The organism is Sorangium sp. So ce394, from assembly GCF_051474665.1.
GTDB classification, from domain to species: Bacteria; Myxococcota_A; Polyangia; order Polyangiales; family Polyangiaceae; genus Sorangium; species Sorangium cellulosum_D.
In genome coordinates this window covers 6,697,768-6,755,438 of sequence record NZ_CP150339.1, presented here as the reverse complement: position 1 = coordinate 6,755,438, position 57,671 = coordinate 6,697,768, and the positions used below count along the sequence as shown (strand labels likewise).

Genomic DNA, 57,671 nt, shown 5'->3' with positions numbered 1-57,671 from the left:
ATGCCGTCCTCGTTGCAACTCAATGGATTCGGGCACTCTTCCTCGAGATCCAACTTCGCTTTGAGCGCGAGCCCGCCCGCGACGAGGCTTCCGACCAGAGCCGCAGTACCGACGCCGCCAACGACGAAGGCGACCGTCCGTTGCGTGCCGGAGGCGGGGGCGGACGGCGCGCTGACGACCGGAGGGGGCGAGGCGGCCTTGGGGGCTTCGGACACACGGACCGGGCGCGGCGCGGCGACCGCCGGAGGCGGCGCGGCGTCGACTGGAGGCGGCGCGAGACGCAAGATTTGGCGCGCGCCCTCCGCGAGGGTCACTGGCGCTTCGGTCTGCCTGCCGTCGGTCCATTGGGCGACGACAGCGTGGGTTCCGGGGTCGAGCGGGAGCTCGCTGCCAAGGCTGGCTTGCGGAAGCGCGGCTCCATCCAGGAGCACCTCCGAAGGTGCTGGCGCGCCCTGGTCGAGCTCGATCACGAGTTTGGGAACGCGCGGCTCGAGCTGCTCGATCTGCTGCCTGGTGCTGGCAAGACGGAAGTCGTTGGGCTCCAGTTGTGGCAGCAGCTGCTTGAGGTGCTGCCACGCGCTCGCCACTTTTCCGAGCTTCGACTCGCATTGCGCGAGGTTGAAGAGGGGACCACGCGCGGGGAATGTGGACAGGCTCTCGCGGAAGAGCGGAACCGCGCGGGCGCAGTCCCCCGCCTCCAAGGCCGCACGGCCTTGCTCGAAGAGCGCCTGCGCCTCGGCTTTCGAGCTCGTCGGCTGCGCGGCCGCCACATGGCTCATCGCGCAGAGGAGCGCGAGCGGCAGGACGCAACGCCACGCTGCGGGATACGCTGATCGTTTGGTCAATCCCATGACTTCCCTGGGTCCACGGGCGGTTTTTTGGGGTCGGCCGTCGGTCGCGGCGTGGGCCTTGGTGCCCTTGCGGCGCTTGCCCCTGGCGTCCCCGCCGCTCGCGTCGCCGGAGGCGCCGCCGGGATCGCGCTGACCGCGGCAGGTGCGCTCGTGACGAGCGCTCGGCTCGGGGATGGCGTGGCGGTTGCGTGGTCGGCGATGGCGACGGGGGGCGACGCGAGCCCCATCGGGCTGTCCGTGCCGGTCGGTGCAGGCGCGGGCTCGGACGTCGTGCTCGATCCCACGGGGCCACCGCTGTCCACCGGCCCGCTCGTCGTGAGCCGTGACGCGACGACGAGCCCGCTCAAGACGAGCCCACCCGCGGCGCAGGCGATCAGCGCGACGCGATTCCGTCGCGCGCGGGCCGGTGTGGTGTTGCCCGGGGACGCGAGAGGCGATATCTCGTGCGCCGTCTCCGTCGCCTCGCTGCCGGGCGACGACATCGGGCCTGGGCCCTCCGGCATGGGCGCGGTCGTCGCGTCGTGCGCTCCTGCTTCCCACGAGGGCGTGGCGAGCAGGCAGCGCGCCGCGACGGGCGCGTCCACCCCCGGCGAGGAGCCGGCGCGCGAGGCGAGGTCCGGCAGGAGACGGTCGATGCTCTCGAACGACAGCCTCCCGCGCTGGGTCGCGAAAGGCGCGAGCACCCGGGCGACTTCGGCCACGTTCTGGACGCGAGCGGCGGGATCTTTCGTGAGGCACTTGTCCACGAGCGCAGCGACGGCCGGCGGGAGGTCCGGGTGCAGCGCCAGAAGGGACGTGGGCGTGTCCATCATGATCGCCGCCGTGACCGCGGTCATGGTTTCGCCCTCGAAGGGGTGCCGCCCCGAGAGCATGCGGTACAGGATCACGCCGAGCGCCCATATGTCCGTCCGCACGTCCGTGTACTTCAGGCTGCGGATCTGCTCGGGCGACATGTAATGGATGGAGCCCATGATACGGTCAGTCGCGGTCAGGCTCGCCTCCTTGACGGAGTCGCCCACGCCGATGAATTTCGACAGGCCGAAGTCGAGCACCTTGAGGAGGGGGGTTCCGTCGGGGCGGCGGGTGACGAAGAGGTTGTTCGGCTTGAGATCGCGGTGGATGATTCCGCGCACGTGAGCCTCGGCGAGCGCCTCGCAGGCCTCGAGGAGGTGGTCAGCGGCTTCGGTCAGCGACAGCAGGCCGCGGGTCTCGAGCACGTCGGCGAGGTCTTCACCGGTCAGGTACTCGAGCACCATATAGGCCGCGCCGGTGTCGAGCGTGCCGACGTCGAGGACGCGCGCGACGTGCGGTCCATCGAGGGCAGCGGCGGCGCGGGCCTCGCGGAGGAAGCGGGCGCCCGCGTCCGGGAGCTCGGCCGCCTCGGGGAGCAGGAATTTGATGGCGACGCGGCGCTCCAGGGCGAGGTGCCAGGCAGCGAGGACCACACCCATGCCGCCGGCGCCGAGGACGCGCTCGACACGGAACTTGCCCTCGACAACATCGCCGGGAACGGGGACGCCGGGCCGGCGGACGGCGGGCTGCTGCTGCATGGCGGAGGGCGAGCGTAGCCCGGCGGTGCTGCCGAGCACAAGAGGCGGGCGGCTTCGAGAGCGGTCGGCCAGCGAGCTCGGCGCGGACCAGCGGCGCGTGGAGCTCGATGGACGGCCGCCTTGATGGCGCGCAGCGGCCACGTGGGTTGAGGGGCGACGCGTCACGGACGATCTCTGCCGGTGATTGAATGCCGCGGCGCCGCCGCACGAGGCGTCGTTTCGCAGGCGGCCCGCTTGACAGCGGAGAACGAACAGCGCGACGCTGCATCGGCGATGGGCGACAGGTGGTCGAGGGCGAGGAGGATCGGTGCGGTTGGAATGGTCGTTGTCGGCGCCGGGTGCGCGGACATCCTCGGAGCGGACTGGGGAGAGTACAAGCCCATGGGCGACCTGTTCGTCCGCATGCGCATAGCGCGGACCGGGGACTGCACCGTGGCCTGCGCTCCCGACGAACCGTTTTGGACCGAGGATGCGGTTGACGCCGCGTACGCGGGCAGCCACAGCGCAACGCTCCTGGTGGGCAACCAGATCATGCAGCGCGGCGACTCGGAAGCGCTCTCCACCGGGACGTCGCGCGTCCAGCTGTACGAGGCCGAGGTCCGCGTGGACGACCTCGAGGGCAACCCCGTGACGGATGGGTACGTGGTTCCGATCACGGGATTCGTCGATCCCGGGACGAGCGACGACGCCGGCTACAACTGCACCGAGGTCCTCCTGATCGACGGCGCCACGATGGACACGCTGCGCGGCAGGGCCGCGAGTCTCCGCCGCGACGTCCAGGTCTTGGCGACGGTGGTGTTGCGAGGCAGGACGCTTGGCGGCGAGGAGATCGAGACCGCCGAGTGGTCCTACCCCATCCGGGTCTGCTTCGCCTGCAGCCGGTGCGAAGACACGTACCCGCCGAGCTGCTGCGCCAATACCGCGAACGAGGAGTGCCAGGGGCTCGACGAGATCAAGAGCTTCTGCTCCGGCCAGCGGGCCCCGCAGGACTGCCGCAACCTCGATCAAACCTGCGCTGACTACATCAACAGCTTCGGGTTGTAGGACGCACGCGGAGCTCGGTCCCCATCCGTGCGACTGGGGGGATGATCGAGTCCGAGACTGACCCGGATCGTCCAGTCCACCGGCGTGGGAGCGACGTCTCGCAGCGAGGCATAGGCCAGTATGCCTATGCCTCGCTGGAGAGGTCTCGGCTATGAGCTCGTTGCAGGCACCTGCATCGGGTGACGCGACGACGGACGACGATCCCTATCGACCTGGGCCGGTGCCTCAAGCCTTCAAGGACGCGACCCGAACACCGGATACCGTCCCGATATCCACCGCAAACGAAGGTGCTGACCCATGATGAACCAGCGAATCAATTCACCAAAGCAGATCCTGCTGTCAGGAGCGCTCGGCATCGCCCTCTTGGGCTGCGGCAGCGGCAGCGACGGGACGACCACCGGCGGCGGCGACGGCGGCGGTACCAGCGGCTCGACCAGCTCGGGCGTCACCTCCGGTAGCGGCGGCAGCGCCGCGTCCGGGGACACGACGACCACGTCGTCAGCGGGCACGACGGGCGCCGCCGGCGGCACCGGCACCGGCGGGGGCGGCGCCGGGGACGCGGGCACCGGCGGCGCGGGCACCGGCGGCGCGGGCACCGGCGGCGCGGGCGCGGGGGGCAGCGGCAGCGGCACGGGCGGCGGCGGGAGCGTCACCTGCCCGTCGCCCGCGTTGAGCGCTGGCGACTCGAACAAGACGGTGATGGTGGGCTCCCGGAGCCGCAGCTACGTCTTGCATGTCCCTGCCACGTACGACGGCAGCAAGCCGGTGCCGCTCGTCGTCGATTTCCACCCGCTCGGCGGCTCAGGCCCGTCGGAGCGGTCGGGCTCGCCGTATCCGGCGCAGACCGACCCGGAGGGCGTGATCATGGCCTTCCCGAGCGGGCTGTCCGGCCCCTCGGGCGGCGCCTGGAACGTGGGGCCCTGCTGCGTGGCCGACACCGACGACGTGGCGTTCGCCAGGGCGCTGGTGGCGCAGGTCCAGGAGACCGCCTGCATCGACCCCAAGCGCATCTACGCGGTCGGCTTCTCCATGGGCGGCGGGATGTCCCACTACCTCGCTTGCCACGCCGCCGACGTGTTCGCGGCCGTGGCGCCCGCCGCCTTCGATCTCCTGCAGGAGAACGTCGGCGGCTGCGAGCCGTCGCGTCCCATCAGCGTGATCTCGTTCCGCGGCACGTCGGATCCCATCGTGCCCTACGCCGGTGGAGGCTCCTCGGTGGTGCGCGGCATGCCCGTCACGTTCCTCGGCGCGAAGTCGACGTTCGAGAAGTGGGCCGACATCAATGGATGCACCGGCTCGCCGTCGGCCGAGAACGGGCAGGGCTGCTCGACCTACTCCAATTGCCAGGACGGCGTCGAGGTGACGCTCTGCACGAAGCAGGGAGGCAGCCACGAGCCCGGCAACGCCACGGTCGGCTGGCCCGCGCTGAAGCGGCACGTCATGCCGTAATCCTCCCGCCGTTCCGTGTTCCTCGGGACATCGATTGACCCATGCAGCACCGGCAGGCAGATCGAGCAGAAGAGCTTCGAATGGGATGACGGCGCGACGCTTTTGGCGTGCAGCGCCGGTGAAATGATCTGCTTCTGATTCATCTGTCGCACCGTGAGAGCGCCGCCACAGAGCGAGCGAGCTCGCGTGTTGACCGCTGACGCCCCGATCGGCCATACTGGCGGGTGATCCTTTGCCTTCCTGCGTCCTGCGCGGCCTCGTCGCTCAGGGACAGGAGCCGATCGGCTGTTCCATGAAGGTCAGCGGAACCACAATCCTGACGCGGAAGACCTTGGTGAGCCGGAGGTTCGGCTCGGAAGCGTGGCGCGGCTTCTTTCGTGAAGTGGCGGTGGCCAACCCCTGGTTCAAACGGCCGATCACCGCGAGCAGCTTCGTCCCGCTGCCCGAGTTCCTCGCGTTCCACGACGAGCTCGTCCGGCGGTTCTACGCGGACGGCAAGGACGCGCTCTTCGAGCTCGGGGCCGAATCGGCGCGCTGGGCGCTCGTCGACGGCCCGCTGCAGCGCTTCGTCCAGGATCCCGACATCTCCTCGCTGGTCGCGACCACCCAGAACATCTGGCACCGGTACTTCGCCGAGACGGACAGCCGCTCCGAGGCGACGCTGAGGGACTCCGGCATCGAATTTCGCGTGCGCGACCTCCCCGCATGGCATCCGTATTTCGAGTACTTCGTGGTCGGGTACACGAAGGAGATGCTGGAGATCTATTGCGCCAACCCGATCTGGACGCATCGCCTCACGGGGGGACACGGCACGACATACGGCTACCTGCTCGCCACCGATCCCGTGCCGTCCGCTCCGCCGAGCAGCGAGCGCGGCGCCCGGTGCGGTCGGCTCCTCCGGCCGCGAAAGGCGCTCACGGGGCGCGAGCTGGAGGTCCTGCGGCTCGTCGGGGCCGGCAAGACCAACCGCGAGATCGCCTTGGTCCTTTGCATCTCGGAGAAGACCGTGCAGCACCACGTCGCCCACGCCTACGACAAGCTCGGCATCTACAGCCGCGCCGGCGCGACGCTGTGGTTGGCCGAGCGCGGCCTCCTGGGCTGACCGGCCTCGGCGGGCTCCGGTTCGTGCGCAGCGCCGGCACCCCCGGCGAAGACCTCTCGCCGGCGCTGGCCTGGAACGGCATGGGGCGCCGGCGCAGGCGGCGCGACGGGCCGGCCCGTCACGCCGCCGGAGGGCGCGCGGCGCGTGGAGCTTCCGCGCCCCGCTCCGTCAGGCCAGCGTCCCCCGCGCGCCCGGCCGGGAGAGCGCATAGGCGATCCCGCCCTGGAGCGTGCCCCGCGTGACGATGTTCCGCAGATCGACGCCGAGGCCGACCATGGTCTGCGCGACATCCGCGCGGATCCCGGTGAGCACCACCTCGGCGCCGAGCAGACGCGCCCCCTGCGCCACGCGGATGAGCGCGTCGGCCACCTTCGTGTCGACGACTTTTACACCCGTGATGTCGACGATCGCGACCGTCGCGCCCGAGGACGAGAGCCCCTGCAGCAGGGTGTCCATCGCCTGCTGCGCGCGCATCGTGTCGAGCACGCCGATGAGCGGCATCACCACCACGTGGTCGGTGATCGGGATGAGCGGCGTCGACAGCTCGGCGATCGCCGTGGCCTGCAGGCGGATGAGCTCCTGCTGCTGCTCCGAGCGCATCCGCTCCGCCTCCTTGCGCGCCGTGATGTCGGTGTTGATCTCCATGATCAGCGCCTCTGCCTCCCCCGGGTCGGCCTGCGCGACCCACCGGCTCTCGACCATGATGGTCCCGCCGTCGCGCCGGGTGTGCTCGAGCTCCCCATGCCAGTGGCCCTCCGTACGCAGCGCCCTTTCGATCGCGGGGAGCGCCGCGGGGAAGCGCGTGCCCAGGAGCTCATGGGATCGCGCCCCGATCGCCTCGGCGGCGGCGTAGCCGTACATCCGCTCTGCCCCTTGGTTCCAGTAGGCGATCGTGCCGTCGAGCGCCCGCAGGAGGATCGCGTCGTGCGCGAGATCGAGCAGCCGCGCTTGCCGCTCGAGCAGGGCAGTCTGCCGGTCGCGCTCCTCCTCGGCCGCCTTGCGCGCGGTGATGTCGTTGTTGATCTCGAACACCGTCTCGGGCGCGCCGCTCGGGCCCCGCCGGAGCACCCACCTGCTCGAGACGATGACGACCCCGCGAGGCGTCGTGTGCTTGAGGTCTCCCTCCCAGCGGCCCGCCTCCAGCAACGAGCGCTCGATCGCGGGGAGCGGCGAGGGGAAGGCGGTGCGCAGGAGCTCATGGGAGGCGCGCCCCACGGCGTCCTCGCGGCGGATGTCGTACATCCGCTCTGCTCCCCTGTTCCAGTACGTGATCACACCGTCGAGGCGCCGGACGAGGATGGCGTCGTGCGCGATGTCGAGCAGCTCCACCTGCTCCCGGAGCGCCCCGATCTCCCTCTCTCGCTCGATCTCACGCGCGGAAGCGGCGTGCAGCAGCCGCTCCAGCTCGACCGTGCGATGCTGGAACACGTCGAGCTCGGCCGCTGCTGTGCCGCTCGGTGCGCTGCTGTTCGACATGGTCGCTTACCCTCCCGTCTCGCCCCCAAGGATCCCCACCGCCAGCGCCGAGCTGGAGCGAGCCATGGACGCGAGAGGCTAGTCCGCGGCCGACTCGGCTGTCAAGATGCGGTGTCATCGTAATCCGCTGGAGGACCGGTGATCACCGCGGCGCGTCCAGGTTGGTCCCGTCGGGTTCCGGTGGCGTGCGACCAGACTCAGCGGCTCGGGCGCACGCGATCGAGCCATGCTCCGGCGCCGTGCACGCCGGTGGGCTCATGGCCCGCACCGGAGGCCGGGGGATCGCCGCGGCGCCCGCCGGTCATAACGACGCGATCGTGCCATTACGTATTTTTGCGCGAGCGGAACGGTATGCAGAAAACTGTTCCGCTCGACCCGGCCATGAACCTGGAAATTCGAGCTCGTCGATTTCATCCGAGCCCGGACTTCCCGGCCGCTCGGCGCGCCGCCGCCGCGGATGCTCCCCACCGTCCCGCGCGCGCGCCGTCCCGAATACGACCCGATGCCGCCGCGCGAGCACGGTTCGGACGTGATGCGCTGGAATCGACCCGGAAGGTGGGGAAGGGGACCAAGGCAGGGCGCGCCGGCAGCTGGCTTGGTGTATCCGCCCACAAGAGCATGAGTCGAGGCCGTGATCGCGAGCGCGGATACGCGCCGTCCGCTCGCCGGCGGCCGCGATGGTTCAAATACAAACTGGCATCGCGGTGTCCCTACTGCATACTGCGCAGCGTCCGCTTCGCGCCACGTCGCGACGCGGCCGACAGCGCGGCTCATGAGCTTGAGGTCCGCTTGGCGGCGGCTTCTTCTGGCCAGAAGCTGACCAGCGACCGTGATGCCTGACGAGCGTACGACAGATCAACAAGCACGGTGTGCGTGAAGGTGCGTATGCGTCGAGCGTCTCGACGCGGCGTAGGCAGGTTCACGCGCGCCGATGCTACCGACCCCTACCAGCAACAGGGAGGTCATCCGCGATGAACGAATTGGGTACTATGCCGCTCTCTCTGGAGCAAGAATGCGCCTTGCGGCTCGACCGGGGCCGCGGCGCCGCGCCGGGCCCGGTGGAACGGGGCGCGGCGTGGCTGGACGGCGCGCTGGACGTGCCCAGGCTGGTCCGCGCCATCGAGGGGCTCGCGGCGCGCCAGGCGATCCTGAGGACGTCCTTCGCAGAGCGCGATGGACAGCCGGTGCAGGTCGTCTCGCCGCGGGCGGAGATCGCCTTTCGCGAGGTGGATCTCGGCGCCGAGGGGCAGCCGGCCTCGGATGCGTCGGCGCTCGCGGTGGCTCGCCGGGAGACCTCGCTGCCGCTCGATCTGGAGCGCGGTCCCCTCTGGCGCGTGAGCCTCATCCGCGTCCATGCGCAGCGCCACCTCCTCGCGCTCTCCATGCACTCGATCCTCTCGGACGGTGAGCCGAGCGCAGCGCTGTTCTTCTCGGAGCTGTTCGACGGCTACCACGGAATCGAGCGGCCGGCGCCGCCGGTAGGGTATCAGGGCTACGCGCGGCGACAGCGGGAGCACAGGACCGCGGCGCTGCTCGACGCGCAGCTCGCGCACGTCCGCCGCGAGCTCGCGGGGGCGCCGGAAGCGCTGGAGATCCGGACGGATCGGCCGCGGCCCGCGGCGCGGACCTTCGCCGGAGGCTCGGTGGCGCGCGCGCTCGATCCGGAGCTCGCGCGCGCGCTGCGCGCCCTGGCGCGGGAGGAAGGCGCGCCGCTGTCCGCGGTCCTGCTCGCGGGAATGCACGCCGTCCTGCACCGGTATACAGGGCAGGACGACGTCCTCATCGGCGTGGCGCTATCCCGGCGAGACGAGGAGACCCAGGGCCTCATCGGTCCGTTCGGCAACCTCGTGGTCGTGCGGGGCAGGCTGGGCGCGGATCCGAGCTTTCGAGCGCTCCTGCGACAGGTGCGCCGATCCCTGGAGGAGGCGAAGGAGAACGGCGATCTCCCCTTCGCATCCCTGGTCGAGCGGCTGGCGCTGCCGCGCGATCCGAGCCGCCCCCCGCTCGTCCAGGCCACCTTCTCCAGCGCGCGCGGCGCGCTCGCGCCGAGGAGAGGCGCTCTCCTCACGCTGACGCCGGCGGCGCTCGAGGCGACCGAGGTGGCGTTCGAGCTCGCCGTCCGCGTCGAGGAGGCCGACGCGAGCGAGATCGCGCGCATCGATTATAACCGCGATCTCTTCGAGCGCGCGACGGTGGAGCGGCTGCTCGGGCACTGGGCGGCGCTGCTGGGCGGCGCCGCGAGCGACCCCGCGCAGCCCGTCTCGGCGCTGCCGATCCTGACCGAGGAGGAGCGGCGCACGCTGCTGTTCGGGTGGAACGGCGGCGGGGTGTTCGATCCGCCGCGCGATCGGCTGCACGAGCGGGTCGAGGCGCACGCCCGGCGCGCCCCGTCCGCCGTGGCGGTGGCCTTCGAGGGGCGCCGCCTCACCTATGCCGAGCTGGATCGGCGGAGCAACCAGATCGCCCACCTGCTCCGGGCGAGCGGCGCGGGGCCCGACGTCCCGATCGGCGTTTGCCTGGAACGCTCGCTCGAGATGATCGTCGCGCTGCTCGGCGTCCTCAAGTCCGGCGCCGCCTATGTACCGCTCGACCCGTCGTATCCCGAGGAGCGGCTCGCCTTCTTGCTGGAGGATACCCGCGTCCCCGTGATCCTCACCGAGGAGCGCTTCGCCTCCCGGCTGAGGAGCGGGAGCGCCAGCGTCGTGTGCCTCGACGCGGATCGGGCCGTGATCGAGCGTCAGCCCGAGGGCGAGGTGGCGCCCGCGCCGGGCGAGGGCCCGGAGAACCTCGCGTACATCATCTATACCTCGGGCTCGACCGGGAAGCCCAAGGGGGTGATGGTCACCCACGCCAACGTCGTTCGCCTCTTCGACCATACCGCCGGCGAGGTCGGTTATGGCGAGCGCGACGTCTGGACCCTATTCCATTCCTATGCGTTCGATTTCTCCGTCCTGGAGATCTGGGGCGCGCTCTGCCACGGCGGGCGGCTGGTCGTGGTGCCGTTCCTCACGAGCCGCACGCCGGACGCGTTCCACAGGCTCCTCGGCGACGAGGGGGTGACCGTCGTCTGCCAGACGCCCTCGGCGCTCCGCCAGCTCATCCACGCCGACGCCGCGGCCGATCCGTCGCTCCGCGACCGCCTCCGGCTGCGCCTCGTGATCTGCGGCGGCGAGGCGCTCGACGTGGCCGCGCTCAAGCCGTGGTGGGACCGCCGCGGGGACGAGCGGCCCGCGATCCTCAACATCTATGGGCCCACCGAGACGACCGTGTTCGCCACCCGCCGCCCGATGGGCATCCCGGACCTAGAGCGGCCGTGGTCGAGCTCGATCGGCCGCGCGTGCCGCGACGTCCAGGTGCTGCTGCTCGATCGCCGCCGCGCGCCGGTCCCCGTCGGCGTCGCCGGCGAGATCTACATCGGCGGCCCCGGCGTGGCCCGCGGCTACCTGAACCGCCCCGAGCTCACGCGGGAGCGGTTCGTCGAGGACCCCTTCCGGCCCGGGCCGGGCGCGCGGCTGTACCGGACAGGCGATCTCGCGCGGTACCTCCCGTCGGGCGAGATCGAGTTCCTCGGCCGGATCGACGATCAGGTGAAGATCCACGGCCACCGCATCGAGCTCGGCGAGATCGCGGCGGCGCTGGGCCAGCACCCCGGCGTGCGCGAGGTCGCGGTCGTGGCGCGCGAGGACGCGCCGGGCGACCGGCGACTCGTGGCGTATGTCGTCCCGCGCCCGGTCGAGGGCGCCTCCGCCGAGGGCGAGCAGGCGCTCGTCCCCGCGCTGCGCGCCCTCGCGCAGCGCCATTTGCCGAGCTACATGGTCCCGTCCGCCTTCGTGTCGCTCGACGCGCTCCCCACCTCGCCGAACGGCAAGGTCGACCGCAGGGCGCTCCCTGCGCCCGGCGGCGCCCGGACGGGGCTCGGGACCGCCTTCGTGGCGCCGCGCTCCGAGCTGGAGGAGGCGCTCGCCGGCCTCTGGAAGGAGCTCCTGCGCGTCGAGCGCGTGGGCGTCGACGACAGCTTCTTCGAGCTGGGCGGCAGCTCGCTGCACGCCGTGCAGCTGTTCTCGCGCCTCCGCGGCGCCTTCGGGCTCGACATCGGCTTTCAGGAGCTCTTCGCGCACCCGACCGTCGCCGGTCTCGCCGCGCTGGCGAAGGGGGGCGGCCGCGCGGCCCCCCGGGCGGAGCGTGCCATTCCAAGGGGCGCCCGGACGGGGCCAGTCCCCCTCTCGTTCGCCCAGGAGCGCATGTGGTTCCTCCACCGGCTCGCGCCGGAGAGCAGGGCCTACAACTGCCTTTGTCCCTTCCGCCTCACCGGGGAGCTCCACGCCCCGGCGCTCGACCGGAGCCTCCGTGAGCTCCTCCGCCGCCACGAGATCCTGCGCACGGTCTATACCGAGATCGACGGCCTGCCCGTCCAGATCGTCGCCGAGGACGCCGCGTTCCGGCTCGAGGTCGCGGACCTCCAGCACCTCTCCGAGGGGGAGCGCGAGGCCCAGGCGGCGCGGCTCCTCGACGCGGAGGCCCAGCGGATCTTCGATCTGAAGCGCGGGCCCGTCTTCCGGGCGGGGCTGCTGCGGCTCGGGCCGCGGGATCACGTCCTCTGGCTGCACATCCACCACATCGCGGTCGATGGCTGGTCGCTCGAGGTGGCCTACCGCGAGCTCGCGGCGCTCTACGACGCCTTCTGCCGGGACGCTCCCGCTCCGCTGCCGGAGGCGCCGCTCCAGTACGCCGATTTCGCCGCGTGGCAGCGAGAGCAGCTGACGGAAGAGAGCCTGTCGGAGCTGGTCGCCGGCTGGAAGCAGCGGCTCGTCGGCGCGCCGCCCCTGCTCGAGCTGCCGAGCGATCGCGTCCGGCCGCCGGTCCAGACGTTCCGCGGCGCGACGATCCCGTTCCAGCTCGACCCGGAGGTCGCGAGGGCCATCCGCGACCTCGGCGCGCGAGAGGGCGTGACCGTCAATATGGTCCTTTTGGCCGCGTTCGCCGTCCTGCTCCACCGCGTCACGCAGCGCGACGACCTCCTCGTCGGGCTGCCGAGCGCGGGCCGCGATCTCGCCGAGCTCGAGGCGGCGATCGGCTTCTTCGTCAACGTGGTGCCCATCCGGATCGACGTCTCCGGCGCGCCGTCGTTCGAGCAGCTGCTCCGCCGGGTGAGGGCGGTGTGCCTGGACGCGTATGCGCACGACAGGCTCCCGTTCGAGCGGCTCGTCCAGGAGCTCCAGCCGGAGCGCGACCCGAGCTACAGCCCGCTCGTGCAGATCGTGTTCGCGCCCCAGCCGCCCGCGGAGCGCGAGCTGCACCTCGCCGGGGTCGAGGCGCGCGCCGTCGACACGGACACGAAGAAGACGATCTTCGATGTCTCGCTCTATGCCTGGGAGAGCGCCGGCGGCGTCGCCGGGATGCTGGAGTACAGCACCGATCTGTTCGAGCGGTCGACCATGGAGCGGACGCTCACGCACCTCTTCACGCTGCTCGCCGCCGCGACCTCGGATCCCGCGCGGTCCGTCGCGACGATGCCGCTGCTCCCGGAGCGCGAGCGGCGCCGGCTGCTCGTCGCGTGGAACGACACCGGCGCCGATTTCCCGCGTGATCGAAGCGTCCTGGCGCTGTTCGAGGAGCAGGTCGCCCGCGCGCCGCACGCCCCCGCGGTGGTGTCCGAGGTCGGTTCGCTCACGTACGGAGAGCTCGATCGCCGGGCGAACCAGCTCGCGCGCCGCCTGCTCGAGCTGGGCGTCGCGCCCGACACCCTGGTCGCGATCTGCGCCGAGCGCTCGCCGGAGCTGGTGGTCGGGGTCCTCGGGGCCCTCAAGGCGGGCGCGGCGTACCTCCCCGTGGACGCCGCGACCGCGGGCGAGCGGCTCTCGTTCATCCTCGCGGACTCCGGGGCGCCGGTGCTCCTCACGCAGGCGCACCTCGCCGATCGCCTCCCGCCGTTCGCGGGCGCGGTGATCCGCCTCGACGCCGACGCGCCGGCGCTGGCGGCGCGGGACGGCTCGCGCCCGCCGGCGTGCGCGGGCCCCCGGGACCTGGCGTATGCCATCTACACCTCGGGCTCGACCGGCCGCCCGAAGGGCGTGCTCGTGGAGCACCGGAGCCTCATGAACCTGGTGGCGTGGCACGTGCGGCGCTTCGCCGTCTCCCGCGAGGATCGCGCGACCCTCGTCGCGAGCCCGGGCTTCGACGCGTCGGTCTGGGAGCTCTGGCCTTACCTGTGCTCGGGAGCGTGCCTGTTCATCCCCGGGGAGCCGCTCCGCCGCTCCCCGGACGAGCTCAAGGCGTGGCTCCTCGCGCGCGGGATCACCGTCTCCTTCTTGCCGACGCCGATGGCGGAGGAGCTCCTGCGCCTCGACTGGCCTGCTTCCGCCGCGCTCCGGTACCTGCTCACGGGAGGAGACAAGCTCCGCGTCTGGCCCGACGCGCGGCTCCCCTTCGAGGTCGTGAACAACTACGGTCCGACCGAGGGGACCGTCGTCGCCACCTCGTGCGTCGTGCCGAGGGCGCGGCCGGACGGCGGGACCGCGGCGGCCGACCCCTCGATCGGCCGCCCGATCGACAACATGCGGGTCTACCTCCTCGATCCGCGCGGGGAGCTCGTCCCGGTGGGCGTCCCCGGCGAGCTGTACCTCGGGGGCGCCGGCATCGCCCGCGGGTACCTGAACCGGCCCGAGCTCGACGCGGCGCGGTTCCTCCCCGATCGGTTCTCGGACGAGCCGGGCGCGCGCATGTACCGCACCGGCGACCGCGCCAGGTGGCTCCCCGACGGGAACATCGAGTTCCTGGGGCGGGTCGACAACCAGGTGAAGATCCGAGGCTATCGCATCGAGCTCGGGGAGATCGAGGCCGTGCTGCGCGAGCACCCCGCCGTGGAAGAGGCCGTCGTGGTGGCGCGCGAAGAGCCGACGGGCAACAAGCGGCTCGTCGCGTACGTCATCCCGCGCTTCGACGACGGCGGCGCCGCGGAGCAGGCCCCGGCGCTCCAGGCGGAGCACGTCTCGGCGTGGCAGGCGCTGTACGACGGCACCTACGGGCAGGGCGGCGCCGGCGTGGATCCGGCCTTCAACATCACGGGCTGGAACAGCAGCTATACCGGAGAGCCCATCGACGCCGGCGCGATGCGCGCGTGGCGGGACCACACGGTCGAGCGGATCCTCTCGTTCCAGCCGCGGCGGGCGTGGGAGATCGGCTGTGGGACGGGGCTCCTGCTGTTGCAACTGGCCCCGCAGTGCGCCGCCTACCTCGGCACGGATTTCTCGGAGAAGGCGATCGCGCTCCTCCGCCCCGAGCTCGCGCGCGGCACGCTCTCGCACGTGTCGCTGCAGCGCCGGGAGGCGAACGACCTCCGCGGCATCGAGCCGGGCAGCTTCGACGTGGTGATCTTGAACTCGATCGTCCAGTACTTCCCCAGCGCCGAGTACCTGCGTTCGGTGATCGAGGGCGCCGTGCGCGCGACGGCGCCCGGCGGCGTCGTGTTCCTCGGCGACATCCGGAGCCTGCCGCTGCTGGAGGCGTTTCACACCTCGGTGCAGCTCCACCGCGCGCCCACGGGCGCCACCGCGGCCGAGCTGCGGGCCCGGGTGGAGCGGGCGGTCGCCGGCGAGGAAGAGCTCGTCCTCGCGCCCGAGCTCTTTCACGCGCTGCGCGACGAGATCCCGGGCGTGGAGCACGTCGAGACCTGGCTCAAGCGAGGCCCCGGCGCCGACGAGATGACGCGCTTCCGCTACGACGTTGTCCTGCACGTCGGCGCGGCGCCCGAGCCGGCCGCGGTCGGCCGATCGCTGGACTGGGCTGCCGCGGAGGGCCTCGCCGGCGTCGAGCGGGCGCTGCGCGAGGCGGGCTCCCTCGGGCTCGAGGTCCTGGGGATCCCGAACGCGCGCGTGCACGCCGACGTGATCGCGGCGCGCCGGCTGCGGGAGGCGGGCGGCGACGAGCCGGCCGGCGCCGCCGGGGTCGCGGCGGCCGCGGTCGATCCGGAGGCGCTGTGGGCGCTCGCCGCGCGCCTCGGCCGTTCGGTCCGGATCACCGGGTCGAGCACCGCGGGCCCGGGGTGCATGGACGCGCTCTTCGAGCCCGCCGAGGGCGCGCCGCGGCCGCGGGCCTGGATGCAGTCGCGGCCCGGGGCGGCCTTGCCGGCGCGGTCGCTCGCGAACAGCCCGCTCCGGCGGCCGAAGACGCGCGCGATGCCCCGAGGCCTGCGCGAGCTCGCCGCGGCGAAGCTCCCCGACTACATGGTTCCGGCCGCGTTCGTGAAGCTCGACGCGCTGCCGCTCACCGCCAACGGGAAGGTCGACATGGCGGCCCTCCCGGCCGACGACCGGGCGAAGCCCGCGCCGCGGGCGGAGGCGCCGGCGCCCGCCTCGAACATCGAGGTGGTCCTCGGCGAGATCTGGCGCGAGGTGCTCGGCCTCGACGAGGTCGGCCTCGACGATGCGTTCTTCGATCTCGGCGGCCACTCGCTGCTCCTCGCCCGGGTCCGCGCCGGCATCCGGGCGCGGCTCGGCGAGGACGTGCCGATCATGGACCTGTTCCAGTTCCCGACGATCCGCAGCCTCGCCGTCCACCTGAAGCGGGGCCCTCGGACGGCGGCCCCGGGCGACGGCGCCGTCGGGAGGCGCGCGCCCGGCGCCGCGGCGCCCGCGGTCGAGGCCCCGGCGCGGGGGGCGCTGCCCGAGAACGCCATCGCCATCATCGGAATGGCGGGGCGCTTCCCGAAGGCGCGCAGCGTCGGCGCGCTGTGGTCGATGCTCAAGGACGGGATCGAGGGGATCTCCTTCTATTCGTCCGAGGAGCTGCGGGCGCTCGGCGTCGACTCGGAGCTGGTTCGAACACCCGGGTTCATCCCGGCGGCCGGCCTGCTCGATGATGTGATGTGCTTCGACGCGGCGTTCTTCGGGTACAGCCCGAGGGAGGCCGCGCTCATGGACCCGCAGCAGCGGGTGTTCCTCGAGTGCGCCTGGGAAGCGATGGAGAGCGCCGGGTACAACCCGCTCGCGACCCCGAAGCCGATCGGCGTGTTCGCCGGGAGCGACGCCCCGAGCTACTGGATCGAGCGCGTCGGGCCGCCGCCGGCCGCGCCGAACTCGGAGCACGCCCGGATCTACACCGGGAACGTGACCGACTCGCTGACCACGCGCGTGGCCTACAAGCTGGGGCTCCGGGGGCCCGCGGTCAGCGTCATGACGGCGTGCTCGACGTCGCTCGTCGCGGTGCACCTCGGCTGCCAGAGCCTCCTCACCGGGGAGAGCGACATGGTGCTCGCGGGAGGCGTCGGCGTCCTCTCGCCGAAGCGGATCGGCTATCTCCACGAGGAGGGCGCGGTCACCTCGCCCGACGGCCATTGCCGGCCCTTCGACGCCGAGGCGAGCGGCATCGTGGCCAGCAACGGCGTCGCCCTCGTCGTCCTCAAGCGGCTGAAGGACGCCCTCGACGACGGCGACACGATCCACGCCGTGATCCGCGGCTCCGCCGTCACCAACGACGGCGCGCTCAAGGTGGGGTACACGGCGCCCAGCCTGGAGGGGCAGCTCGAGACGCTCGCCCGGGCCCACGCCGCTGCCGGGGTGAGCCCGGAGAGCATCGCGTACGTGGAGGCGCACGGCGCGGGCACGCGGCTCGGCGACTCGATCGAGGTGGCCGCGCTGTCGCGCGCGTTCCGGAAGGCGACCGACCGGGTCGGGTTCTGCGCGCTCGGCTCGGTGAAGAGCAACCTCGGCCACCTCCGCGCGGCCGCCGGGGTCACCGGCCTCATCAAGGCGGCGCTGGCGCTGGAGCACGAGCTCATCCCCCCGACGCTCCATTTCCGCCGCCCCAGCCCCGAGATCGACCTCGCGCGCAGCCCGTTCTTCGTCAACGCCGCGCCGCTCGCCTGGAAGCGCGGCGGAGCCCCGCGCCGCGCCGGGGTGAGCGCCTTCGGCATCGGCGGCACGAACGTGCACGCCGTGCTCGAGGAGGCCCCGGCGCCGGCGCCGTCCGGCCCGTCGCGGCGCCGTCAGCTGCTCGTCGTCTCGGCGAAGACGCCCGCCGCCCTCGAGAGGAGCACCGATCGCCTGGCCGAGCACCTGCGGCGCGCGCCGGAGGGCTCGCTCGCCGACGTCGCCTTCACCCTGCAGCGGGGCCGGGCGCCGTTCGCGCACCGCCGCGCGGTGGTGTGCGCGGATCCGGCCTCGGCGGCGGCCTCCCTCGGCCGGCGCGACCCGGACCGGGTCGTCACGGAGGTCGCCGGCAGGCGCCCGCCGGAGGTCGTCTTCCTGTTCCCCGGCGCGGGCGCGGAGCGCGTCGGCATGGGGCGCGAGCTCTACCTGCACGAGCGCGCCTACCGCGAGGGCATCGACCGGTGCGCCGACCTCTTCCGTCGCGAGCTGTCGGTCGACCTCCGCGGCTGGCTCTTCCCCGAGGCGCCGGGGCGCGCCCCCGGCGACGGCGAGCTCGGCGCGCCGCGCCTCCGCGCGGCCGCGCTCTTCTCGACCGAGGTCGCCCTGGCGCAGCTCCTGATGTCGTGGGGGATCCGCCCCGCGGCGCTGTTCGGCCACGGCGTGGGCGAGGTCGTCGCCGCGTACGTCGCCGGCGTGCTCTCGCTCGAAGATGCGGTCGCGCTGGCCGCGCTGCTCGGGCGCGCCGAAGAGGAGGCCGCGGGGCCGCTCCTCGCGCGCATCGCCCGGCGGGCCGCGTCGATGGCGAGGCGGGCGCCGAGCATCCCCCTCGTCGGGAGCCTCGCCGGCGACTGGGTGACCGAGGCCGACGTCGACGATCCGTCGACCTGGGCCCGCATCCTCGCGGGCTCGGCGCGCGCGGACAATCGCATCGCCGCGCTGCTCGCCTCGGCCGATCGCGCCCTCGTCGAGGTCGGGCCCGGCGTCTCGCTGGCCGCCCTGGCGGCGCGCCACCCGGGCGCCGGGCGACCGGTCGCGACCACCCTTGCGGGCCCGGGCGACGGCGACGGCGATCTCGAGGTGTTGCTCGGCGCGGTGGGCCGGCTCTGGTGCGGCGGCGTCGACGTCGACTGGGCCGCGTTCTCCCGGGACGAGCGCCGGCGGCGCGTGCCGCTTCCCACGTACCCGTTCGAGCGCGTCCCCCACGCGCTCGACACCACCTGCACCGTGGGCCCGGCCACGGTGCGGTCCGTGTCGCCGAAGATCTGGAGTCCGCCGGAGTCGTCCGGCCCTCGCTCGGGCTCGCCGGCGAGCGCGCGGCTGGCGGAGGCGCTGCCTCCGGACTCGCCCGCGCCCGTGAGCGCGGCGCTGACGCAGCGGAGCGGGAGCGCCGCGCTCCTCCCCGACGGGCGCGGGCCCGGGCAGCTCCTCATCACGCTGCAGGCGGGGGCGCCGGACGCGGCGCCGCTGTTCCTGCTCCCGCCGCTCGGCGGCACGGTGCACGCCTATCGCCCCCTGGTGCAGCGCCTGAGCGGCGAGCTGCCCGTCCACGGGATTCAGCCCACCGGCGCCGCGCCGGGCGAGCCGGGCTCCGCGTCGATCCCTGCGATCGCGGCCCGGTGCGTGGACGAGATCCTGCGCGTCCGGCCCGAGGGGCCGGTTCTCCTGGGGGGGCATTCGGCCGGCGGCGTCGTCGCGTACGAGGTGGCGCAGCAGCTGCTCGCGCGAGGGCGCAAGGTGCCTTTGCTGCTGCTCCTGGACACGGGCTTCGACCCGCGCGCGCGCGAGCGCTCACCGGCGAGCGGCCTCGCCCACGAGATGGCGAAGCTCGAGGCGGTCGCGTCGCGGCGATACCGCGGCTTCGTGGCGGCCATGGAGGACGACGCGCGGCTCCGCGCCGAGGTCGCGAGCACGTGGCAGGCGCTCGCGAGCTACGAGCCGCAGCCGACGGACGCCAGCGTCTTGTTCCTGCGCGCGCGGGAGCAGGTCAGCCCGGAGGACGCGGTGGCCGCCAACGCCTGGATGGAGCTGTCGCGGGCGGCGTTCGCCCTCCAGGTGGTGCCCGGCAACCATTTCACGATGATGGAGCCGCCCCACGTCGCGCACGTCGCCCGCGCGATCCAGCAGCACCTCGCGGCGGCGGTGAGGCCAGCGCTCGCCGACGCGCTGGAGGGGCGGGCGCTCCGGAGGTCGAGGGCCAGGTCGCTCGGCGCGGAGAGCGGGCCTGAGAGCGGGCCGCCGTCGCATTGAGGCGCGTTGTCGAGACGCGGGGAGTCCGCGTCCGGCGATCTCGCCGGTCAGCCGGACGAGAGCGAGATCGAGACGGGACGAGCCTCTCCTCGTCCGGAGCCGCCTCGGTCGTGAAAAGAAGACGCCAATCCGGCCTTCGTGGAGAGCGCTGCCGCCGTCTCACGCGGCGGGCTCCGAGGCGCGCTTCAGGCCGGTCAGCACCTTGTAGCGGGCGGCGATGGCCTCCAGCTCGCCGGGGGCGAAGACGTCCTCGATGCGGTCGAAGCCGTCCGGCGCGCGGTCCTGGGCGATCTGCATGCACTGCTCCGGGCCGTTGCCGCGATTGGCCGCGACGATGGCGGCGGTGGCGGGCAGGCGCTCGGCCTCGTAGGCGGCCAGCGCCTCCACCGGATCGGCGTGGGCGGCGAGCGCGCGGACCAGGGCGCGGGCGTCGAGGATGGCCTGGCTCGCCCCGTTGGAGCCGATCGGATACATGGGGTGGGCGGCGTCGCCCAGCAGCGTCATGCGCCCATGGCTCCAGCGCGGCAGCGGGTCGCGGTCGACCAGCGGAAACTCGTAGATCGCCTCGGCCTCCCGGATCAGCCCGGGCACATCGAGCCAGTCGAAGCGCCAGGATTCGAACCTGGGCAGGAAGTCGGCGGGGTCGCCCCGCCGATTCCAGTCTTCCCGTCGCAGGCTCTCGGCGACGGCGAGCTCGGCGATCCAGTTGATCCTCTGGCGGCCGTCCGGCCCCGGCGGGGAGATGGGATAGGCGACGAACTTCTGGTCCTGATGCCCGGCCATGATCATGCTGGCGCCGGTGAGGAAGGGCGCGGCGAGCGTGGTCGCCCGCCACAGGATGCGGCCGCCATAGACCGGCGGCCCCTCGTCCGGATAGAGGCGGGCGCGCGCCGCCGAGTGGATGCCGTCGGCGCAGATCAGGAGATCGGCGGCGACCTTCCGGGCCACGCCCTCGCGGTCGAGGAAGCGCGCCGCGATGCGGCCTCCGTCCTCCGCGTGGTCCGTGAGGCGCCGGTCGCAGATCACCCGGTCGGCGCCCAGCCGCTCGACGGCGGCGTCGAACAGCACGCCCTGCAGGGCGCCGCGGTGCAGGGAGATCTGCGGCGCGGCGTGGCCCGCGAAGCGGCCGCGCGGCTCGCCCCAGATGCGCTGACCGAAGCGGTTGTAATAGACAAGCTCGCGGGTCGCGACCCCCTGGGCCAGGAGGGCCTGGACAAGGCCCAGCTCGTCCAGCACCTCGCCGGCGTGGGGCAGGAGGTTGATGCCGACCCCGAGCGGCAGGAGGGTGGGCGCGGCCTCGAACACCGTCACCTCGTGGCCTGAGGCGTGGAGCGAAAGAGCCGCGGCCAGGCCGCCGATCCCGGCGCCCACGACGATCACCTGCATGAGATCCTCCCCAGACATGCGGCTCGGCGCCGCCGCTCGTTCAAGCCGCCGCCCGCTCCTCAATCACCGGCATAGCGGCCGCGGATGGTCATCAACGCCACCGCCATCCCGGCCGACAGCACCACCGGCACCATGGCCATGGCCACGCCGGCGGGGCCCCAGCCCTGTCCCAGCAGGTGGCCCGCCACGAGCGGCCCGCCGATGGAACCCAGCCGGCCGGCGGCGATGGAGGCGCCCGTGGCCAGCCCGCGCGCCGGCGCCGGGTAATAGAGCGGGATGACTCCATAGAGCGAATACTGCGCGCCCAGCAGGAAGAAGCCGGCGAGGCCGGCCAGCGCCACCACGGGCAGCAGGGTGTCGGCCATCGCCAGCCCGAACAGCGCCAGGCCCAGGGCGGGATAGGCCGCGATGATGGGAATTCGCGGCCCGAGCCGGTCCACCAGCGCGCCGATGGCCCAGCAGCCGACGACGCTGCCGACATTGAAGCCGAAGGCGGCGCCAGCGCCCCCCGACCCGCCCAGGCCCTTGGCCGCCACCAGCGACGGCAGCCAGTTCAGCAGCAGATACAGCACCAGCAGCGTCATGCCGAAGGTGAACCAGGCCAGCAGCGTGACCACCAGCCGGCCATCGCCGAACAGCGCCTGCGCGCTGCCCGGCCGCTGCGCGCCGCCGGCCGCCGCCGCGCGGCTGTCGGGCATCAGCCACGCCATGACCGGCAGCAGCAGCAGCGGCAGCACGCCCCCGGCCAGGAAGATGCTGTGCCAGCCGAACCGGCCCATGAGCCCCGCCGCGAACAGCGCCGCCAGCGCGCCGCCGACCGGCATGCCGCTGAACATCAGGGTGGTGGTGCGGGTCCGCCGGTCGGGCGGGGCGATCTCCAGGGCGACGGCCACCAGGCTGGGCATCGCCGCCCCCATGCCGGCCCCGGCGAAGAGCCGGAAGAGGCCCAGCGACAGCGGTCCACCCGCCACCAGGGTGGCCAGCGTGAACAGGCCGAAGACGCCGACGGCCGTCATCAGCAGCGGCTTGCGGCCCATGCGGTCGGCCATCCAGCCGCCGGCCAGCGCGCCGCAGACCAGCCCGGCCATGCCGGCCCCGAACACGACGCCGGCCTGCCCGGGCGTCAGGCCCAGAGCGGGGATCAGCAGGGGGGCGGCCACGCCGATGGCCTGGATGTCGAACCCTTCCAGCAAGGCGATCAGGAAGCACAGCGACAGCGTGACGGCGCCGCGCGGCGCGTGGGGGGGCGATGCGCCCATGGAGAAACCTCCCGTTTCCGTCTCAGTGCCCGGGGTTGTTGCAGCGGGCCGCAGCCTGTACGGATGCGGTGACTCCGGTCCAAGAGATCCTGCTCCGGCCGACGCAGCGCTCGGCGCAGCTCGAAGATCGCCGTCTTTCCTCGCATCACCCGGTGCAGGTGACTGCAACGACTTCGTACCCAAGTCCTGTGGCTCCAGGCATAGGCATACTCGCCTATGCCTCGGGGCCAGGCGTCACGCGCACGCTGGCGGACCGGGCGATTCGGGTGAGGGTCGAATTTTGTAGTGTTGCAAGGCAGGACGCCGGCGTCTCCGCGCCGGCGTCCTGCTCACGAGAGGGCGACGCGGATCAGTTCTCGAACCGGATGTCGTCCATGTAGTAGGGGCCGGAGTTCGCGGTCACGTTGAAGTTGAACTGCAGCTTCACGTCGCTCGGCGCCGCGTTGAGCGCCGTGATGGTGGCCGCCTGGAGCTGCTGCGGGAACGTGACCTCGTTGAACTCGCCCCGGGTGAGCCCGTTGAGCACGACGTTGCCGACCCACTGGTCGTAGATGCCGGCGGACGGGATCGAGATCAGCACCTCCAGGTTGCCCACCCAGCTCGGGTTCGGCTGCTGCTTCGACACGAAGAGAGAGAGCTTGATCTTGTTGCCCACCGGCGTGAGGCCCGAGGTGCTGAAGTTCGGGCTGAAGATCGTGTTGAACGAGCTCGGGGTCCGGACCTCCAGCGACGCGATGCCCTCCGTCACCCGGCCCGTGTGGGTCGCGAGCAGGGCCTGCGTCGAGGTCCACGCGCCCGGCTTCTCGAACCCGAGGGTCGTGTTGTTGACGAGGAAATGCTTCATCACCTTCTCGCGGTACGGGAGGAACGTGTTGAGGACGGCATTGGAGAGGATGAAGCGTCGCGGACCGTTCGGGTTGTTCGCGTCGACCGCCACCGTCTTCTCGGAGGTGTGGGTGAAGACCAGCGTCTTGGGGAACGGGCTCGGCAGGCCCACGTCGAGGTTGCTGCTCGCGCTGTTGGTGGCGTCCACAGGCTCATGGCACCCCGCGCAGGAGAGGGACTGAGCGCGCCCGATGATCTGATCCACGGACGGGTTGGTGGGCGTGCCGGACAGGTTGCTGCCCATGGCGATCAGCTTGTTCGCGATGTTGGTCCTCAGGGTCGACGTCCCGCTGCCGATCGCGTTCAGGTAGTTGTTCTGGAGGGGGATCATCAGGCTCTCGCCCGCGTTCATCGCGTCGGGCAGCGCCGACGGGTACGCGAAGCGGTTCACGTCGTCGGCCGCGGCGAGCCTCTCGACCATGTTCGGGAAGACGGTGCTCTGGAAGCTTACGACCCGCGAGTCGCCCGAGATGCCGGGCGCGAAGAGCTTCGCGGCCGGGTTGTCCTTCACGAACGACGGGATGACGTTGAGCGAGGGGCTGCTGCTGGTGCCGTGCGTGAGCCTGAACTCCCGGAGCGGCCAGGCGTCGAACGCCTCCTGGAACAGGAGGAACTCGTTGGTCCGGATCTGGCCGTTGTTCGGGCCCGGCGTGTGGCCGTAGTTGTCGATGTGGATGACGGGGCCGACGCCCGACGCGGGCAGGCCGTTGAAGTAGAAGGACTTCAGCTCAGTCGCCCGGGTCGCCACGGTCTTCGAGGGGTTCGACTGGTTCAGCCAGAACTCGACGATGGGACGGCAGCCTTGCCGGCCGAGGCTGGGGCTCGGGTTGGGCAGCCGGCCCTCGAAGATGATGAAGCTGCGCCGAAAGGTCTGGTCGGGCCTTGCATCGCTGGAGTCGGGGTGCCCCGACTTCCGCGCGAACACGATCCGGTACTCCCCGCAGTGGGCGCCGTCCGGAGGGGCGAGATCGAAGCGGTTCGCCAGCGTCGTCGCCATGTACGCGTTGTCGCCGGCCGTCGTGGAGAACGGATCGATCCCTGAATCCTGTCCGATGGTCCGGGGGCAGCGGACCGGCCATCCGTTGATGGACCCCGGCGAGGGCGTGTCGCCGGGCTGCGGGGGAGGAAACACATCGTTCGGGTTGGCGGCCACGGTATCGCAATGCGGGACGGAGGGGTAAAGGCCGGGGGCTGCCCGGTACGTGTCCATGAACCGCTGGAACAGCGTGAGGGGCGTGAGGCCCGGGACGCCCGACTGGGTGACCAGCTGCTGCAGGACATCCTTCAGCGAGAACTGGGACACGATGTCGACTTCGGTGACGGTGAGCGACTTCAGGGGCTCGATCGGAAACGGCAGCGAGAGCGCCTCGGCGGCCTCGCCGAGATCGACCTCCGCCGCGTCGAGCAGCGCGCTGGAGTCGTCCAGCTCGCCGTCCCCCGGCGCGAAGTCCGAGCACGCGGCGGGCAGGAGGGCGAGCGCGGCCAGCGCGGCGTGCCGCGCCCTCCGCCATGCCCCGGCGGAGCCAGGGACAGACCGCGAGCCCACCGAAATGCTCGAACTCGAACGCTTGGAAAGCATGAGACCTCCTGAAAACGACGATGATGACCAGCCGCGCCCCCGGTGGGCGCGCGCTCGAAGACGAAGAGAGACGGAGCCCAGGCGAGCGGGGGAGAACACCGCACGTCGGCCTGATGAGCGGGATAAGCACGCTCGCCCTGGGCTGGTCGCGTGCTGCCGTCGTCCGCGCCGTATTCAGCGCGGCCTTCGGGATGCTCGGAGTCAACGCTCCTGCGATGCCCTGCCCGCGCGCCGTCGCGCACGCGGTGAGCCACGACCGAGCGCGACGGGAATATGAATGCTGTTTGCGTTCGGGGCAAGCATTACATTCTGTCGCGAGCTGATCTGCTCCTGGCTCGCGCGCTGCCGCGAGATGCTGTGATCGGTGCACAAAATGGGTGACGCCGGCGCGGTTCGCCGCGCCGGCCCGGGCCGTGGGTTCACCAGGCCGGGCACGCCGCGCGATCGCCGGGGCAGGGCGGGGCGCTGGCCGCGCAGAGCGGAGATCGGGTTACCTGGAGCTCATCATCCGTTCGCGAGGGCCGCCCGGGTTCGCCGACCTCGCCTGGGTCGCTCCAAGCTGGGTCGGGTCGGGGGCCGGTCCGTGCATCGAAGAAGCCGCGTTCACGCCACAGGCTGCGGCCGTGGCGGGAAGATGCGTCTCTAGGTGCCAGAACCGAGCCAACCATGGCGAGGGCGCTCCTCGCGCGCCTCGACCCGACCCACGTCGACGTCGCCGCGGCGACGCCCGCTGGCAAAGTTTGCCGCTCTGGCAAGTTTTGCCATCGTGCGACGGCAGAGGTTGCCATGTCGCCGCCGCGCCCATCCGCCGCCGAGCGACGCGGACGAGGCGACATCGCGGCCGTACGACCCCCTCGATCCCGGGCTCGCGGCCAGGAGCGGACGTCCGGGGGAGGGGCCGCCGGGCATGCGGTCGCGCGGCGGAGCCAGGCCCCACGTTTGCTGGACCCTGGATGGCAACGAGTGCACGTGTGCGTCCACGTGCCTCGGCAAGAAGCACGAGGTCGACTGCGGCCCGTCCGCCGACGGCACGACGAGGTGCGCGTGCCTCGTCGATGGTGTCGAGGTCGGGACGTGCGAAGGCGCGGTGAAGGAGGTGTGCCACCTGAAGCAGGGCTGTTGCAACGAGCTCTTCAACATCCCTCGATGACCCGCCTCCGCCCACCGATGCGCCTCCCCGCCGCGCTCTCGCCGCCGCGCTCGCCCTCGAGCGACGCGGCGCCGCGCGCCCCGGCCGCCCCTCACCGCGCGCGCGCGCCGAGGGGCGCGCCGCGGCTCCCCACCCGCTGCAGGGCGTAGGCGATGCCGCTCTGGAGCGTCCCCTGCGTGACCACCGAGCCGAGGTCGATCTGCAGGGCGGTCAGCGTCTGGGCGACGTCGGGGCGGATGCCCGTGATCACCGCCTGCGCCCCGAGCAGCCGGAGGGCGACGGCGGTGTTCATCAGCGTGCTCGCGACGTCGGTGTCGACCGTCCTCACGCCGGTGATGTCGATGATCACGACCTCGGCGCCGGTCGACTCGACCCCCTGGAGCGCCGTGCTCAGGACCTGCTGCGCCCGCTGGCTGTCCATCATCCCGATGAGCGGCATGACCATGATCCGATCGGTGATCGGGATGATGGGCGTGGAGAGCTCCGCCAGGCGGGCGTTCTGCACGCGGATGATCTCCTCCTGGAGCTCGGCGCGGGCGTGCTCGCTCCGCTCCCGCTCCGAGAACTCGACCCGGAGCCGCTCCTCGGCGCGGTGCAGCGCCTCCGTGCGCTTGTGCAGGTGCGCGTACAGCACCGCGTTCTCCACCGCGGTCGCCGCCTGCGCCAGGAGGAGCTTCGAGAGCTCCAGCCGGGCCGACGTGAACACGTTGGTGGCCGTGCTGTTCTCCAGGTAGAGCACGCCGGTCGTGCGCCCCTGGTGCACCATCGCCAGGCAGAGGATCGATTTCGGGTCGTTCGCGGCGACGTAGGCGTCCGCGGCGAAGCGAGGCTCCTGGCTCGCGTCGGCGAGGACCACCGGCAGCCGCGTCCGCGCGACGTACTGCACGATCGACGACGGGACCTCGGCGCTGCCCTCGACCGGGACCGGGTGACCCAGCCGCGCCGTGCTCGGATCCACCGTGATGATCGCCTCGATCACCAGCTGCTGATCGCGCTCCAGGACGAGGACCCCCTTCTTCGCCCCGGCGTTCTGGATCGCGATGTCGAGCAGCCGGTGGACAACGCTGTCGAGGACGACCTCGCCGGCGATGGCCTGGGCGGCCCGGATGACCGCCTCGACGTCGAGCACGCTGGTGCTGAGGCGCGTGGTCGAGGTGGTCTGCACCGTGGTGCGGGCGAGCTCCAGCATGCCGGGCGGCGCCGACGTGAGATCGACCCTCGTCACGAGGTGCGGCGCCTCGGCCGCCAGGCGGTCCGCCTTGGCGGTCGCCCCCCACTGCATGTAGCCGTGGTGCGCGTCGGTCATGTAGGCGCGGGCGCACCGCGTGAGGCCGCTCCCCCCGTAGAACCTCGCGGCCAGCTCGCTCGCGATCGCCTGGTCGCGCGTGAACCCGGCCTCCTCGGCGCCCTCGATCGCCCGGTCGTAGAGCAGCGCCGCGGCGTGGCGGTCGTCGCCCGAGACGCGCGCGAGCTCCGCCGAGACGAGGAGGTGCTTGTGCCCGTAGGTGCTGGGGCAGCGCTCGGCCCAGCGGGCGAGCCTCTCCCGCTGCGCCGCGATCGCCGCGACCATCCGCTCCCTCTCCGGGGCCGGCGCCCCGTCGCACGCGGCGGCGAGGCTCAGGCACGAATAGAAGACCAGCTCGGTCGCCCAGAAGTTGTTGGCGCTGCCGGCGGTCATCTTCTCCACGGCGGCCATCAGCGAGCGCGCGGCCCCGTGGTCGCCGTAGAGAACCGCCAGCTGGATCTTCTGCACGTGATACCAGGCGGCCACGTACGTGAGCTCCGGGACCGAGATGGCGCTCGCGAACGCGGCCTCGTCGAAGGCGCCGTCGCTCAGCGTGTGCGCCCCGTCGGTGCGCCCCGCGAGGTTCGCGGCGACCTGCTTCGCGCACGTGAGGATGAGCGTCGTGAGCTTGTCGTTGGTCCGCCGCATCAGCGCGAGATCTTGCTCGATCTCCTCGGCCACCGCGCCGAGATCGTCGCCGAGCGCCAGGCTCGCCGAGACCATGTGAATGCAGCAATAGGACGAGTACGCCAGATCTCCGGACTCCAGGCCGGCCTGCCGGGAGCGGGCGAGGACCTTGATCGTGTCCCGGAGCGGCTCGAAGAAATGGAGGATGGACGCGTAGGTCGTGAGCAGCATGCACGCGATGCGCGGGCTCGGGATCCGCTCGTGCAGCTCGATACCGACCTTGGCGAACTCGTACGCTTCCTTGAACCGGTCCTCCGTGGTCCTCGGCGCGAAGACGCCGTCGATGAGGAGCACCGCGTAGAGCACGTACGCGTACGCCGAGGTGCTCGCGTGGCCGTGCTCCATCGCGAGGTTGATCTGCATGATGAGCGTGAGCGGGCCGAGGACCGGCAGGCCGAGCGCGGAGGCGGGCTGCGTCAGGTCGGCGAGGAGGCGGAGGACGGCCTGCTTCTCCGGATCGGCGGCGGTGGGCAGCCCCAGGAGGTCGGCGATCGGGCGGCCCGCGAGGTGGGCCTGCATCGCCTCGAGCTCCCTGCCGAGCCGCGCGCCTTGCTCCTCGGCGCCCCTGGGGATGTCGACCCCGAGCAGCGCGAGGGCCTCGAGCCCGCGCGCCACGACGTCGGAGAGCTCGCCGCGCATCAGGTGGAACGACATGCGCAGGTTGAGGACCTGCGCGCTGTCGAGCCGCGTCCTCGCGCGCTCGAGGAGCTCGCCGAACAGCCGCTCGCCGGCGTCGAACCTGCCGGTCAGGCACAGGCACTCCGCGAGCCCGAGGGCCAGCGCGAAGGCGAGCTCGTGCTGCTCCTCCCAGCGCCGCGGCCCGAGCGCCGTGGTCCCGGCCTCGAAGTAGCTCGCGGCCGCCTCGTACGCCGCGCCGGCCTTGGCCTTCCTGCCCGCCTCGAGGTTCAGGCGCGCGAGCGCGACGCGCTCTTCCGGCGCGGTGATCCGCGCCATGCCGAGGTTCATGTGGGTCGCGATCTCGAAGAGCTTGCCCTCGGCGTCGCCGGGGTCGCCCTCCGCGCGCAGGAGCCGGCCGATCTGGAGGTGGACCTCCTGCTTGCGGGCGTCGTCGAGGAGCCGGTAGGCCGCCTGCTGCACGCGATCGTGCAAGAACCGGTAGGTGGCGTCGACCGAGAGCTCCGGCTCGTCCGCCTCGCCGGCCATCGCGCCGCTCACGGCCGCGTCGAAGAACCTCGAGTCCGCGCCGACGGCGAGGATCAAGCCCTCGCGGAGCGCCGCCGAGAGCTCGTCGGCCACCGCGCCGCGCGGCTTGCCGGCCACGGTCGCGAGCGTCTTCAGGTCGAAGCGGTAGCCGATGCACGCGGCGAGCGTGAGGGCGCGCTGCGCGCGCTCGTCGAGCTCCCGGAGCCTGCCGGCCATGAAGTCGACGACGTTGTCCGTGACCTTCCTCTCCTGGATGCGCGGCAGATCCCACGTCCACGCGCGCCGGGCCGGGTCGAAGGCGACGAGCCCCTCGGCGTGGAGCGCCTTCATGAACTGGTTCATGAAGAACGGGTTGCCGTGGGTCTTGCTCATGACGTGGCGCGCGAGCGGCTCGGCCCGCTCGGGATCGCAGGAGAGGGCGTCGGCGAGGAGCCGCGTCACCACGGGGAGATCGAGCGGCCCGAGGTCGATCTCGGCGACGCTCACCCCGGCCTTGCGCAGCTCCGAGAGGGTGATCGAAAAGAGGTGGCTCTCGTCGACCTCGTTCTGCCGGTACGCGCCGATCACGAGCAGGTGCTTGATCTCCGGCGCGGTCAGGATCTGCTCGAGGAGCTTCAGCGACGCCGGGTCCGCCCACTGCAGGTCGTCGAGGAAGACGACGAGCGGGTGCTCCTGGGCGGGGATGACGCTGCAGAATTTCGTGAAGGCGAGGTGGAAGCGCGCCTGCGCCTCGGTCGGGCCGAGCGGATCGACGCCCGGCTGAGGGCCGAGGATGAGCTCGAGCTCGGGGATGAGGTCGATGAGGAGCGGCGCGTTCTGCCCGACGGCGGTCGCGATCTTCTCCGTCCAGAGCCCGAGCGCCTCCGCCGGCTCGGTCAAGAGGGCGCGGACGAGCTCCCGGAAGACGTGCGCCACGGCCGCGTAGGGCACGGTCCGGTTGATCTGGTCGAACTTGCCGGCGACGACGTATCCCTTGCCCTGCGCGACGGATTTCTGGATCTCGCCGACGAGGAGCGACTTGCCGATGCCGGCGTGGCCGGACACGAGCAGGAGCTCGCGCGCGCCCTTCTGGATGCGCCGCCACGCGCCTTCGAGGACGGCGAGCTCCGCCTCGCGGCCATAGATCTTCTGCGGGATCCGGAGCTCGTCCACGTAATCGTGGCGCGCCAGCTCGAACGGCTCGATCCGCGGCCCCGCGTCGAGCTGCGCGAGGCACGCCGCGAGATCCATCCTGAGCCCGTAGGCGCTCTGGTACCGATCGTCGGGGCTCTTCGCCAGGAGCTTCATGATGATGTCGGACACCGGGCGCGGCACGTCGGGCGAGATCTGCGCCGGCGGCGGCGGGAGCCTGGCGATGTGGCAATGCACGAGCTCCAGGAGATCCTTCGTCGGGAAGGGGAGCCTGCCCGTCGCCATCTCGTACAGGGTGACCCCCAGGGAGTAGAGATCGGTGCGCAGGTCGATGACGCGGTTCATCCGCCCGGTCTGCTCCGGCGACATGTACGCCAGGGTGCCCTCGAAGGCGGCGGGGCTCTTCGAGCGCTGCGCCTCCTGGGAGAGGCGCGTGGCGCTGCCGAAATCCATGATCTTGGCGCTCCACGTGGACGCGTCGACCATGATGTTCTGCGGTTTGATGTCCATGTGGACGACGCCGCCGCGATGGACGGACTCCAGCGTGCTCGCGGCGGAGATCGCGATCCGGAGCGCGTCCTGGAGGGTCAGGGAGCGCGCGCCGATGAGCTCATGGAGCGTGCAGCCGCCGGCGTCTTCCATGATGAGCGCAAGGCTCGCCCCTATCTTCACGACGCCGAGGACCTTCACGACGCCGGGCAGGGCGAGCTCCTTGGCGATGGCGTATTCGTAGCGGAGCCTCGCGACGTCGGCCGGGGCGGGGCGATCGTTCCTGAGGCGCTTGACCGCGACGGGGGCGCGGTCGTCGTTTCGGTATCCCCGGTACACGGTCGACGCGGCGGATTCGTGGATGAGGCCCGTGAGCGTGTAGCCGGGGATACCTATCATGAGCTATTTGTAGAGCGCTTCTCTGCGCTGCATCAAGCCTCACCGCGCGCTCGGCCGAGGTAACACGTGGTGGATAAACGTGGCACCGATGGGCGGGTGTCGTGAGGGTGGCTGGACGCGCGTGTCATCAGCTGTCGAGTGGGATGTCGGGGGCCGGGCGTCCGGGACGCCGTGGCGCGGTGGAGCGGCGCCGACCGTCGCGGCGCCCCGGAATACCTGACACAAGGTGTCAGGATTGTCGTGCGACGGTCGCTCGCCTCGGCAAACGAGGAAGGAGAGGACGGAGCATGAGCGGAGCACTTCACGGCAAGGTGGCGCTCGTCGCGGGCGCGACGCGCGGGGCGGGCAGGGGGATCGCGGTCGCGCTGGGCGCGGCGGGGGCGACCGTGTACGCCACGGGCCGCACCACGCGCGCGCGGCGCTCGGAGATGGATCGACCCGAGACCATCGAGGAGACCGCCGAGCTGGTCACCCGGGCCGGGGGCAAGGGGATCGCGGCGCAGGTGGATCACCTGGAGCGCGAGCAGGTGCGCGAGCTCGTCGCGCGCATCGAGCGGGAGCACGGCCGGCTCGACGTGCTGGTCAACGACATCTGGGGAGGCGAGCTCCTGTTCGCGTGGGACACGCCGCTCTGGGAGCAATCGCTGGACAACGGGTTGCGGCTGCTGCGGCTGGCCATCGACACCCACATCATCACGAGCCACTGCGCCCTTCCGCTGCTCATCAAGAGGCCCGGCGGGCTGGTCGTCGAGATCACGGACGGCACGGCCGACTACAATGCGGGACACTACCGCGTCGCCTTCTTCTACGACCTCGCCAAGGCCGCGGTCCTCCGCATGGCCTTCGCCCAGGCCGAGGAGCTGCGGGCCCACGGCTGCTCGGCCGTCGCGCTGACGCCGGGCTGGCTGCGCTCGGAGATCATGCTGGAGCATTACGGGGTCACCGAGGAGAGCTGGCGCGACGCGCTCGCGAAGGAGCCTCATTTCGCGATCTCGGAGACCCCCGCGTACGTCGGCCGGGCGGTGGCGGCGCTCGCGGCCGATCCGGAGGTCGCCCGGTGGTCCGGGCAGTCCTTGTCGAGCGGCCAGCTCGCGAAGGTGTATGGCTTCACGGATGTGGACGGCAGCCAGCCGGACGCGTGGCGGTACCTCGTCGAGGTCCAGGACGCCGGCAAGCCGGCCGACGTCACCGGGTATCGCTAGTTCCACCCACCAGGAGTCCGGCCAGGGATCCGGAGAGAGAGAGAGTTCAACGCAAAGACGCAAAAAACAATTTTAAATCTTTTTTGCGTCTTTGCGCCCTTTGCGCCTTTGCGTCAAAATTCTCTTGTCCTCGCCAGCAGAGCGCCGATGCGCTGCCCGCGTCAGCGCGCCGCGCCAGCGCGCCGGCCTACGACGATGTACTGCTCGGGCAGGTCCTCCGCGACGATCTCGGGCGAGAGGCCCCCGGCGCGGAGCTCGGCGGCGACGGTCTCGGCGGGGATGCGGTGGTCCTTCGGGGGGCCGTGGCTCGCGGCCTCGGTGAAGTCGACGACGACCACGGCGCCGTCCGGGCGGAGCGCGGCCTTCAGCTTCGCCGCGTAGGCGGGGCGATCGGGGATGTGATGCCAGGTGTCGACCACGAGGATGCGGTCGACCGAGCCGGCCTCGAGCCCGGGATCGTCGGGGCGGACCTGCCGCGCGGTGACGTTGGCGAGGCGCTCGCGCGCGGCGCGCTCCGTCATGTAGCGGACCATGTCCTGCTCGATGTCCAGGCCCACGACCGCGCCGGCCGGCCCGACCGCGCGGGAGAGGTGGGGCAGGAAGTAGCCCGTGCCTGCCCCGAGATCCGCGACCCGCATGCCCGGGGCGATCCGCATGGCGGCGACGACCTCCGCCGGCTTCTGCCAGGCGTCGCGCTCGGGTCCCTCGAACGCGGGCACCCAGTCCTCGGCCCGCTCGAAGCGGTGCACGAGCGGCCCAGGGCCGTGGCCGTGCCCAGGGCCATGGCCTGCGTGATGGCCGTGCCCAGGGCCGTCGCCCGCGTGCCCCGCGCCTTGGGGGTCCTGCGGCGGGGCGTGATCCGCGCGGGCGGCCTGCGCGCCGCTCGCGGCGTCGCCCTGCCCGCCGCCCGCCGGCGCGGCGGCGTCGGGCGTGGCGCTGCAGCTGCTGAGGAGGGCGGCGAGGGCGGCGCAGGTGGCGGCGTGGCGAGGGCGGCGGTGCATCCGCGCTCCCTACCACGAACGCGGCGCGCCGGTCTCCCACGAGGCGCGGCGCGCCGCTCCCCCACGAGGCAGGCCGATCTACCGGGATCCAGCGGCTGCCGCCGGCGCGGCGGCGCGGCCGGGGAGGAGCAAGGCGCAGCCGAGCGTCAGGAGCAGCGCCGCGCCGAAGATCGACGTGGCCATCGTGTGCTCGCGCATCACCACGTCGCCCGTCGGACGGTCGGTGAGCACCAGGCCGAGCACGGTGAGGCCGGCGATGCCCCCGACGTAGCGCATCGTCGCGGTGAGGCCCGCGGCCATGCCGCTCTTCTCCCGCGGGACATCGCTCATCGCCGCGGACTGCGACGGCGCGGACGTCAAGCCCAGGCCGGCGCCGAGCATCACGAGCGCGGGGATCGCGTCCGAGAGCGCGCTCAAGGGCCGCGCCGCGAGCAGGAGCATGCCGGCCAGGGCGAGCGAGCAGCCGGCGAGCGCCACCGCGCGCGGCCCGAAGCGGTCGGAGCCGCGCCCCGCGAAGGGCGAGACGACCACCATCGTCCCCATCATGGCCATCAGCGTCGTGCCCACGTCGCGCGGGCCGATGTGGAACAGCCGCCCCGCCACCTGCGGCAGCTCGAAGATCGTCGCGTACATGGCGAAGTTCTGGAGCGCGATGATCAGGCTGCCGCCGACGAACGCGCGCCGCCGGAACAGCGAGAAGTCGACGACGGGATCCGCGGCGCGCCGCTCCCAGAGCACGAAGGGCACGAGGCCGAGCGCGCCGAGCGCCGCGGCCCAGCGGAGGTGGGCGGCCTCCAGGCCGAGGGCGAGGCCGACGAGCGACCCGCCCAGCAGCGCCGAGCCCACGATGTCGAAGCGCGCTCGCGGCGCGGCCGGCGCCGCGGCCGCGGGGCGCGGCGGCGCGCCGACGTGCGCGAGCGCGGCGGAGAGGAGCAGCACCGGGACGTTCGCGAGGAAGATCGACGTCCACCCGAACGACCCCACGAGCAGCGCCCCGATCGTCGGCCCGGTGCCCGCCGCCACCCCCATCACCGCCCCGAAGGCGCCGAACGCGCGCCCGCGCACCTCGGGCGGGAGCTCCGTGCGGAGCATGGCCGTCGCGCTCGGGACCACGATCGCGCCGCCCGCGGCCATCAGGACGCGCGCCGCCGCGAGCGTCGGGAGCACCGGCAACAGATAGGCGAGCGCCGCCCCGACCGAGAGCAGGAGCTGGCCGAGCCCGAGCGCGCGCCGGTGGCCGAGGCGGTCGCCCAGCTTCCCGCCGGGGCTCTGCAGGACGATGCCCGTGAGCAGGTAGCTCGTCACGAGCGCCTGCCGGAGCGCGCCGGAGTCGGCGCGGAGCGTCCGCGCCATCTCCGGCAGCGCCACGGCGACCATCGTCGAGTTGAGCGGCGCGAGCGCCGCCGACAGCGCGATGGCGGCGAGCAGCCGCACCGGCAGGCGCGACGAGGTCTCAGCCACGGTCGCGCTCGTCCGCTTCGCCCTGACGGCCGGCCTGGCGGAGGAGCGTCACCCGGCCCTCCGTCCCGTCCACGAGGATCTCCTGGCCGTCCGCGATGCGCTCGGTCGCCCCGGCGGCCCCCAGCACCGCCGGGATCCCGTACTCGCGCGCGACGATGGCCGCGTGGGAGACCGCGCCGCCGGTGTCGGTCACGACGCCCGCCGCGAGGGTGAAGAGCGGCGTCCACGCGGGGTTCGTGTAGCGGCAGACCAGGATCTCCCCCGCCTTCACCCGCTCGAACTCGCGCGCGTCGCGCACGATGCGCGCCTTGCCGCGGACCACCCCGGACGACGCCCCGACGCCGCGGAGCTCGTCGCCCGGAGCGCCTCCCCCGCCCATCTCGAACGCTGTCCGCTGCCACCGCGCGTTGACCACCCCGTAGGTGGCGCGCCGCCGCTGCACGAGCCGCTTCACCTCGTCGAGCGGCGGCGCCTCCCCCGTGAGCCACGCCCGGACCTCGGCTTCGGTCAGGTAGAAGACGTCGTCGGGGCTCGGCAGGTGCCCGCGCTCGACGAGGCGCCGCGCGATCTCGGCCACGATCGCCTGGAGCGCGGAGTACGAGCGCACCAGATCGAAGTGCGTGCGCTCCCGGAAGGTGATCGCGCCCCGCAGCCGCTCGACGTTGCGGCGGAACGCGTCGGCCAGGCCCGGCGCGAAGCGCAGCGCGCGGGTGACCTCCTCGAGCGCCGCCTGGTAACGCGCGAGCCCGGCCTGCTCCGACGGCGGCTCGGTGGCGTCGAGCAGGCCGCGGAGGAGCCCCCACACGGGCGCGGGATCCTGGCGCCACGTCGGCGCCGAGAGGTAGAGCCCCGCGCTCTCCCGGTGCCCGTGCTCCTCCAGGAACGCCTCGACCTCGGCCAGCGTCGCCCGGCCGGCCTCCGAGGCGCGCAGCGCGTCCGGGCGCCCCTCGCGGATCGCGCCGGCGACCTCCGGACCGGCGCTCGCCGCCCGGCGCGCGAGGTGGAAGAGCGCGAGGTTCACGTCGGACGTCCGGGTGTGCACGCCCGAGACGAGGTCGCTCATGACGGTCGCTGCCCGCTTCGGCCCCACGGCGAGGGTGACCGGGACGCGGAGGGCGACCGCGGCCAGCTGGCTGGCGCTCCGCTCGAACCGCTCGCCCAGGACCGCGGTCGTGGTCTCCGCGATCCGGTCGGCGCGGCGGAGGAGCGCGGCGTCGTCCAGCGCGCGGAGATCGACCGGCGCGCACGCTTCGAGGAGGCGCTTGAGCCCGTCGCCTTCCCACCACGCCATCGCGTCGTAGCGCAGGCTGGCCGCGACCTTCCGCGGCAGCCGGAGCAGCCGGAGGGTGGGCCGCATCCGCGGCGGGATGAAGATCGGGCGCCACAGCTGGTCGACCCACGCGCGCTCCTCTTCCTCGTCCACGTCGAGCCCGAGGAAGCGCACCATGCGCACGAGCGCGGGGAGCGTCATCCGGAAGCCCCATTGATCGAGCGGCTTCGGCGCGACGGGGAACCGGTCGTTGTCGTTGGCCTCGAGCATCCTCCGCTGCAGGCGGGTGAGCTGCGGGGGAGGCGGAAGGGGCTCGATCTCGGCGTTGCCGAGCGTGGTGATGGGGCGCGACTGGAGCAGGTGCAGGGAGCCCCCGGCGATGGCGAACTCCACGTCCTGCGGGCAGCCGAAGTGGGCCTCGAGGCGGAGCCCGAGGCGGCCCAGCTCGATCACCAGATCGTCGCTCGGCGCGGGGCGGCCGGCCTCCCGGCGGTCGCGGTCCTCGATCGCGAGGTCGTCCGCCCCGGGGCGCGCGGCCCCGTTGGGCTTGCCCGCGCCGTTCGCCGCGGCCCCGTTGGGCTTGCCCGCGCCGTTCGCCGCGGCCCCATTGGGCTTGCCCGCGTCGATCGCCGCGGCCCCACCGAACGGCGCGCGCCGCAGGCGGTACACGTCGCCGGTCGTGTGGCCGGAGACCACGGCCTCGCCGAGGCCCGGGGCGACCTCCAGGAGCATGCGGTCGGCGCGCTGGGCCACCGGGTCGACGGTGAACAGGACGCCGGCGAACTCGGCCGGCACCATCCGCTGCACCACGACGGCGATGTGGACGCCCAGGTGATCGACGCCGCGCGCCGCCCGGTAGGCGAGGGCCCGCGGGCTCCAGAGGGACGCCCAGCACCGCCGCAGCGCGACGATCAGCGCGTCCTCGCCGACCACGTCGAGGTACGTCTCGTGCTGGCCCGCGAACGAGGCGTCGGCGAGGTCCTCCGCCGTCGCCGAGGAGCGCACCGCGACCGGCGGCGCGCCGAGCTCGCGGTAGGCGTCGCGGACCGCGCCCTCGATCCCGGGCAGCATCGCGCCCCCCTCGAAGAGCTCCGCCGCCGCCGAGGCCGCGTCGTCCCAGCGGCTCGCGCCGAGGTGCGCCGCGAGGCGCTCGGCGAGCCCCCAAGCGCGCGCCTGCTCGGCATACGCGCCCGCGCTCACCACGAACCCGGGCGGTACCGCGAGCCCGAGCCGGAGCAGCTCACCCAGGTTGGCTCCCTTGCCGCCCGCGGTGGAAAGATCGGCTCGGGACAGCTGGCTCAAGCGATGAACAAGCATCAGGTGCCTCCTTCGGCCAAGAAAGGTCGCTTCCCCCTGCGCCCCGAGCTCCGCGGCGTCCGCCCGCCCTCCGGGCAGCGCCTCGCTCGAGCCGCCAGCGTCAGCGTTCTGTGAGAATCATTACCAGGAAGTCATTGTCCTGTAACACAATAAGTATCAGGATACTTATAAATGGCAAGGCCGCGGAACATCACGGACGCACAGATCCTCGACGGGGCGCGCGCGTGCTTTCTGGAGCACGGCGCCGGCGTCTCGACGACCGTCATCGCGGAGCGGCTCGGCATCTCGCACGGCGTGCTGTTCCAGCGCTTCGGCACCAAGGAGCAGCTCCTGCGCGCGGCGTTGCAGCCGCCCATGGAGCCGCCGTGGATGGCGCGCGCCCGGTCGGGCCCGGACGACCGGGACGCGCGGATCCAGCTCCTCGAGCTCGGCGAGGAGATCTCCGCGTACCTCGAGCGCATCGTGCCGTGCCTGGCGGTGCTCCGATCGGCGGGCATGACCGTCGAGTCGATGGCCGAAAGGCGCGAGGACCTGCCGCCGGTCCGCGCGCGGCGCGAGGTGGCCGCGTGGTTCTCGCGCGCGATCGCCCGCGGGCTGCTGCGCCCGGTCTCCGCGGAGCACGCGGCCGATCTCTTCCTCGGCGCGCTGCACTTCCGGCCGTTCCACCAGCACCTCTCGAACCAGGGGTTCGACCGGGCCGAGAGCCGGGCCTACCTCGCGTTCGCGATCGACGCGATCCACCGGACGCTCGCGCCCGCCGCGGAGCGACCGTGACGCGCGCAGCGCCGCGCGGTCGGGGCGCGGGGGCGCCGGGGGCGCCTCGGTGGGCTCAGCGCTTGATGGCCTCGACCAGGTGGCCTCGCGGCGCGCCCGCGGGCGCGGGCGGGATGGGCCAGCGGCCCCAGCGCGTGCCCACCTCGCCCGGCTCGACCACGGTGGCGTCCCAGCCATGCGCCGCGACGAGGCCCGCGGGATCGTCGGTGCCGAAGATCCACGGCGCGCCGAGCTCGGCCATCATGCGGAGCGCCGCCGCGAGCGCGGGCGCCTCGAGCAGCGACTTGCCCACGACGTCATAAAGAAGGACCGAGCGCGGCGCGGAGAGCCTGTCGATCCGCGCCATGAGCGTCTCCACCGCGCGCGCGTCGAGGTACTGCAGCAGGCCCTCGACGAGCCAGACGGTGCGCGCGGCGGGGTCGAACCGCGCGGCGCGGAGCGCGGCGGGCCAGTCGCTGGCGAGGTCGGCGGCGATGGCCACGCGCTCGCTCGCGGGCGGCCGCGTCCCCAGGGCGCCGGCCTTGTGCGCGATGACCTCCGGCTGGTCGATCTCGAAGACGCGCGTCCCTGCGGGCCACGCGAGCCGGTAGGCGCGCGCGTCCATGCCCGCGGCGAGGAGGACGACCTGCGCGACGCCCGCGGCGGCGGCGCGCGCGAGCGCCTCGTCGAACCAGCGAGTCCGCACCTCGATGATGGGCATCGAGGGGCCGACTGCGTCCCGGTACGCGCGGAGCGCGGCGTACCCGGCGTCTCCGGCGAGCGCGTGCGCGAAGGGGTCGTCGAACAGGCGATCCTTGCGCTTCGACTCTTCCGCGCGCATCGCGGCGACGAGCAAGGCGGTGACAGCGACGGGGTTCATGAGCTCTTCCTTTCTCTCGTGTCGAGGAGAGCCGGAACCTGAGCGCGCCCGCCGCGAGCGTCTTGGATATTTTTACCCGCGCAGCGGCACGTGGTTGGGGCGCTCCACTTCCTGGGCGAGGTACGCGGAGGGGCCGAGACCGGCGAACGCCCGGAACTCGCGGCTCAGGTGCGCTTGATCGAAGTAGCCCAGCTCCGCGGCGATCTCGGCGCAGCGAACGGGCCGGCGCGCCCCGCCGCGCGCGTCGTGCCGGCCGTCCATGAGGCGCAGCGCCGCCTGGAACCGGCGGACACGCCAGAACGCCTTGGGGCCGAGCCCGACCTCGTCGTGGAAGAGCGCGATGAGGCGCTTCGGCGAGAGCCCGGTGCGCGCGTTGACCTCGGCGACGGCGCGGAGCGTGGGATCCTCGAAGGCGCGCAGCGCGAGCGCCACGGCGCCGTGCCGGCGGAGAGGCCGCGTGGCCCTGGCGCGGAGGGCGCCCTCGAGCGCGGAGAAGCGATCCGCCGCGCCCCGGGCCTCGAGCAGGCGTTCGCGGAGCCGGGCCGCGCTCGCGCCCCAGAGCGCGTCGAGCGCCGCGTGCCTCCCCTCGAGATCTCCGGCCGGGACCCCCAGGAAGGGGAACGCGCCGCCTGGCTTGAAATGCACGCCCATCACCGACGCGCCCGGCGCGGTGTCGATGACGAAGTGCCCCGCGTGCGCGCCGGAGATCATGATCCCGGGGAACCGCTCGAACGACTCGGGATCGTCGCGATCGAAGATGCGGAGGCGATCCTCGCGCAGGTTGATGATGATATCGAGCGTGCCGGACGGGAGCGCGCGCTCCCTGGGCGCGGGCGCCGTGTAGCCGTCCCACAGCCAGAAGCAGTCGACGAAGTCGTCGAGCGGCGGTCCGGGACGGTGGATGAGCGCGGGCATCGCGGAGGAGCTTAGCGCAGCCGCCGCCGCGGGGCCTCGCGCCGGCGGGCGGCTGCGCTGCGCGTCACAGCTGCCTGGCGCTGACGACCTGGGGCTGCCACGCCGCCCCGGTCTTGTTGGCGCAGAACCCGAACGACGTCGACCCGCCGGTGTCGAGCAGGCCGCTCGACTGCGTGCTCGTGGCGGTCATCTCGCTCCCGTCGAAGCCGAAGCTGGCGTTCCAGCTCGAGTTGACCGTCGATTGCCCGAGGTCGATGACCGCCTCCCACCCCCAGATACCGAACCTGCGCCCGTTGGTCACGGTGACGTTGGCGCAGTAGCCGGTCGCCCAGTCGGCGTTCAGCTGGATGCTCGCCGTGACGGCCCCCGGGTTGGCCGGGGTGTCGGGGATGTCGGTGCGCCAGGTCGTGCCGTTGCCGAAATAGCGTGTGATCGGCACCCAGTTGCTGTCGAGCCTCGGGTTCGGCTGCCCCGCCGGGACCGGCCGGGTCGCGAACTCCGCCAGCGTGTTGAAGAAGGTGAGCTCGCTGTCGGTGAGATCGCGGCCGTGCGCCTCCACGACGAACGCGATGTGGAAGTCGCGCTGCGCCGTCGCCGGCCCCGGGGTCCGCACGCCGAGCTGCGCCTGGATCTGCGCGATCGTCACGGTGGCCTGGACCGAGGGGATCACCGTGTCGCAGTAGTCGAAGAGGCCGCCGCCGTGCCTGCGGAGCGGCGGGACCTGGCTCCCCGGGATGAGCCCCATCATGTAGAGATCGAGCGGCGAGGCGGTGGTCGCCCCGGAGCGACCGTTGCTGTCGCAGTCGAGGGTGAAGGTGCCGTTTCCGTTGTCGATCCACTCCATCCCGCCGAGCAGGCTGGCCGCGCTGGTGGTCGGCAGGTAATGGAAGCCGTCGGTCATCCCGAAACCGGAAGGGAGGTAAGCGCCCCACTGGTGGAGGAGCTCGTGCACGAAGTTGCTGCTCAGCCAGCCTCGGCGCAGGTTGTCGAGCGCGGCGACGCCCTTGAGGCGGCGGCTGTAATACGATTGAGAGTAGTCGACCGGATCGCGCCCGATCCCGGTGTAGTCGATCTTCACGGCGGAGTGGACGCCCGAGTTGCCGTTGCTCACGCTGCCCGGCCGCTCGAGGTGCGATGTGGCCGAGAGCACCGCGAAGTCGAAGACGTCCGGCACCACCTCGTACATGTCCGAGAGCATGCCGGCGGCGTCGCCGCCCGCGCCGCGCAGAAACCGCTGGCTGTCGCCGCGCCCGTCCCGCACCTCGACGAGGTGCGACGCCGCGCGGAACTTCGGGCTCAGGACCCGCCGCGGCGCGACGGGCACGCTGGGCGCGAGCGCGCCGACCTGGGGGCGGACGAAGAACTCGACGGTCTCTCCCGTCGCCTTCGTCATCACCAGGTTCCCGAGCTCCACGGCATAGAGGCCAGCCGGGCTGTCCGGGCTCGACTCGTAATGCGCGGGCAGCGGGATCGACGGCGTGGGGTCGAAGCGGAACGGCCCGACCGTGAAGATGCCGTCTCCGGCGACGCGATCGGCGCCCACGCCGTCGTCGCGCAACGTCAGGTCGCTCGGGCCCTCGATCCGGAACTCGAGCCCGGTGAGCTCGACGCTCACCACGTCGTCCACGGGGTCGACCTCCAGCACGAACTCCTCGGATCCGTCGCTGCGCACCACGCTCGGGACCGTCTCCCACGCGTGCTCCAGCCCCGTGAGGTCGCCCGCGACGAGCGCCTCCTGGCCCGACAGCACATCGCTGGATCCGGTCGTCTCGAGGGGCGCGGGGTCGCCGCCGCAGCCGCCGAGCAGCGCGCCGAGCAGGCCGGCGCAGAGCAGCCCTCGCGGAGCCGTCGCCGGCCGCATTGTCATAGCAGGATCTCGCCGTCCTGCGTCGCTGCAGGCGCAATTCCGATGGATGACGTCCAACCAAGCCATCTTCGTGATCTCCGGGTTGCGCCGTGTCGCGCTGCGCTCGTGCGCGGCGCGGCGGCGTGCTGAGGCATGTAGGTCGCGGGGCGCCGCCCTTCCAATGCGAAGGCGGCATGCGCGGGATGCACAGCGTGCATCTCGCCGCGACGCGACCCCGGATCGCCAACGCGGCGGGCGTGCCGGTCGCGTTGGCCGGCGTGCGCTGCGCTGCTGCGAGCGAGCGCCCGCGCCGCCGTCGTGCCACGCGAAACGCCCAGCTCACCGCACGTGGAAAATTCCACCTCGGCTTCTGTAGAGAGCTCCACATCACCCTGACTGGAACTATCCGCTCTCGCCGCGCCCGGGCCGGCTCCCAGGGCTGTCGGCGGACGCATTTGTCACGCGATCGAAGCACGATTGACATAATATTGCCTCGGACCGCCGAGCTGAGGAGCGATTGATGAACCTACGGAGTCTGCGTTATCTCTTGCCTTTCGCCGCGCTGGCCGCCACTCCCCTCGTGGGCTGCGGCGGCTCCGAGGATCCCGGCGCGTCCGGGACCGGCGCGAGCGGCGGTGGAACCGGCACGACCAGCACGGGCGGGGACGGCGCGGGCGGCGACGGCGCGGGCGGGGACGGCACGGGCGGCGACGGCGGCGCGGGCGGCAGCGCCAAGGAGGAGCCCGATTACGACCGCGCGTTCCCGCAGGACCGGGTCCCCCGCATCGACATCACCATCGCGCCCGAGAGGTGGCAGGCGATGATCGACGACATGACGTCGATGCTCGGCGAGTTCGGCGCGCAGGGGCCCGGCGGATTCGAGCCACCGCAGGAGTGGGTCGACGCCTGCGACGGGCTCGCGGCCGGCGACGCGTGCACGGTCGATCTCTTCGGGTCCCCCGCCGAGGGGACGTGCGGGGAGCTCCCCGGCGGCCTGACCTGCCAGCCGAAGCCGCCGGATCCCGGCGAGTTCGAGCCGCCGCAGGACTGGATCGACGCCTGCAACGATCTCGCGGAGTCCGACCCCTGCACGGTCGACATCTTCGGGACCCCGACCCCGGGGACCTGCACCGAGGAAGAGGTCGGCCTCGCCTGCATGCCTTCCGGGCCGGGAGGGGTGGGCGGCGACCCCGGGCTCATCAGCAGCGTCGACCTCATCCCGCGCTCGCCGGTCTACGTCGAGTGCGACGTCGCGATCGAGGATCGGAAATGGGAGCACGTCGGGATCCGCCTCCGGGGCAACGCCAGCCTGCTCCTGCCCTGGCAGGCCGGGAACTGGAAGCTGCCGCTGCGCCTCAACTTCGACCGGTTCGAGGATGACTATCCCGAGACGAAGAACCAGCGCTTCTACGGGTTCGACGGGCTGGCGTTCACCAGCAGCTACCTGGATGCGTCGCTCCTGCGCGAGAAGCTCGGCACCGACATCTTCGCCAAGGCGGGGATCCCCGCGCCGGCGACCGCGTTCTACCGGGTCTTCATCGATCACGGGGAGGGGCCGGTCTACTTCGGGCTGTACACCGGGATCGAGGTCCCTTCGGACGACTCGTTCCTCGACAGGCACTTCGGCGGCCACGAGGGCAATGTCTACAAGCCCGACGGCACCGGGGCGCGGTGGGAGACCTGGGATCCCGACACCCTCGTCAAGGAGAACCACGAGGAAGAGGCCGATTTCTCGGACGCGCGCGCGCTGTTCGACGCGCTGCACGCGGACCGGACCGACGCCGCCGCCTGGCGCGCGGGGCTCGAGGCGCGCCTCGACGTCGACGGCTTCCTCCACTGGTTGGCGCTCAACACGGTGATCGAGGACTGGGACGTGTACGGCCGCCTGCCGCACAACTACTACCTCTACTCGGACCCGAACAAGGGTGGGCAATTCACGTGGATCCCGTGGGACCACACGTTCGCGTTCATCGATGGCGACGCGGGAGGAGCGACCCCGATGCCGGCGCTGCCCCTCGACATGTCCCAGGTGACCGAGCAATGGCCGCTCATCCGTTACCTGCTCGACGACCCGGTCTACCTCGAGATCTACCGCGACTACGTGAAGCAGGCCGCGGAGGTGGAGTACGAGCCGGCCGCGGCCGAGGCGTGGTTCAAGGCGGCGCACGACCTCATCGCGCCGTACGTCGTGGGGCCGGACGGCGAGATCGAGGGGCACACGCACCTCGCGTCGCCCGCGGACTTCGACAACGGCCTCGCCGCGCTGATCGCGCACGCCAAGGGGCGCGCCGCGGAGGTGGAGGCGTACCTGGCGCAGTGACGCGTCCGCGCAGGTGGTGAGCGATTGTGCGCGCGACCGCCCGATCGCGGGGACTGCGCGCGAGGCCGCGGCGACGCAAAGAGAGCTCAAAAACGTCGTGGATTGAATTTGCAGGTCGCGACGGACATCGTATGCACAGGATCGGGGGGCGCGCACTTCGTGTGCGATGAATCACCTGATCTTGCCAGGGGGTGTTCGATGCTGTTGTCCGGACATGACCAAAAGGACGCGTGTACCCCACACAACACCGGCATGGGAGGGCGTCGATGGAAGGGGCTGCTCTCGGCGGCGCTGTCGGTCGCCGCGATCGTGTGGTCCGAGGACGCCAGAGCCAACCAGGAGGTCCGCGACTGGAACACGGTGATGGCGCAGATGGAGCCGCTGACGGGGTTCTTCATGGCGTCGAGGCTCTCGGCGCTCCTGCACGTCTCCATTCACGACGCGCTCAACGCGATCCCCGAGACCGCGCGCTATGAGACCTACCTGCCGCCCGTGGCCGCCGAGGGGCCCGCCTCCCCCGAGGCGGCCCTGGCGGCGGCGGGGCGGACGATGCTGGCGACGTACATCGATTTCTACTCGAACCAGAGCCTCCCGCCGGAGTTCGCGAACCCGGGCCTCCAGGACCTCTTGCCGATGGTGGAGGCCGTCTACGACGCGCAGCTCGCGGCGATCCCCGACGGCCCCGAGAAGGAGGAGGGCATCCGGATCGGCGAGGCGGCGGCGATCAACCTGTGGAACGAGCGCCTCGGCGACGGGTGGAACAACCCGGATGATCTCGAGTTCGAGTGGCCCGACAGCGACGGCGACGACGACCCGATGACCGGCCTGCCGGGGGAGTACGTCATGCTCGACCCGGCCGACACGTTCCCCGGCACGTCGCAGCCGTTCTTCTTCTGGTGGGGGGACATGACCCCCTGGACGATGCGCGACAACGACCAGTTCCTGCCCCCGCCGCCGCCTCGCCCCAAGAACGGCGCGTTCCGCAGGGACATGGAGGAGACCCGCGCCTACGGCGCCGTGGACAGCGCCGTGCGCACCCCGCAGCAGGCCTTCGAGGCCCTCTGGTGGGAGGCCTGCGACGGGTTCGTCTTCAGCGGCACGTACGCGTTCACCCGCCAGCTCGTCTCGGACTTCGAGCTGGACAACTACGAGGCCGCGCGGGTGTTCGCGCTCGCGATGCTCACCCAGGCCGACGCGATGATCTCCAACGTGAACAGCAAGAATCACTACAACTTCTGGCGGCCGATCACCTCGATCAACTACTACCATCCGGGCTCCGACTGGAAGCCGCTCATGACCACCTCGCCGAACCAGGAATACCCCGCCGGCCATCCGATGGTGAGCGGCGCGACGCTCTATGCGCTGATGGAGTTCTTCGGCGGCGGCCAGCTGGATGAGCCGCTCGTCGGGACGAACACGTGTGGAGACATCGTGTTCGACTCCCTCAAGGACGCCGTCGAGGGGGTGATCAACGCCCGCGTCTGGGGGGGCATCCACTACCGCGGCTCGGGCGAGGTCGGGGCCAGGACCGGCAAGAAGATCGCCAAGTACGTGCACCAGCGCTTCCTCGAGCCCCTGTAGGCCCTTCGCGCGGCGTGCTCAGCCGCTGCGGCGCCGCCGGACGGTGTGCCTTCATGCGCCGACACGACCTCATGACGGGCGCCGCTCGGAATGTTCGCATTCCCACTTGTTTGAGCCCGGACAACCGGAATAGTATGGTCTCCTGACCAGGGGGGCCTTGGTCCTGCCGGTTCGGACGCCGCCACGCGCTCGTGGCCGCCTGTAGTGTCTGTGGGCCTGGGTGATGTCTTCGCTCGGGGGATGCTACATCGGCCTCCGGCGCACGGGCAGCTTCGAGCCGGGCTCGATCGCGGGCGCGGGAGGTTTGTGTGAGCCGGTTCACAATTACGGAGGAGATCCAATCGGGTCTGGATACCGCTCTCTACCGCGGCTACCGGAATTCCGATCATGCGCCGATCTCGGTGAAGCTCCTCAAACGCTCCCACGAGAGCCCTCGAGAGGTCGCGAAGCTCCGCTACGAATACATGATGATGCGCGACCTCGGGCTGCCCGGGGTCGTCACGGCGTACGGCCTCGAGCGGCACGAGGGCGGCCTCGCCCTCGTCATGGAGGATCTCGGCGGGCAGGCGCTCCACGACGTCCTCAAGGCGCAGCGGCTCGACCTCCGGACGGCGCTCAGGATCGCGGCCTCCGTCGCGGAGACCCTGGACGCGCTCCATCGCCGGCACGTCATCCACAAGGACATCAACCCCAGGAACATCCTCGTCAACGCGCGCACGGGCGCGGCGAGGCTGAGCGACCTCAGCGTCGCGACGCGCCTGTCCCAGGAGACCCAGCCGGCGCAGAGCCCTGACGCGATCGAGGTGAGCCTCGCCTATATGTCGCCGGAGCAGACCGGCCGGATGAATCGCACCCTCGATCACCGGACCGACCTCTACTCGCTCGGCGTCGTGATGTACGAGGCGCTCACGGGCCGCCTGCCGTTCCCGTCGTCGGACCCGATGGAGATCGTGCACAGCCACATCGCGAGGAGGCCCGCGCCGCCGCACGAGGTCGCGCCCGAGGTCCCGAGGGTGGTCTCGGACATCGTGACGAAGCTCCTCGCGAAGGCCGCGGAGGACCGCTACCAGGGCGCCTTCGGGCTCGCGGTCGATCTGCGCGAGTGCCTCTCGCAGCTCGAGGCGAGCGGCGCGGTCGCGCCCTTCCCGCTGGGCCAGCGCGACCTCTCCGGCGAGCTCCACATCCCCCAGCGGCTCTACGGCCGCGAGGCCGAGACAAGGGATCTCCTGCTCGCGTTCGATCGCGTGGGCCAGGGCGGCGTCGAGCTGCTCCTGGTCGCCGGCTTCTCGGGCATCGGCAAATCGGTGCTGGTCAACGAGGTCCACAAGCCGATCGCGGCGCGGGGCGGCGCGTTCATCTCGGGCAAGTTCGATCTCCTGAACCGGAGCGTCCCGTACGCGCCGATCGCGAACGCCTTCCGGGACCTCCTCCGGGGGCACCTCCAGGGCTCCGACGAGGAGCTCGCGGGCCTGAAGGAGCGGCTGCTCGCCGCGCTCGGGCCGAACGCGCAGCTCATGATCGACCTCATCCCGGAGCTCTCGGCCATCCTGGGGCCGCAGCCGGGCGTGCCGGAGCTCGGGCCCACCGAGGCGCAGAATCGGTTCGTCATCGTCTTCCAGAGCTTCCTCCGGGTCTTCGCCACGAGGGAGCGCCCGCTGGTGCTCTTCCTCGACGACCTGCAGTGGGCCGACGCGGCGTCGCTCCGGCTGCTCCAGGCCGTCCTCGCGAACCCGGAGAACGCGTACCTCCTCGTCCTCGGGGCGTACCGCGACAACGAGGTCGGCCCGGCCCACCCGCTCGCGCTGACGGTCGAGGAGATCAGGAAGGCGGGGGCGAAGCTCGGCGAGATCACGCTCAGGCCGCTCGCGCCGCCGACCGTCGCCCAGATCATCGCCGACACCTTCGTCACCGACACGGACCGGGTGGCGCCCCTCGCCGCGATCGTCTCCGAGAAGACGCAGGGCAACCCGTTCTTCATGAGCCAGCTCCTCGGGGCGCTCCACCGGGACAAGCTGATCGGCTTCAACGCGGGGACCGGAGCGTGGGAGTGGGATCTCGCGCGCATCCAGCAGGCGGACATCACGGACAACGTGGTCGTCCTCATGGTCGGCAAGATCCGGAAGCTCGCGCCCGGCACGCAGCGCATCCTGAAGCTCGCCGCGTGCATGGGCCACCAGTTCGAGCTGAGGACGCTGGCGATCATCCACGAGAAGACGCCCGCCGCGACGGCCGCCGATCTGTGGGAGGCGCTCCGCGAAGGGTACGTCGTGCCGCTCACGTCCGAGTACCGCTTCCTCCACGCGCCCAGGGGAGAGGACGTCGAGGACCAGCACGACGTCGAGGCGCTCCGGATCTCGTACAAATTCTTGCACGACCGCGTCCAGCAGGCCGCTTATTCGATGATCGAGGAGGACCGCCGGCAGGAGGTCCACCTGCAGATCGGCAGGCTGCTCAGGCGGTCTCGCGCGGACGAGGGGCACGTGGAGGACGTGTTCCAGATCGTCCACCACACGAACCTGGGCGCCGCGCTGATCGCCGAGCGCGGCGAGCAGGTGGACGTCGCGCGGCTGAACCTCGCGGCCGGCAAGCGGGCGAAGGCCGCGACCGCGTTTCAGACCTCCGTCGGGTACTTCCGCGCAGGCGCCGCGCTGCTCGGCGAGGCGGGGTGGGGCGACGAGTACGCGACGACGTTCGAGCTGTCCGCCGAGCTCGCCGAGTGCGAGTACCTGATCGGCCGCCACGAGGAGGCGGAGGCGCTCTTCGACGTCATCCTGCGCCGGGCGCGATCGACGCTCGAACGAGCGCAGATCCTCAACCTGCGGGTCGTCCTCTACTGCATGCAGATCCGGTATGTCCAGGCCATGGACGTCGGGCGCGCCGCGCTCGCGCTCCTCGGCATCCGCGTGCCGGAGGCGCAGGACGAGTGCCAGGCCGCGCTCGAGGCGGAGCTCGCGGCGGTGCGCGCGAACCTCGGCGGGCGCCGGATCCGCGAGCTCATCGACGCGCCGTCGATGACCGATCCCGAGCAGCTCATCGCACTCAAGATCCTGGCGAACCTGTGGGGGGTGGCGTTCATCATCAACCCCGTGCTGCTCGCGCTCGTCTGCGTGATGCCGGCGAACATCTCCCTCAAGCACGGGCACTCGGAGGAGGCCGCCTTCGGATACCTGACCTACGGCTTCGTGCTGGCCACGCGCGGCGAGTACGACGCGGCCCACGAGTTCGGCCAGCTCGCGCTGGATCTCAACGAGAGATACAACAACATCTCCATCAAGTGCCGGCTCCACTACATGTTCGCGCTCAACGTGAGCTTCTGCAAGAAGTCGCTCCGTCTGTCGCTCGAGCATGCCCGGCGCGCAATGCGCGCAGGGCCAGAGTCGGGCGACCTGAACTATCTGTCGTATACCCTCTCGAACATCGTCTGGACGCGGATCGCCCTGGGCGACGAGCTCGGCGCCGTCGGCGAGGAGATCGAGAAGCTCCTCCTCCTGGTGCGGCAGACGTACAACGCGGCGAGCACGGCGAACGTGACGATCGGGCGGCAGCTCGTCGCCTGCCTCCGGGGGCGCACGGCGGGTCTCCACTCCATCGGGGACGAGACGCTGGACGAGCCGGCCTTCGTGGACAGCATCATGGCGCCCGAGCTCGTGAGCACGCTGTGCTGGTACGCCGCGGCCAAGCTCCGGCTGGCGCTGCTCGCCGAGGACTACGCCGGCGCGATCGAGATGGGGCGCATCGCCGACCAGACGATCGGCGGGAGCGCGGGCCTCATCCTGTCGGTCGACATGGCGTTCCACCTGTGCCTCGCGATCCTCGCGTCGCCCCCGGCGCAGGCGGCCGGGGAGCCGCTCGGCGGCATGCTCGCCCGCTACCGGGGCAAGGTCTTCTCGTACGCCGCGGGCTGCCCCGAGAATTTCGAGCACAAGCGCCTCCTGATCGAGGCGGAGGAGGCGCGCGCCGCCGGGCGCCGGCTCGAGGCGATGGACCTCTACGATCGGTCGATCCAGGCGGCGAAGACGAACCGCTTCGTGCACGACGAGGCGCTCGCGAGCGAGCTCGCGGCCAGGTTCTACCTCGGCCTCGGCCGCGAGAAGGTCGCCGGCGTCTACATGACCGAGGCCCACCGGTGCTACCGCGCGTGGGGCGCGTCCGCGAAGGTGGCGCAGCTCGAGGGTCGATACGGCGCCCTCCTCGCCGCGCGCCCGCCCTCGGCGCCGGAGCGGCTCGGGCTGCCGGCGGGGCCGTCGGCGATCGATCTGATGGCGGTCATCAAGGCGTCCCAGGCGCTCTCCGACGAGATCGACCTGGAGCGATTGCTCCAGAAGCTCATGAGGATCACGATCGAGAACGCGGGCGCCGAGAAGGGGTACCTGCTCCGGGATCAGGCGGGGACGCTGCTCCTCGAGGCGGAGGCGTCCGCCGCCGGCACGGTGGTGAGCGTCTGCAACCCCGCGGCGCCGCTGCCTTCGTCGGCCGCGCCCATGACCCTGCTCGGGCATGTCCGGAGGGCGAGAGAGCGCGTCGTGCTCGACTACGCGGCGGGCGAGCCGCGGTTCGCGGACGACGAGTACATGCGGCTGAACCGGCCGAAGTCGGTGCTGTGCATCCCGCTCCTGCGGCAGGCCGCGCTCGTGGGTCTCCTTTACCTGGAGAACAACCTGACCGCCGGCGCGTTCACGCCGGAGCGGGCGCTGACGCTGGATCTCCTCGCGTCGCAGGCCGCGAGCTCGCTGGAGAACGCGCGGCTCTACGCGGAGCTGTCGAGGGAGAACGCCGAGCGCCGGCGGGCGGAGGAGGCGCTCCGGGAGCTCAACAGCGAGCTGGAGCTCCGGATCCAGCAGCGGACGGCGCAGCTGCGGGTGGCCAACAAGGAGCTGGAGGCGTTCAGCCACTCCGTCTCGCACGACCTGCGCGCGCCGCTCCGGGTCATCGACGGGTTCAGCCTCGCGCTGATCGAGGATTACGGCGACAAGCTCGACGAGGAGGCACGCGACTTGCTCTCGCAGGTGCGGCGGGGGAGCCAGCGGATGTCGGAGCTCATCGATGACATGCTCAGGCTGTCGCGCGTGACGCGCGCCGAGATGCAGCGTGAGCGCGTCGACATGAGCGCGCTCGCGCGCGAGGTGCTCGCCGAGCTGCAGCGGCCGGAGCCGGATCGCGCCGTGGAGTGCGTCGTGGCGGAGGGGGTGGCGGCGGACGGCGACCCTCAGCTGCTCAGGATCGTGCTGGAGAACCTGCTCGGCAACGCGTGGAAGTTCACGAGCAAGCGGGCGGGCGCGCGGATCGAGCTCGGGCAGATGGAGGGCGGGCAGGAGGAGCCGCGGGGCGGGCGCGCGACGTACTTCGTGCGCGACAACGGGGCCGGGTTCGACATGAGGTACGCCGCGAAGCTGTTCGGCGCGTTCCAGCGCCTGCACACCGAGGAGGAGTTCGCGGGGACCGGCGTCGGCCTCGCGACCGTACATCGCATCGTCGAGCGCCATGGAGGCCGCATCTGGGCCGAGGGCGCCGTCGACGAGGGAGCGACGTTTTATTTCACGCTCTAGGCCGGGACCTCATCTGTTCGCGAGGAGCGCCATGAACCACGGAACGAACCCCCTCGTCGATGGCAACGCGCGGGCCGCTCGCGCGGGTCGCGACCAACGTCGGATGAACGCGGTCCCGCGGCCGGGGAGCGCGTCCTAGATGGGCACGCCGCTGCGCGTCCTCCTGGTCGAGGACTCCGAGCAAGACGCGCGGCTGATCCTGCGCGAGCTCAAGCGGGGGAGCTACGACCCGTCGCACGTGCGGGTGCACACGCCCGAGGGGATGACCGAGGCGCTCTCGCGGCAGGCGTACGACGTCGTGCTCTGCGATCACAGCATGCCCCGGTTCGACTCGCTGGCGGCGCTGCGCATGGTCAAGGAGCGCGGGCTGGATCTGCCCTTCATCATCGTCTCGGGCAGCATCGGTGAGACGACCGTCGCCGAGGTCATGCGGTCGGGCGCGAACGATTACGTCTTGAAGGGCGAGCTCAGGCGCCTGGCGCCCGCGATCGAGCGCTCGCTGCGCGACGTGGCGGAGCGGGCGGAGCGCCGGCGCGCCGAGATCGCGCTCAAGGAGAGCGAGGAGCGGTTCGCCCTGGCCGTGCAGGGCTCGCGCGACGGGCTCTGGGACTGGAACCTGGCCGGCGGGGGCGCCTATTACTCCGATCGTTTCAAGGACGTCCTCGGCTGCCAGGACGGCGAGCTCGGCGATTCTATCGAGTCCTTCCTGGGCCTCGTCGACGGGGAGGACAGGGATCGGGTGGCGGCCGCGCTCCGCGGCCACCTGGAGCGGCGCGCGCCGTACGACGTGGAGTTCCGGCGCCGCACCGCCGCGGGCGAGCTGCGCTGGCTCTGCTCGCGCGGGCAGGCGCTCTGGGACGAGCAGGGGAGGGCGACGCGCATGGCGGGCTCGCTCAGCGACATCACGGCGCGCAAGCGGGCGGAGGCGGTGCTCCTGGACAAGCTCGACATCATCGAGCGGCAGCAGGAGGCGATCCGCCAGCTCTCGACGCCGATCATCGAGGTCTGGGAGGGCGTGATCACCATGCCGGTGTTCGGGTCCGTCGACGAGCGCCGCGCCGAGCAGATGATGGAGGTGCTGCTCCAGGCGATCATGCGCACCCGCTGCGGCTCGGCCATCATCGACCTGACCGGCGCCGACGGCATCGACCACCGCACGGGCGATCACATCGTGAGGCTCGTCCGCGCCGTCGAGCTCCTCGGGGTACGCGGGATCGTGGTGGGCATCCGGCCCGAGGTGGCGCAGACCATCGTGTCGCTCGGCGTGGATCTCTCGAGGATCCACACCCTCGCGAACCTCCGTGACGCCCTGGTTCATTGCATGCAGCGCCCCGCGCGAAGGGAGTCGCGGCGCTGAGCGTCCGCGGGGAGGGCTGCTCGTCGACCTCGTGGGAGACCCGCTGAGGCTCGTCCCCGCCTACAGCCGCACCACCTTGGACTTGTCCCCGTCCAGCGCCCGCAGCGCGTCGCGCGTGTCGACGATGAGCTTCGACTCCGAGAGCATCCGGGCATAGTCGGTGTCAGAGTGGTCGGTCACGACCACCACCGCGTCATAGCGTCCGTAGTCGACGCTCGGGCATACGCTCCTCAGCTCCAGCCCGTGCTCGCGGACCTCGGGCACGTGCCGATCGACGTAGTCGACCTCGGCCCCCAGGCTGCGCAGGCCGTGGATCACGTCGATCGCCGGCGACTCGCGGTAATCGGCGACATCCTTCTTGTAGGCCACGCCCGAGACGAGCACCTTCGCGCCGTTCGCCGGCACCCGGCGCCGGTTCAGCGACTCGTGCACCAGGGAGACGACCTCGCCCGGCATCGCGCTGTTGATGCTGTCCGCGACGTCGATGAACCGCGCCTGGTACTTGAGCCCGCGCATGCGCCAGGACAGGTAGAGCGGATCGATGGGAATGCAGTGCCCCCCGAGCCCCGGCCCCGGATAGAAGGGCATGAAGCCGAAGGGCTTGGTCGCCGCCGCGCGGATCACCTCCCACACGTCGACGCCGAGCCGCCGCGACATCAGCGCGACCTCGTTCACGAGGCCGATGTTGACGGCGCGGAACGTGTTTTCGAAGAGCTTGACCATCTCGGCCGTGTCGGTGCTGCCGACCGGCACGAGCGTGTCGATGATCGCCCCATAAAGCGCCCTCCCCACGGCGAGGCACGCCGGCGTCATTCCGCCGATGACCTTGGGCGTGTTGCGCGTCTTCCACTGCGCATTGCCCGGATCCACGCGCTCGGGGCTGAAGGCGACGAACACGTCCTTGCCAAGCTCGTAGATCCCGCGCGTCAGCGTGGGCGCGAGCACCTCGCGCGTCGTGCCCGGGTAGGTCGTCGACTCCAGCACGATGAGCATCTCGGCGTGCTGCCGCGCCGCGATCTCCTCCATCGCCTGGGTGACGAAGCTCATGTCCGGATCCTTGTTCTTGCTCAGCGGCGTCGGCACGCAGACGACCACGGCGTCCGCGGCGCTGAGGACGCCCAGATCGGCGGACGCCGTGAGCTTTCCGGCGTCGACGAGCGGCGCGAGCTCCGCGGAGCGGATGTCGTCGATGTACGATTCGGCGCGGCCGAGCCGGCGCACCTTCTCGGGGTCCTTGTCATAGCCCGTCACGGCGAAGCCCGCCCTGGCGAGCTCGACCGCGAGCGGCAAGCCGACGTAGCCCACGCCCACCACAACCACGTTTGCCTCGCGGCGCTCAATCTTCCTGAGGAGTTTTTCCATCTCTCGGTCTCTGTGCTTGGTTCATTCGATGCTGGCCCGCGGGCGGCGCGGCGCTGTCCCTCGGCGCGATCGCCTCGCCTCGCGCGCGCGGCCAGGTTGGGGTTATCGCCTCACTCGACCGTGACGCTCTTGGCCAAGTTGCGAGGTTTGTCGACGTCCCTCCCGAGGAGGGACGCGACATGGTATGCGAGGAGCTGCAGAGCCACGGCGTTCACCACGGGGCTCAGCAGCTCGTCCGTGCGAGGGACCCGGATCACGTCGTCCGCGTGGCGGGCGGCCTCCGTGTCTCCATCGCTGACGAGGGCGATGATCCTCCCGGAGCGCGCCCTGACCTCCTGGATGTTGCTGAGGACCTTCTCGAGGAGGGGGCACTCGGTCGCGATGACGACCACGGGGAGGCCGTCGTCGATGATGGAGATCGGGCCGTGCTTCATCTCCCCGGCGGCGTGCGCTTCGGCGTAGACGTAGCTCAGCTCCTTCAGCTTGAGGGCGCCTTCGAACGCGCTCGGGGCGTTCACGCCGCGCCCCAGGAACAGCCAGCCTCGGGCGTCCCTGTATTTGGCGGCGATCCGCTCGATCTCCGCGACGCGCGCCGCGTCGAGCGCCTCGTCGACGACGCGCGGCAGGTCGCGGAGCTCGGCGGAGAGCTCGGCCGCGCGCGCGGGGCTCAGGGCCCCACGCGCGCGGCCGAGCCAGAGCGCGAACAGGAGCAGCGCGCTGAGCTGAGCGGTGTACGCCTTGGTGCTGGCGACGCCGATCTCCGGCCCGGCGTGGACGTAGAGGACCTCGTGCGCCTCGCGGGTCATGCTGCTCCCCTGGACATTGACGATGCCGAGCGTCCTCGCGCCGAGCCGCTTCGCCTCGCGGAGGGCCTCGAGGGTATCCATGGTCTCGCCGGATTGGCTGATGGCGATCACCAGCGTCCGCTCGTCGACGACCGGCTGGCGATACCGATACTCGCTCGCGATGTCGACCTCGACCTGCACCCGGGCGAGCCGCTCGATGAGGTGCTCGCCGACGAGGCCAGCATGGTACGCGGTGCCGCATCCGATGATCTGGACACGATCGATCGAGGAAGGGTCGAGGCGCAGATCGAGCCGCGCCTCTGCGGCGCCGCGGGGCAGACCGCCGGCGATGGTCTGCGCGAGGACCCGGGGCTGCTCGCGGATCTCCTTGAGCATGAACGTATCGCAGTCGCCCTTGTCGGCGGCCTCGGCGCTCCAGTCGACGAGGGTGGGGGGGCGCGCGCGCGGACTTCCCCCGAGATCGGTGACGTCGTAGCTCTGGCTTCGCAGGACGACCAGATCGCCGTCCTGCAGGAACACCACGCGGCGGGTGTACGGCAGCAGCGCCAGCACGTCCGACGCGAGGAACATCTCGCCGTCGCCGACGCCGATCACGAGGGGGCTGACGCTGCGGGCCGCGACGATCTCCTCGTGCTCGGCGTGGGCGACGACGACGGCGTACGCGCCGCGCACCTCCGCGAGGGCCGCGCGGACGGCGCCCGCGAGATCTCCCCGGTACTTCTCCTCGATGAGGTGCGCGAGGACCTCGGTGTCGGTCTCGGAGCGGAACGCGTAGCCCTGGGCAGCGAGCCGCTCCTTGAGCGGGCGGTAGTTCTCGATGATCCCGTTATGGCTGACGACGATGGTCCCATCCTCATTGGCGTGAGGGTGAGCGTTGCGGTCGTCGGGCGCGCCGTGCGTCGCCCACCGGGTGTGACCGAGGCCGAGCATCCCGCGGACCGAGCGCAGCTTCAGCTCTCCCGCGAGGCCGGCGAGCGGCCCGCCCTTCTTGTAGACCTCGATGCCCGTCACCGTGCGAATCGCGAGGCCCGCGCCGTCATGGCCGCGGTACTCGATCCGGGCGAGCTTGTCGAGGAGCACTTCCTTTGCGTCGCGATAACCCACGTAGCCAACGATTCCACACATGGTTTGCACCCGATGACGAGGAGGCGCCTCAGCGCCTCACAGGACGCCCCGTGAAGCGATGGACCGCTGTTCGTCCGAGGGCGCGTGCATCCGTCATGCCACGCCGCGCATTCCGGCGAGGACCGTGCCTGGACCTGGCCGGGCGCCGGACAGGCGGACATGACCGCGGACGCCGCGCAAGGCGGCGTTGCGTGACCGCGCCAACCGTTGCTCGCCGCCTGGCGCTCCTCTGAGCGGCTCGCAGCGGCTCGCGTGGAATGCGAGCGCGTTGGCGCTCCGATCCGGCTTGGCTCGCGACGAGCGCTCTCGACATCGACACGCGGCACGGCCGTTGCTCAAGGCAGGGGCAAGAGGCCAGCGCGCCTACGCTGGATGATCGATCCAGCAGGGGAGTCGGGCGCGCGCCGGGCAAGCTCGCCCGCGCAGCGCGGGTGCTGATGGGCGAGCTTGCCCGGCGCGCGGAGGCCTCGAGGAGAGGTGGAACTACATGGGAAAATACTTCGGCACCGACGGCGTACGCGGTATCGCAAACTTGGAATTGACGCCAGAGCTCGCCTTCCGGCTCGGTCGCTGCGGCGGCCACGCGCTGGCGGGCGAGGCGAGCGGCGCGACCTTCGTCGTCGGGCGCGATACGCGCGTCTCCGGCCCGATGCTGGAGGCGGCGATCGTCGCTGGGCTCTCTTCTATCGGTGCTTCCGTCATCCATCTCGGCGTCGTGACGACGCCGGTCGTCGCGTACCTCACCAGGCACTTCGGTGCCCGGGCAGGGATCATGATCTCGGCCTCGCACAATCCAGCCGAGGACAACGGCGTCAAACTCTTCGGCGCGGACGGCTTCAAGCTGCCGGAGGAGGTGGAACAGGCGATCGAGCAGCTGCTCGACGCGCCGGAGGACAGGCTTCCGCGCCCGGTCGGCGGACAGCTCCGCGCGGTGTCGGTCGACATGCAGGCGAAGGAGGTGTACCTGCGCCACCTGAAGGCGGCCGTGCCGGCGCGCTTCGACGGGGCGCGGATCGTGCTCGATTGCGCCAACGGGGGCGCGTACGAGCTCGCGCCCCGCGTCTTCCGGGAGCTCGGCGCGGACGTGGTCGCGATCGGGGTTGCGCCCAACGGATTGAACATCAATGATGCGTGTGGCTCGCTGCACGTCGAGGCGCTGCGAGAAGAGGTCTTGCGGCGCGGCGCGCAGCTCGGGCTGTCCTTCGACGGCGACGCGGACCGGCTGGTGGCCGTCGACGAGCGCGGGGCGGTGGTCGACGGTGATGAGATCCTGTATGTCTGCGCGTCGGCCGCGAAGCGAGAGCGCCGGCTGGCGAAGGACACGATCGTCACGACGGTGATGAGCAATGCGGGGCTCGCGCAGGCGGCCGCGCGGCTCGGCGTCGCGACGAAGCGGACCGAGGTCGGGGACCGCCACGTCGTCGCAGAGATGCGGCGCGGCGGCTACAACCTGGGCGGGGAGCCGTCAGGGCACGTCGTCTGGCTGGACCACGCGACGACCGGCGACGGGATCTTAGCGGGGCTCTTGCTGCTCGACGTCGTGAGGCGGACGGGCCGTCGGCTCAGCGAGCTGACACGACCGTTCGAGAGGCTCCCGCAGGTCCGCGCCGATGTGACGGTCGCCGACAGGAACAGGTTGAGCGGCAATCCGGCGATCGCCGCGGTCGTCCGCAGGGTGGAGCGAGAGCTCGGCGCCGCCGGGCGCATGGTGGTCCGCGCGTCCGGGACCGAGCCGGTCGTCCGCATCATGGCCGAAGGCCTGGAGCGGCCTCGGATCGAGGCGTACGTCAAGGAGCTCGCCGACGTGATCGCGCGCGAGCTGTCGTGCTCGCTGAACGCATGAGCGCGCGCGACCAGGAGCGAAAGATGTTTCAGCAGCTGATTGTAGGATTCGGCAAGGCAGGGCGAGATCTGCACCTGACCTGCCTGC

General features: G+C 71.8%; 28 protein-coding genes (2 of these 28 only partly in view). 13 read left to right on the top strand and 15 right to left on the bottom strand.

Features of this window, described 5'->3' with window-relative positions:
• Both WMF33_RS24735 and WMF33_RS24730 read right to left on the bottom strand, forming a co-directional pair.
• Window positions 1-851 carry the 5' portion of a tetratricopeptide repeat protein gene (locus tag WMF33_RS24735; RefSeq protein ID WP_437339426.1) on the bottom strand. Its footprint begins 184 nt before the window's first position, so 851 of the gene's 1,035 nt are visible here — the first part of the coding sequence; it begins with the start codon at window positions 849-851; its stop codon lies off the left edge, out of view.
• Entirely contained in the window at window positions 842-2,401 is a 1,560-nt protein-coding gene (locus WMF33_RS24730; protein WP_437339425.1) for a protein kinase domain-containing protein, read from the bottom strand. The genes WMF33_RS24735 and WMF33_RS24730 overlap by 10 nt, the downstream gene beginning before the upstream one ends.
• Before the next feature lie 318 nt (window positions 2,402-2,719).
• Between WMF33_RS24730 and WMF33_RS24725 the strand changes: the two genes are divergently transcribed.
• The 3 genes from WMF33_RS24725 (at window position 2,720) to WMF33_RS24715 (ending at window position 5,996) form a co-directional block, all read left to right on the top strand.
• Complete coding sequence (locus WMF33_RS24725; RefSeq protein WP_437339424.1) at window positions 2,720-3,445, top strand: hypothetical protein; 726 nt, start codon at window positions 2,720-2,722, stop codon at window positions 3,443-3,445.
• Between the two features lie 297 nt (window positions 3,446-3,742).
• On the top strand, window positions 3,743-4,894 hold the full coding sequence (locus WMF33_RS24720; protein WP_437339423.1) for an alpha/beta hydrolase family esterase: 1,152 nt from the start codon (window positions 3,743-3,745) through the stop codon (window positions 4,892-4,894).
• Between the two features lie 334 nt (window positions 4,895-5,228).
• A complete protein-coding gene (locus tag WMF33_RS24715; protein WP_437339422.1) occupies window positions 5,229-5,996 on the top strand; it encodes a response regulator transcription factor in 768 nt (255 codons plus the stop codon).
• Between the two features lie 168 nt (window positions 5,997-6,164).
• Here WMF33_RS24715 and WMF33_RS24710 read toward each other — a convergent pair whose 3' ends face one another.
• On the bottom strand, window positions 6,165-7,472 hold the full coding sequence (locus WMF33_RS24710) for a PAS domain S-box protein (RefSeq protein WP_437339421.1): 1,308 nt from the start codon (window positions 7,470-7,472) through the stop codon (window positions 6,165-6,167).
• Between the two features lie 971 nt (window positions 7,473-8,443).
• Here WMF33_RS24710 and WMF33_RS24705 point away from each other — a divergent pair.
• Entirely contained in the window at window positions 8,444-19,585 is an 11,142-nt protein-coding gene (locus WMF33_RS24705) for an amino acid adenylation domain-containing protein (RefSeq protein WP_437339420.1), read from the top strand.
• 159 nt (window positions 19,586-19,744) lie between these two features.
• Here WMF33_RS24705 and WMF33_RS24700 read toward each other — a convergent pair whose 3' ends face one another.
• The 3 genes from WMF33_RS24700 to WMF33_RS24690 form a co-directional block, all read right to left on the bottom strand.
• Complete coding sequence (locus WMF33_RS24700) at window positions 19,745-20,971, bottom strand: flavin-dependent oxidoreductase (protein ID WP_437339419.1); 1,227 nt, start codon at window positions 20,969-20,971, stop codon at window positions 19,745-19,747.
• 59 nt (window positions 20,972-21,030) lie between these two features.
• Window positions 21,031-22,230, bottom strand: coding sequence for an MFS transporter (locus WMF33_RS24695; RefSeq protein ID WP_437339418.1), 1,200 nt, complete (start codon window positions 22,228-22,230; stop codon window positions 21,031-21,033).
• A gap of 349 nt (window positions 22,231-22,579) precedes the next feature.
• On the bottom strand, window positions 22,580-24,661 hold the full coding sequence (locus WMF33_RS24690; protein ID WP_437339417.1) for a hypothetical protein: 2,082 nt from the start codon (window positions 24,659-24,661) through the stop codon (window positions 22,580-22,582).
• A gap of 940 nt (window positions 24,662-25,601) precedes the next feature.
• On the opposite strand from WMF33_RS24690, the gene WMF33_RS24685 reads away from it, so the two are divergent.
• Entirely contained in the window at window positions 25,602-25,844 is a 243-nt protein-coding gene (locus WMF33_RS24685; protein ID WP_437339416.1) for a hypothetical protein, read from the top strand.
• Between the two features lie 91 nt (window positions 25,845-25,935).
• Here the strand turns inward: WMF33_RS24685 and WMF33_RS24680 are convergent, their stop codons facing one another.
• A complete protein-coding gene (locus WMF33_RS24680) occupies window positions 25,936-30,999 on the bottom strand; it encodes a protein kinase domain-containing protein (RefSeq protein WP_437339415.1) in 5,064 nt (1,687 codons plus the stop codon).
• A gap of 287 nt (window positions 31,000-31,286) precedes the next feature.
• Here WMF33_RS24680 and WMF33_RS24675 point away from each other — a divergent pair, with 287 nt between their 5' ends.
• Window positions 31,287-32,201 carry an SDR family oxidoreductase gene (locus WMF33_RS24675; RefSeq protein ID WP_437339414.1) on the top strand — a complete coding sequence of 305 codons (915 nt, stop codon included), beginning with the start codon at window positions 31,287-31,289 and terminating at the stop codon, window positions 32,199-32,201.
• A 161-nt stretch (window positions 32,202-32,362) separates the two neighbouring features.
• Here WMF33_RS24675 and WMF33_RS24670 read toward each other — a convergent pair whose 3' ends face one another.
• From WMF33_RS24670 to WMF33_RS24660, 3 genes are all read right to left on the bottom strand, one after another.
• Window positions 32,363-33,202: a class I SAM-dependent methyltransferase gene (locus WMF33_RS24670; protein ID WP_437339413.1), complete on the bottom strand. Its 840-nt coding sequence runs from the start codon at window positions 33,200-33,202 to the stop codon at window positions 32,363-32,365.
• Window positions 33,203-33,280: 78 nt separating this feature from the next.
• Window positions 33,281-34,663: an MFS transporter gene (locus tag WMF33_RS24665; RefSeq protein WP_437339412.1), complete on the bottom strand. Its 1,383-nt coding sequence runs from the start codon at window positions 34,661-34,663 to the stop codon at window positions 33,281-33,283.
• Window positions 34,656-37,250, bottom strand: a complete 2,595-nt coding sequence (locus WMF33_RS24660) for a PEP/pyruvate-binding domain-containing protein (protein WP_437339411.1) — start codon at window positions 37,248-37,250, stop codon at window positions 34,656-34,658. Before WMF33_RS24660 ends, WMF33_RS24665 begins: the two co-directional genes overlap by 8 nt.
• A 171-nt stretch (window positions 37,251-37,421) precedes the next feature.
• Here WMF33_RS24660 and WMF33_RS24655 point away from each other — a divergent pair, with 171 nt between their 5' ends.
• Window positions 37,422-38,024, top strand: a complete 603-nt coding sequence (locus WMF33_RS24655; RefSeq protein WP_061627882.1) for a TetR/AcrR family transcriptional regulator — start codon at window positions 37,422-37,424, stop codon at window positions 38,022-38,024.
• Between the two features lie 55 nt (window positions 38,025-38,079).
• Here the strand turns inward: WMF33_RS24655 and WMF33_RS24650 are convergent, their stop codons facing one another.
• The 3 genes from WMF33_RS24650 to WMF33_RS24640 all read right to left on the bottom strand — a co-directional run bounded on the left by WMF33_RS24650 (window position 38,080) and on the right by WMF33_RS24640 (window position 41,659).
• Window positions 38,080-38,883: an SAM-dependent methyltransferase gene (locus WMF33_RS24650; protein WP_437339410.1), complete on the bottom strand. Its 804-nt coding sequence runs from the start codon at window positions 38,881-38,883 to the stop codon at window positions 38,080-38,082.
• Between the two features lie 72 nt (window positions 38,884-38,955).
• Window positions 38,956-39,798 carry a DUF6597 domain-containing transcriptional factor gene (locus tag WMF33_RS24645; RefSeq protein ID WP_437339409.1) on the bottom strand — a complete coding sequence of 281 codons (843 nt, stop codon included), beginning with the start codon at window positions 39,796-39,798 and terminating at the stop codon, window positions 38,956-38,958.
• 64 nt (window positions 39,799-39,862) lie between these two features.
• Entirely contained in the window at window positions 39,863-41,659 is a 1,797-nt protein-coding gene (locus WMF33_RS24640) for a cellulose binding domain-containing protein (protein WP_437339408.1), read from the bottom strand.
• A gap of 505 nt (window positions 41,660-42,164) precedes the next feature.
• Here WMF33_RS24640 and WMF33_RS24635 point away from each other — a divergent pair.
• From WMF33_RS24635 to WMF33_RS24620, 4 genes are all read left to right on the top strand, one after another.
• The gene (locus WMF33_RS24635) at window positions 42,165-43,964 is read left to right on the top strand and encodes a CotH kinase family protein (RefSeq protein WP_437339407.1); all 1,800 of its coding nucleotides are present in this window, start codon (window positions 42,165-42,167) and stop codon (window positions 43,962-43,964) included.
• Window positions 43,965-44,216: 252 nt separating this feature from the next.
• A complete protein-coding gene (locus WMF33_RS24630; protein WP_437339406.1) occupies window positions 44,217-45,545 on the top strand; it encodes a hypothetical protein in 1,329 nt (442 codons plus the stop codon).
• A 308-nt stretch (window positions 45,546-45,853) separates the two neighbouring features.
• Window positions 45,854-51,091, top strand: coding sequence for an AAA family ATPase (locus tag WMF33_RS24625; RefSeq protein ID WP_437339405.1), 5,238 nt, complete (start codon window positions 45,854-45,856; stop codon window positions 51,089-51,091).
• A 139-nt stretch (window positions 51,092-51,230) separates the two neighbouring features.
• Window positions 51,231-52,448 (top strand): PAS domain-containing protein, encoded by a 1,218-nt coding sequence (locus WMF33_RS24620; protein ID WP_437339404.1) that lies wholly within the window; start codon window positions 51,231-51,233, stop codon window positions 52,446-52,448.
• Between the two features lie 60 nt (window positions 52,449-52,508).
• Here WMF33_RS24620 and WMF33_RS24615 read toward each other — a convergent pair whose 3' ends face one another.
• Window positions 52,509-53,810, bottom strand: a complete 1,302-nt coding sequence (locus WMF33_RS24615) for a nucleotide sugar dehydrogenase (protein WP_437339403.1) — start codon at window positions 53,808-53,810, stop codon at window positions 52,509-52,511.
• A gap of 110 nt (window positions 53,811-53,920) precedes the next feature.
• Window positions 53,921-55,741, bottom strand: coding sequence for a glutamine--fructose-6-phosphate transaminase (isomerizing) (glmS, locus tag WMF33_RS24610; RefSeq protein WP_437339402.1), 1,821 nt, complete (start codon window positions 55,739-55,741; stop codon window positions 53,921-53,923).
• A 487-nt stretch (window positions 55,742-56,228) separates the two neighbouring features.
• On the opposite strand from glmS, the gene glmM reads away from it, so the two are divergent.
• Both glmM and WMF33_RS24600 read left to right on the top strand, forming a co-directional pair.
• Window positions 56,229-57,584: a phosphoglucosamine mutase gene (gene glmM, locus WMF33_RS24605; RefSeq protein WP_437339401.1), complete on the top strand. Its 1,356-nt coding sequence runs from the start codon at window positions 56,229-56,231 to the stop codon at window positions 57,582-57,584.
• A gap of 23 nt (window positions 57,585-57,607) precedes the next feature.
• Window positions 57,608-57,671: the beginning of a Gfo/Idh/MocA family protein gene (locus tag WMF33_RS24600; RefSeq protein WP_437339400.1), read on the top strand. 1,121 nt of this gene lie beyond the right edge of the window; 64 of the gene's 1,185 nt are visible here — the first part of the coding sequence; it begins with the start codon at window positions 57,608-57,610; the stop codon falls past the right edge of the window.

Coding starts and splice junctions, on each gene's coding strand:
- WMF33_RS24645 (WP_437339409.1), bottom strand. CDS start 39,798: ATGCCCGCGCTCATCCACCGTCCCGGACCGCCGCTCGACGACTTCGTC.
- WMF33_RS24655 (WP_061627882.1), top strand. CDS start 37,422: ATGGCAAGGCCGCGGAACATCACGGACGCACAGATCCTCGACGGGGCG.
- WMF33_RS24725 (WP_437339424.1), top strand. CDS start 2,720: ATGGTCGTTGTCGGCGCCGGGTGCGCGGACATCCTCGGAGCGGACTGG.
- WMF33_RS24685 (WP_437339416.1), top strand. CDS start 25,602: ATGCGGTCGCGCGGCGGAGCCAGGCCCCACGTTTGCTGGACCCTGGAT.
- WMF33_RS24660 (WP_437339411.1), bottom strand. CDS start 37,250: ATGCTTGTTCATCGCTTGAGCCAGCTGTCCCGAGCCGATCTTTCCACC.
- glmM (WP_437339401.1), top strand. CDS start 56,229: ATGGGAAAATACTTCGGCACCGACGGCGTACGCGGTATCGCAAACTTG.
- WMF33_RS24640 (WP_437339408.1), bottom strand. CDS start 41,659: ATGCGGCCGGCGACGGCTCCGCGAGGGCTGCTCTGCGCCGGCCTGCTC.
- WMF33_RS24670 (WP_437339413.1), bottom strand. CDS start 33,202: ATGCACCGCCGCCCTCGCCACGCCGCCACCTGCGCCGCCCTCGCCGCC.
- WMF33_RS24615 (WP_437339403.1), bottom strand. CDS start 53,810: ATGGAAAAACTCCTCAGGAAGATTGAGCGCCGCGAGGCAAACGTGGTT.
- WMF33_RS24700 (WP_437339419.1), bottom strand. CDS start 20,971: ATGCAGGTGATCGTCGTGGGCGCCGGGATCGGCGGCCTGGCCGCGGCT.
- WMF33_RS24650 (WP_437339410.1), bottom strand. CDS start 38,883: ATGAACCCCGTCGCTGTCACCGCCTTGCTCGTCGCCGCGATGCGCGCG.
- WMF33_RS24680 (WP_437339415.1), bottom strand. CDS start 30,999: ATGATAGGTATCCCCGGCTACACGCTCACGGGCCTCATCCACGAATCC.
- WMF33_RS24695 (WP_437339418.1), bottom strand. CDS start 22,230: ATGGGCGCATCGCCCCCCCACGCGCCGCGCGGCGCCGTCACGCTGTCG.
- WMF33_RS24705 (WP_437339420.1), top strand. CDS start 8,444: ATGAACGAATTGGGTACTATGCCGCTCTCTCTGGAGCAAGAATGCGCC.
- WMF33_RS24710 (WP_437339421.1), bottom strand. CDS start 7,472: ATGTCGAACAGCAGCGCACCGAGCGGCACAGCAGCGGCCGAGCTCGAC.
- WMF33_RS24635 (WP_437339407.1), top strand. CDS start 42,165: ATGAACCTACGGAGTCTGCGTTATCTCTTGCCTTTCGCCGCGCTGGCC.
- WMF33_RS24675 (WP_437339414.1), top strand. CDS start 31,287: ATGAGCGGAGCACTTCACGGCAAGGTGGCGCTCGTCGCGGGCGCGACG.
- WMF33_RS24730 (WP_437339425.1), bottom strand. CDS start 2,401: ATGCAGCAGCAGCCCGCCGTCCGCCGGCCCGGCGTCCCCGTTCCCGGC.
- WMF33_RS24620 (WP_437339404.1), top strand. CDS start 51,231: ATGGGCACGCCGCTGCGCGTCCTCCTGGTCGAGGACTCCGAGCAAGAC.
- WMF33_RS24720 (WP_437339423.1), top strand. CDS start 3,743: ATGATGAACCAGCGAATCAATTCACCAAAGCAGATCCTGCTGTCAGGA.
- WMF33_RS24630 (WP_437339406.1), top strand. CDS start 44,217: ATGGGAGGGCGTCGATGGAAGGGGCTGCTCTCGGCGGCGCTGTCGGTC.
- glmS (WP_437339402.1), bottom strand. CDS start 55,741: ATGTGTGGAATCGTTGGCTACGTGGGTTATCGCGACGCAAAGGAAGTG.